The organism is Microbacterium sp. Leaf179 (genome assembly GCF_001423785.1).
Lineage (GTDB): Bacteria > Actinomycetota > Actinomycetes > Actinomycetales > Microbacteriaceae > Microbacterium.
Genome location: NZ_LMPH01000006.1, coordinates 1 through 57,671, shown reverse-complemented (window position 1 = coordinate 57,671; position 57,671 = coordinate 1). Strand labels below are relative to the sequence as shown.

The following is a 57,671-nucleotide window of genomic DNA, read 5'->3' as shown; positions in this document are numbered from 1 at the left end:
GGCCGACTCGTTCCCGCGCGCGCCGGAGACGGCCCGCGCGGGAACGGCGTGAAGACGTCAGTGCGCCGGCATCGCCTCGGCGTCATCGACCTGGGCCGGCGTTCGCACGAACGCCGCCAGCACGACGACCGCCAGCGACAGGCACGCCGCGACGAAGAACGCGGTGTGGATGCCGGATGCCGTGGCATCCACGGCCGATGCGCCCCGGTCGGCCACGGCCGACGCCGCGCCCACGGTCATGAGCGTGACGAACACCGCGGTGCCCGCCGCGCCCGCGAGCTGCTGCACGGTCGACACGATCGCGGAGCCGTGCGGGTACAGCCGGCGCGGGAGCGATCCGAGCGCCGCGGTCATGAGCGGCGTGAACATGAACGCCAGCCCCAGGCTCAGCAGGCAGTGCACGGCGATGACGAAGCCGACGGGGGTCGAGGTCGACAGGGTCGCAAAGCCCCAGAGCGCGACGCTGGCCACGATCGCGCCCGGCAGCACGAGCGGGCGCGCGCCGAACCGGTCGAACAGGTTGCCGACGAGCGGGGCCATGAGCCCCATCAGCAGACCGCCCGGCAGCAGCATGAGGCCGGTGGGCAGGGTCCCGAGGCCCAGCACGTTCTGCAGGTACAGCGGCAGCAGGATGAGCACGCCGAACAGCGTCGTCATCGCCACGACCACCAGCACCACGGCGACACTGAAGGTCGAGTGCCGGAAGACGCCGAGGTTCAGCAGCACGCGGTCGGTCGCGCCGAGGCGCAGCTGACGCACGATGAACGCCACGAGCGCGACGGCGCCCAGGACCAACGGCATCCAGACGGGGACGATCTCGTGACCGCCCGCCGCTTCGCCGATGCTCGACAGGCCGAAGATGATGCCGCCGAAGGCGAGGGCCGACAGCACGACCGAGAGCACGTCGAGGGTCACGCGGCGCGTGTCGGTGAGGTTCTGCACCCATCGGGCGCCGAGGGCGATCGCGACCAGCGCGATCGGGATCATGACGATGAACATCGCCCGCCACGGGAAGACCGACAGGATCAGACCCGAGACCGTGGGACCGACGGCCGGGGCCACCGAGATGACGATCGAGATGAGTCCCATCATGCGTCCGCGACGGTGGGCGGGCACGACGTTCAAAACGGTGGTGAACAGCAGCGGGATCATGATCGCGGTTCCCGAGGCCTGCACGATGCGGCCCAGCAGCAGCACGCCGAACCCGGGGGCGATCGCGGCGATCACGGTGCCCAGGGTGAACAGCCCCATCGCGGTGAAGAACAGGGTGCGAAGCGGGAAGCGCTGGATGAGGAACCCGGTCGTGGGAATGACGACGGCCATCGTCAGCAGGAAGGCCGTGGTCAGCCACTGCGCGGAGGCGGCGGTGATGTCGAGCTCGCGCATGAGCTCGGGAAGGGCGACGCCCATGATCGTCTCGTTCAGGATGACGACGAAGGCGGCGACGACGAGCAGCGCGATGACGGCGCCGGGGCGCACGGCGGGCTTGACGCCGGCGCCGGGCGGGGCGGTGGGGACGGTTCCGGTGGAGACCATGGAGGACCAATCTGAGCAGGAAGAGACAACTTGGCAGCTACTGCCAATAAGACATCGACTACTGTATCGGACATGAGCCCCCTGTCAGCCCCCGCGGGTGGAGGTCTGCGCGACCGACGCCGCCGCGAGACGGCGGTCGAGATCTGCGCGGCCGCCCTCGACCTGTTCGAGCAGAAGGGCGTCACCGGCACGACGGTCGACGAGATCGCCGCGCGCGCGGGCGTCTCGCCCCGCACGTTCTTCCGCCTGGCCGGCACGAAAGAAGACGCCGTCTTCATCGACGACGGCCGCTTCGCCGAGGCGCTCGCCGGCGTCGGCGCGCCGGGCGACGACATCGCCGCACTCACGACGGCGCTGCGTGCCGTCTTCGCGCGCGAGCTGCGCGGTCTGGATGCCGATCCTCAGGCGCGCGAGAGGTTCCTCCGCGTGCGCCGGCTCATCGGCCACGAGCCCGCGCTGCTGGGTGCGGCCGTGCGCCGCGAGGCCACGTCATCCGACCGCTTCATCCCCGAGATCGCCGAGCGCCTCGAACGCCCCGACCTCGATGTGCGGGCCGCGCTCGGCCTCGCCGGCCTCGAGATGCGCACGACCCTCGACGAGTGGGCACGCCGCCACGACCGCGGCCAGGCGAGCAGCCTGGTCGACCTGCACCGCGAGGTGCAGCAGCAGATGGGCCGAGCCGCCGGCGCCTGACCGCTCAGGTCTCGCGCGTGGGCGCCTCGGCTCCCCCGGCGGCGGATTCCAACGCCGCCTCGACGACAGCAACGGCCACGTCCGGCGTGACCCGCACGAGGCACTGATGCCCCAGAGCGCGAGTCCACTCCGTGTGCGTTGGCACATCCACGAAGCTGACCTTCGACGCACTGGTGAGGGGGCCGAGCCGTCGGAAGATGTCGAGCGCCTCGCCCGTGATCTTCGACGCTTCGGCGAGGGCCCAGAGGTCGTAGAGATCGCGAGCGGCACCGCGATCACTCCACGCTGCCAGCTTCGACGCCACGAACGACGCGGCCGTGAGAACGCGAAGGCGCGCCGGCGAAGCATCTCCGTAACGCTGCTCGATGGACACCACCTCGGTCGGCCAGGCAGGATAGCCGACCGCCGAAACCAACTGCACTTGGATTCGCGTCTCCCCCACCTGCAGAACGGAAGCATGAGGATGTCGCGACTCAGTGAGCCGCGGAGTGAACTGCACGGCGCCGAACAGGCGCCCCAGTCGCCGCGAGAGAATGCCCTCGATCTGTTGCGCGACGTGTCGCCGCTCACCCAGGGCGATGAGATCGATGTCTTCGGACAGCCGAGTCTGCGGGAGGTGCGTTCGAGAGAGCGCCGTTCCGCCGAAGAAGACGACATGGTCCGGACCCAGCTCGGCTATGGCCGCCAGCGCATGGGAGACGACATGATCTCGGGCCACCTGCTCTGCGGCGACACCGAAGAGCCGTTGAACCGCGCGCCGCTCTTCCTCGTCGAGGACACCGACCGTCGGTCCACGACCACCGAACGTCGGGCGCGCCTCACTCATACTTCTCTCGCAGGCGTTCGAGTGCGGCGCGAGCAGCTATGCCCGGGCGAGCAGAGCGTGCGAGGACATCCGCGTAATCGGGGACCTCGACCCGAGCGATCAGATTGTCGACTGCCCCATCGATCTCTTTCTCGAGGCCATCAGCGGGACGCCGCGAAAGCAGATCGAAAAGCGTCTGCGCCGGCGTCGTGACGAGCCCACGCCCAAGACTCGTGCGCTCCAAGACGAGATCGAGCAGATCAAAACGCCGCGGGACGAAGAGGACGGTTCCTCCGTGATCCAGTTCCAAGGCCGAGTGCTTCCCCCGGTCGACCGCGACGGTTGCTACACCGATCGCTCGGGGAAGGACTCCCCAGTAGCGGGCCGCGCTTGTTCCCATCAGTGCGGCCGACCGGCCGCCCACCCGTGCCACAGCGATAGCCAAGGCGGTGGACTCGAGCGACGGTCGCCAAGAACGCCCGTCTTCCCCATCGGGGGGAGCGGTATAGACACCATGAGACAGTCGCACCAGCGCGCCGCGGTCCGTCAACCTCTCAACGGTTCGCCACGTGTTCCGAACGAGCGGAGGGAGGTCTTTCAGGCGGACTGTGCGCAACGGTGACGCAGCGATCGACCGTGCGATGTCGACGTCGGCGCCCATGAACCCTCCTATACCCCTGGAACTATACGCTGCGCGTATATTTCCGGGGAACCTGCGTCAGGTCTCGCGCGTGATCGTGACCTTCACCTTGAGGTTGCTCTTGCCGGGGCCGGCGTACACGCCGCGCAGCGGCGGCACGTCGTTGTAGTCGCGACCGCGACCGACGAGCACGTGACGGTCGCCGATCTCGATGTTGTTGGTGGGGTCGAAGCCCTGCCAGTCACCGGCGAACCACTCCACCCACGCGTGCGACTCGCCCGTCACGGCCTCGCCGACCTCGGCGGACGGCTTCGGGTGCAGGTAGCCCGAGACGTACCGGGCCGGGATGCCGACTTCGCGCAGCGCCCCGATCGCGATGTGGGCGATGTCCTGGCAGACGCCCTTGCGGGCCTCCCACGCGTCGACCGCGGTGGAGTGCACTCCCGTGACGCCCTGCATGTAGTCGATCGCGTCACCCACGGCCTCGACGATGGCGTGCGCGGCCGGACCCGGGCGGTCGTGCTGCGCGGCGATGGCACGGGCGAGCTCGGCCACCTCGGCGTGCGGGGTCGTGCGGCGGGTCTGCGTCAGCTGTTCGACCGTGGTGATCGAGCGCGCCGACTCGGACGCCAACTGCTCCCACGTGATGTCGGCGTGCTCGATCGGGCGCGGCCGCACCTCGACGAGCGAGCGCGCCGTGATCGTGAGCGCCTGGTGCGGCGACAGCACGTCGAACGCCGCGACGCGCGTGCCGAAGTAGTCGACGTACTGGTTCACCGAGGTCGAGGGCTCGATGTCGAGCGACGAACTCAGCACGAACTGGCTGTCGGTGGAGTGCGGCAGCATGCGCGCCTCGTTGTACGAGGCCGACACGTCGCCCGGGTAGGCGAAGCCGGTCTGGTGTTCGATGCGGAGGCGTTTCACGAGATCTCTCCGATCCAGCTGGGCTCGGCCTGCGTCGGGAAGAACCGCGAGCGGATGGCCTCCGACGCCTCGCGCGAGACCGTCTGCACGCGCTGCATGTGTTCGGGCAACTCCGCGAGGATGTCGCTGACCGGGCGGTACTCGAGGTCGTTGCGGATCTGTCCGAGGGCGCGCAGCACCGTGTTGGAGTGTCCGACGCGGTCGGCGCGGGGGTCGATCGCGCTCATGCAGTCCTCTGCGCGTTGGATCGAGTAGATGATCGACCGCGGGAACAGACGGTCGAGCAGCAGGAACTCGGCGGCGTTGCGCGCACTCGGCATGCCGCGGTAGGTGCGCAGGTACGCCTCGTACGCCCCGCAGGAGCGCAGGATCGTCGTCCACGACGGACCCGACACCTCGGTGAGTGAGCGGGTGGCCAGCAGACGAGCCGTCATGTCGGTGCGCTCGATGCTGCGCCCGAGGGTGAAGAACTGCCACGCCTCGTCGCGGTTGGTCGAGGAGTCGACGATGCCGATCGCGAGGGCGGCGCGCTCGCGCACCCACTGGAAGAACTCGTGCACCTTGTCGGTCTGCAGGCGGCGGGGCATGCGGGAGTTCGTGGTGTTGAGGATCTCCCACAGCTCCGTCGACACGATCTCGCGCGCCCGGCGGGCGTTCTCGCGCGCCGCGGTGATCGAGTAGGCGATGCTCGACGGGTTCATGCGGTCGACGGCCAGACGCGCGAGCACGTCGTCGCGGCGCACGGTGTCGAGCTCTTCGGGCCAGGCCGACCCCATCACGCTGAGCAGCGACCGGCAGGCGGTGTCCTCGTCGATCCACGGATCCTCGAGCAGCAGTTGCAGGTGCACGTCGAGGATGCGCGCGGTCCCGTCGCTGCGCTCGATGTAGCGCCCGATCCAGAACAGGCTCTCGGCGATCCGACTCAGCATTCCGGCACCTCTCGCGCTTGCTGCTGCTGCTCGGCCTGGGGGCCGTGCTGCACACCGGCGTCCTGTTGCTGCTGCTCCTGCTGATCGCGGCCCGGGCGTTGGTCGCGGGGCGAGGTGGCGGGGGCGGGCTGGCCGTCGTAGATGATCGGGATCGACTCGGTGACCGCGGCCTGATCGGCCACGAGACCCGACACGCCCTGACCCTGGCCGTACTCGACGTGCGAGGGGGCCGCTCCGCCGACGATCCACGTGTCCTTCGACCCGCCTCCCTGGCTGGAGTTGACCACGAGCTGTCCCTCGGGAAGGGCGACGCGGGTCAGGCCGCCGGGCAGCACCCAGATGTCGTCGCCGTCGTTCACCGCGAAGGGACGCAGGTCGGCGTGCCTCGGGCGCATGCCGTCTTCGACCAGCGTGGGGATGGTCGACAGCATGACCACCGGCTGAGCGATCCACCCGCGCGGGTCGGCGAGCAGGCGCTTGCGCAACGTGTCGAGTTCGGCCGGCGAGGCGTCGGGGCCTACAACCAGGCCCTTGCCGCCCGAGCCGTCGACGGGCTTCACGACCAGTTCGGGCAGACGATCGAGCACCTCTTCGAGGGCGCCCGGATCTTCGAGCCGCCACGTGTCGACGTTCTTGAGGATGGGCTCCTCGGCCAGGTAGTACCGGATGAGCTCGGGCACGTAGGTGTAGAGCAGCTTGTCGTCGGCGACGCCGTTGCCGACGGCGTTGGCGATCGTGACGTTGCCCAACCGGGCGGCGAGCATGATCCCGGGGGCGCCGAGCATGGAGTCGGCGCGGAACTGCAGCGGGTCGAGGAACTCGTCGTCGACGCGGCGGTAGATCACGTCGACACGCTGGGGGCCGCGGGTGGTGCGCATGAAGACCTTGCCGCCGATGCACAGCAGGTCGCGCCCCTCGACCAGCTCCACGCCCATGAGGCGCGCGAGCAGCGTGTGCTCGAAGTAGGCGGAGTTGTAGACGCCCGGGGTGAGCACGACGATGTTCGGGTCGTCGATTCCGGGCGGGGCCGACGCGCGCAGCGCCGACAGCAGCTTGTTCGGGTAGTCGCCGACCGGGCGCACCCGCATCGAGACGAACAGCTCGGGCAGGGTCTGCGCCATCACGCGACGGTTCGAGATGACGTACGAGACCCCCGAGGGAACGCGCACGTTGTCTTCGAGCACCCGCATCTCGCCGTGCTCGTCGCGGATCAGATCGATGCCCGACACCTGGATGCGCACGCCGTTGGCACTGCGGATGCCGGCAGCCTGGCGGTAGAAGTACTGCGACGACGCGATGAGACCGGCGGGGAGGATGCCGTCGCGCACGCAGTGCTGGTTGCCGTACGCGTCGTCGAGGAAGGCCTCCAGCGCACGGACGCGCTGTTTGACGCCGGCCTCGATGCGCGACCACTCGTCGTACGCGATGACCCGGGGCACGGCATCCAGGGGGAAGGGCCGTTCCTCACCCGCGAAGTCGAAGGTGACGCCCTGCGCCAGATACGAACTCGCGAGGGACTCGGTGCGACCGCGCAGCTCCTGCTGCGTCATCTTCGCGAGCGTCTGGTACAGCTCCCGGTACGCCTCGCGCGAGGGCACGGCGTCTCCGGGACCAGCCGGACCGCCGAACATCTCGTCGTACGCCGGAACGCCGGATGCGGTTTTGCGCGGCGCCAGCGTGGAGCCGTAACCGTCGAACAGGTCACCCATGCGATGACTCTACTCAGCGCCGTGTTGCCGACACGTTTCCTCCGCCGGTGACACGTGCGCGGACACGGGCGATCGATAGAGTGACGCCAACGTCCGCCGCCACGATAAGGGTGCCTCCATGCGCGTGCTCGTCACCAGTTCCCGCAACACGTTCGCTCTCGACCTGATCCGCAAGCTCGGCAGCGTCGGGCATACCGTCTTCGCCAGCGACACCTACGACGGGGCCGTGGGAAACCACTCGCGCTTCCTCGCCGGGCACCTCGCGACGCCCTCTCCGCGCTTCGAGACCGACGCGTTCATCGCCGCGGTCTCCGACTACGTCGAAAAGCACAGCATCGACCTGATCATCCCCACGTTCGAGGAGGTGTTCTACCTCGCCGCGCGCGTGGCCGACCTGCCCTCGAGCGTGCGCCTGTTCGCCGGGGACTTCGCCGACCTGGCCCGCCTGCACGACAAGGCCAGCTTCCAGCGCCTGGCTCAGGATGCCGGGGTGCCCATCCCCGAGACGGTCGTCGTCACCTCGCCCGACGAGTTGCGCGCCGCCATCGACAGCTTCCCCCGCTTCTTCGCCCGCGCGGCCTTCTCGCGCGGCGGCGTGGGCCTGCTGACCAACACGGGTCCGCTCGCGGGCAAGATCCCCGTCGAGGAGTGCGTGCCCACCCCCGAGCAGCCGTGGCTCGTGCAGCCCTTCGTCGACGGGCCCATGGTCTGCACGTACAGCGTCGTCGTCGACGGCAAGGTGCTCGCCCACACCACGTACAAGGCGGCCGAGCAGTGGGCGCACTCCACGGCCATCGCGTTCATCGCCGTCGACAGCACCGACACCCTGCGCTACACGCAGCAGCTCGTCGACGCGCTCGACCCCGGCTTCTCGGGCCAGATCTCGTTCGACTTCGTCGACCACGGCAGCGAGGCCGCGCCCGACTACAAGATCATCGAGTGCAACCCGCGTCCCACCAACGGCGTGATCCTGCTCGAGGCCGGCGACGTGTCGAAGGCGATCGAGGGCAAGCTCGACGAGCCCGTCGTCGCCATCGCCGGCACCGAGCGGCAGATCACCCTCGCGGTTCTCGCCGACGCCTTCACCGAGCCACTGTCGCACCTGTCGAAGACGCTGCACGACCTACTGCACGTGCGCGACGTGGGCGCGGGCTGGTGGGACGGTGCCGCGATGCTGTGGAGCCCCGCGACCATCGTGCACGGCGCGAAGATCTCGCACGGCGACCGCAAAGAGACCCTCGCCGCCCTCGGCGACGACATCGTGTGGAACGGCGAGCCGATCGAGGGCATGTCCGACGCCGACGCCTCGGCCCTCGAGGCCGTGCACGCCGGCCGCGCCTGACGCGCGCGAGTCGCCGAGATTCGTCGCTTCCGGCATCCGCCGGGCGACGAACCTCGGCGACTCACGCCACGGGTGCGGGTCAGGAACCGGGGCGCAGGACGACCTTGATGCAGCCGTCTTCCTTCTTCTGGAACGTCTCGTACAGGCCGGGGGCGTCTTCGAGCGGCGCGTGGTGCGTCACCAGGTCCATCACGCCGAGCGGGTCGGCGGAGTCCTCGACCAGGGGCAGCAGATCGTCGATCCACCGCTTGACGTTGCACTGGCCCATGCGGAAGCTGATCTGCTTGTCGAACATCGTCTTCATCGGCAGCACGTCGGCCTCACCGGCGTACACGCCGCTGAGCGAGACGGTGCCGCCGCGACGCACGAGGTCGATCGAGGCGTAGACCGCGGCGAGACGATCGAGACCCGCCTTGTCCATGAGCGTGCGCGCCAGGGGGTCCGGCAGCAGGCCGATGGCGCTCTGCGCCAGCTTGATGCCGCCGAGGCCATGGGCCTCCATGCCCACGGCATCCACGACACCGTCGACCCCGCGCCCCTCGGTGAGGTCGACGAGCTCGTCGACCACCGTGTCGGTGAGGTCGTAGGTGAGCACGCCGTGGCGTTCGGCCATGGCCCGGCGGTCGGCCTCGGGCTCGATCGCGAGCACGCGGTAGCCGAGGTGCACGCCGATGCGGGCGGCGAACTGTCCGACGGGGCCGAGACCCATCACCGCGAGCGTGCCCCCCTCGGGGACGTCGGCGTACTTCACGCCCTGCCAGGCGGTGGGCACGATGTCGCTGAGGAAGAGGTAGCGGTCATCGGGCAGGTCGTCGCCGACGCGGATGTGGTTGTAGTCGGCGAGCGGCACGCGCAGGTACTCGGCCTGTCCGCCCGGCACCTGGCCGTAGAGCTTGGTGTAGCCGAAGAGGGCGGCGCCGCTGCCGTACTCGCGCACCTGCGTGGTCTCGCACTGCGACTGCAGGCCGCGGCGGCACATGAAGCAGTGCCCGCACGAGATGTTGAACGGCACGACGATGCGGTCGCCGACGGCGAGGTTCGTCACGGCCGACCCCACCTCGACCACGACGCCCATCGGCTCGTGTCCGAGAACATCGCCCTTGTCGATGAACGGTCCGAAGAGCTCGTACAGGTGCAGGTCGGAGCCGCAGATCGCCGTCGAGGTGATCTTCACGATCGCGTCGGTGGGTTCGAGGATCTGCGGGTCGGGGACCTCCTCGACGCTCACGCTGCGCTTGCCCTGCCAGGTCAGTGCCTTCATCGTTGTGCCTTCCGTCGATTCCGGGGGACGCCCAGTCTGCGGCCTCGTGTCTCGCGCGACCGAGGTGGTTGACGAACCCCGGCGGATGGGTCACGCGCCCGGTGCCGCCAGCGGTGGAGCGTCGACCCACGCGTGCACCCGACGCAGGAACGCGGCGTATCCCGCGGGCGTGCGACCGGTGAAGCGACCCGAGGTCTCGACCTCGTGGGCGTCGCTCACCCGCACGACCGCACCCACGGCCCGCGCCGCCTGCACGAACGCCACGTCTTCGTGCTCGACGAGATCGCGGATGCCGCCCGCCGCGGCGTACACGCTCGCCCGCACCCCGAGATTGGCCCCGTGGACGTTGCCCGCGGGCTCGCCCCGGCGATGGGTCGAGCGCCAGTACGCCGCGTGTCGGGCGCTGAGGTCGGCGAAGTCGGGGCGCACCGTTCCCAGCACCAGATCGGCGCCGTCGCGCATCAGATCGAGCTGGTGGGTGATCCATTCGCGCGGCACGACGGTGTCGGCATCGGTCATCGCGATCCAGGTGTCGTCGGCGCGCACGTCGACGGAGGCCACCGCGTGCGCCGCGCCCACCCGGCGCGCGGTGCCGACGCTGCGCGCGTCGATCGCGATCGTGTCGACCGACCATCGCCGCACCTGCAGGGCGGTGGTGTCGCGGCACGCGTCGAGCACCACGACGACCCTCGCGGCCAGGTCGGTCTCGCGTTCCCGCGCGTGCGCCACCGCCCGCGTCACCGAGGCGAGGCAGCGTCCGATCAGCGCCTCTTCGTCGTGCGCGGGGATGACCACCGTCACCGCCCTCACGACACGAGCCCCGCCTCGGTCGCCACCGACGACGCCCCCGGGCGTCCGAACACCTCGAGCACGAAGTCCTCCTCCTCGTGCCGCACGAGACGGACGAGGTCGGACCGGACGGCGAGCGCGTCGTGCACGCTGTCTCCGCTGCGCGGGTACTCGGCGACCGGATGCCGCCAATGGCAGGCGACGAGGTGACCGTCGGCGCTCAACGACGCGACGCTCGCCGTGAGCCCGCGGTCGAGGTCGCCGGCACCCCAGTAGTACGCCACCTCCGACAGCACCACGAGGTCGAACGGACCCTCGGGCCATTCGGCGGGGAGCTTCGCCCGACGCAGTTCGACGTCGTCGCGCGGACCGAGCCGTTCTCGCGCCCGGTCGAGGGCGGCCGGGGCGAGGTCGACGGCGAGGACGTGGTCGCACCGGTCGGCGAGCGCGGCCGTCAGCGCGCCCGTGGAGCAGCCGGCCTCGAACGCCGAACGGTACCGGCGGCGCGGCAGCGCGGCGAGCAGCACGGAGCGCTTTCGCTCCTCGTACCAGCGCGAGTCGAAGCCCCACGGGTCGTCGTGCCGGGCGTACATGTCGTCGAAGTATTCCTGGCCGACCGTGGCCGCGGTGGGGTGCGGGTCGAGCGTTCCCGCGTCGGGTGCGACGAACACCTCCACCTCTCGCGCGAAGTGCGCGCGCATGCGGTCGTGCACCATCGGCTCATCGCCGGGGGCGGCCGACAGCGGGAGCAGCTGACTGGCGTGGGCGTCGACGGCGCGAGTCTTGGCATCCCGAGCCGCGGCGTCGAGGTCCAGACGCTCCGCGCGCGGCCAGGGCACGTCTCCCGGGCCGCCCCAGTGCCACAGCCAGATCGGAAAGGCGCGCGAGCGCACGCCCCGGGCAGCCGAGACCTGCTCGACGATCTCTCCGACGACGCGGTGGTCGCGGTGCCCGTCGCCGCGCCACGGGGACAGCACCAGCACGCGCTCATCGCCCGCGCGGTCGAGGGCGTCGTGCAGCGCGGCGGCGATGACCTCCCGGTGTTCGTCGGTGCCGCCGTCGGGAAGACCGAGGAAGAGCGGGTCGGTCGAGAGACCGACGATGTCCGACGCCTCGATCAGCTCCCGGCGGCGCCGCAGCGCGAGGGTGGCCGGGGTGTGCGTGGGCGATTCGGGATGGGAGCCCTCTCCGTCGGTCACGACGACGAGGTCGATCGCGATGCCGCGGGCGGCGGCCGTGGCGAGCAGGCCTGCGGCACCGAGGCTCTCGTCGTCGGGGTGCGCGGCCATCACGATCACCCGGTCCACGTCGAGGTCGATCGGGGCGAGGCGGCGCTCGGCGAGGGCCGCGGTCCAGACGATCTCGGCGGTGCCGGGGTCGCGGTGGTCGAAGCTCACCATCGTCCGCCCTCCGTCGCCGCGTCGCCGCCGATCCGGGCGAGGTCGCGTTCGGCGTGGTGCTGACGCACGTAGACCTGCAGGTCGGCGACGCGCCGCGCGTGGCTCTCGTCGGCGACGAGCGGCGACGGACCCAGCGCGTGCGCGGCCTCGGTGAGGGTCACCTCGACCGCGTCGGCGACCACGGCTCGCGCGCGGGCGGCCCGCAGACCCTCGGATGCCGAACCCCCCGCGCCGAAGACCGTCGCCGTCTCCACCAGCACGGCGCGCGCCGCCCACAGGGCCACGTCGGCCCGGCCGAGGTGCGCGCGGGCGAGCTGATCGGCACGCTCGCCGCGGGCGGCCGCGGCGAGCGCCGTGCGCAGCGGCATCGCCCCACCCCACCAGCAGGCGGCGACCCCGACGCCGCCGTGCGCGAAGCCGGGGCGACGCAGGTACCACCCGGGCTCCCCTACCGGCACGGCGACCGCGGCGTCGACGTCGATGGGGGCGCTGACCACCCGGTCGAGCCCGCGCGCGTGCCAGGGTCCCGGTCGCGCGGTCACGGCCGGGTCGCGCAGGTCGAGGGCGAACAGCTGGCGACGTTCGTCGTCGACCCAGGCCGTGACGAGCGCGTGGTCGAGGTCGGCGGCGAGCGAGCACCAGGGCTTGGTCCCGTGCAGCGTCCAGGTACCGGCGTCCTGCCGCGCCTCGAGCCGGACCCCCGGCCCCTCGGCGGCGAACACGCCCCACGAGCCGCTCGCGTCGAGATCGACGGCGATGCCGGCCGCGGCCGCTTCGTCGAGGATGCCGAGTGCATCGAGGTGCGGCTCCAGCACGCGCGCCGCGGCGATGTCGCGCGCGGCGACCGAGGCGAGAAGCTCCCACGACGCGGCGAGCGACCGCGGCCGCGGCACGGCGACGACCCAGGCGAGCGTTGCGGCGAGATCGGTGCCGAGGTCGTCCACGGCATCCGCGCCCCGCAGCGCGGAGCGCACGTCGTCGAGGTCGGTGGAGTCCTCGGGAACCAGCAGGGGGAAGGGGGGATGGTCGCCGTCGTCGGTCACCCTGACAGCATTCGCCCGGGAGCGACATTCGGGCAGATCCTTGACACCGCGGCTCGTCCCGGGCAGTGCGCGGGGCGCCGCGGATCAGCGCTTCAGCACCCGCCGGCGCACCAGCGCATCGAAGCGGGCCAGGCCCACGAGCATCCCGGGGAACGACGCCGACAGCCCCTTGCGCGGCAGGCGCTCCAGGGCCGCCTCGTCTCGGGGAAGGCGGTCCTGCTGCCCGCGCACCACCCGACGCGTCGCGTTGAGAAGCGCCAGGGGGTGGGTGTCGAGGGCGCTGTGCCCGTTGTGGATGCGCACGAGCACGGCATCCGGAGCCGACGCGACCACGCGCTCGGCGATGGGCGGCGGGGTGCGCAGGTCGCGGTCGCCCGAGAGCACCACGAGGGGCCAGTCGAAGGTGCGCACCGCCTCGACCAGGTCGTAGGGCTCCCCCGCGAAGGCCGGGTAGCGGTGCGCGAGGGGCAGGTAGGTCAGAGCCGGGTCGAGCGGGTGCCCGTCGGGGGTGCCGGCGTAGTGCAGCTCCCGGAAGGCGATGGTGCCCACGAGGTCGAAGTCGTAGATGCCGGGGATCCGCGCGATCGAGCGACCGCGGGTGGCGTAGGCGCCCAGCGCCCGCCACGCGAAACCCGGTTCGTGGCGCACGAGCGGGTGCACGAGATCGGTGCCGCCGAGCTCGTACGCCGCGCGCACGATGTCGAGCACGACCCGCTCATCGACGCCGTCGGCCACGAGGCGTTTCACACCGCGGGCCATGTCGTCGTCGGCATCCCAGAACAGCTCCCGCAGGCGCGCGCGCTCGAGGCCGATGTCGTGGGTCGACTGCAGGGCCGAGTCGAGCAGCATCGAGGCCACGCGCTGCGGATGCCGCGCCCCGAACGCCATCGCCAGATAACTGCCGTATGAGGAGCCGACGATCGCGGCCCGGTCGATGCCCTCGGCGTCGAGGACCGCGGCGAGATCGTCGAGCACGGCGGTCACGCGCATCGCCTCGGGCGGAAGGGGGCGCCCGTCGAGATCGCTGCGCGAGCGGCCGATTCCGCGGTGCTCGACCATGATCAGATCGAGCCCGCCGCGGGCGGCCCAGCGCCGCAGCCCCGCGTACGGCAGCACCGACGCGAGGCCCGGTCCCCCCGGGACGACGACGACGGGCGTGGCACCGCGCGGACCGGAGCGGACGTAGGTCAGGTCGAACGCCGGCGCCTCGTCGGTGGCGGGGCGCCGGAGGGATCGCACACTCTCGCGCATGCCTGCACGCTACCCGCGCTCGCGACGGTGCGTGCCAGGCGGGACCGCGGGGCCGAGGCGGATGCCGGTTGGCTGTGAGTTCGGGCGGCGACGGCGCCGCGGTCGTCCACGCTCCTTAGGCTCCGTTCGTGACCCCCACGCGCTCTCGAGCCCAGGATGTCCCGGCCGCCGTCGCCGGGATCTCGGCCGCCGTCCTCGGTGCCGGGCTCGGCGAGCTCGCTGCCGCCGTCATCGCCCCCGCGGCGAGCCCGTTCGCGGTGATCGGCGGCGGGATGATCGACATCGCACCCGCGTGGGCGAAAGACCTGGCCATCAGCCTGTTCGGCACGGGCGACAAGCTGGCGCTGCTCGTCGGCATCGCGGTGCTGCTGCTCGTGGTCGCCGGCGCCGCGGGGGTCGTGGAGCACCGCAAGGCGCCCTGGGGCCGGGTCGTGTTCGGGGCGCTGGGCGTCGTGGGCGCGATCGTGGCGATGACGCGCGCCGACGCGGGGATGCTCTCGCCGGTGCCGTCGCTCGTCGCCGGTGCGGCGGCCGCGGTGGTCGCCGCCCTGCTCGTCGCCCGCCTGCGCCGGCCCGCGGTGGCCGCCGCTCCGGCGACCGGGGAGGCCCCCGCCGCCTCGCCTGCGGACGGCCCCACCCGCCGGGGCGTCCTCGCCCTCTCGGGCGTCGCCGTCCTGGCCGGCGCCCTCGCCGCCCTCGGCTCCGTCGCCCTGAGCGGCGGCGCACGGGCCGTGACCGCCGTACGCAGCGCGCTGCGCCTTCCGACACCCGTGACCACCACCGCGGTGCCCGCCGCCGCGGAACTCGGTATCGACGGGCTCGCTCCCGTCCTCACCCCCTCGGCCGACTTCTACCGCATCGACACCGCCCTCGTCGTCCCCCAGGTCGATCCCGCGACCTGGTCGCTGCGCGTCCACGGTCTCGTCGAGCAAGAGGTCGTGCTGCGGTGGGACGACCTGGTCGCGCTCCCCCAGAAAGAGACCGTCGCCACGCTCGTCTGCGTGTCGAACGGAGTGGGCGGCTCGCTCATCGGCACGGCGCGGTGGCTGGGTGTCCCGCTTCGCGACATCCTCGCCCGGGCTCGGCCCACCGCCGAGGCCGACATGGTGCTCTCGCGCTCCATCGACGGGTTCACGGCATCCTCTCCGATCGAAGCGCTGACCGACGAGCGCGACGCTCTGCTGGCCATCGGCATGAACGGCGAACCGTTGCCCATCGAGCACGGTTTCCCGGTGCGCATGGTGGTGCCCGGCCTGTACGGCTACGTGTCGGCGACGAAGTGGGTCACCGAGCTCGAGGTCACGCGATACGCCGACGACGAGGGGTACTGGACCTCGCGCGGCTGGTCGGCGCGCGGCCCGGTGAAGCTCGCGTCGCGCATCGACGTGCCGCGGGCCGGGGCGCGCGTCCCGGTGGGCGACACCGTCATCGCCGGTGTCGCCTGGCAGACGCACGTCGGCGTCGCGGGCGTCGAGGTGCAGATCGACGACGGCGCCTGGCAGCCGGCGACGCTGGCCACGGCCATCTCGTCCGACACCTGGGTGCAGTGGAGCCTGCCGTGGAACGCCACCGGCGGCGATCACACCGTGCGGTGCCGCGCCATCTCGGCCGACGGGCAGACGCAGACCCCGAACGTCGCCGCCCCCGCCCCCGACGGCGCGACCGGCTGGGACGAGCTCACGGTCTCGGTCACCTGACCCCCTCTCGACCGCGTGAGTCGCCAGGATCTGTCGCTCCCGGGTGGGCCCGGGCGACGAATCCCGGCGACTCGCGCGTGTTACGAGAGAACGTGCCGGAGCTGTTCGACCGCCCAGTCGAGCTCGGTCGCGCGGATCGTCAGCGGCGGAGCGATGCGGATCGTCTGCCCGTGCGTGTCCTTCACGAGCACACCGCGGGCGAGCAGCTTCTCGGCGATCTCGCGCCCGGTGCCCGCGGCGGGGTCGATGTCGACACCGGCCCAGAGGCCCGCGATGCGGACGGCCGTCACGCCGTGGCCGACGAGCGTGTCGAGGCGACCGGCGAGGTGCTCGCCGAGCGCCGCCGCGCGCGTCTGGAACTCACCGGATGCCAGGATCTCGACGACACGCAGTCCCACGGCCGCGGCCAGCGGGTTGCCGCCGAACGTCGATCCGTGCTCGCCGGCGCGGATGACACCGAGCACGTCCTCGTTCGCGACGACCGCCGACAGGGGCAGGATGCCGCCGCCGAGCGCCTTGCCGAGCAGGTAGACGTCGGGAACGACGCGCTCGCGGTCGCACGCGAAGGTCGTCCCCACCCGGCCGAGACCCGACTGGATCTCATCGGCGATGAAGAGCACATCGTTCGCGGTGCAGATCTCGCGCACCCGTCGCAGGAACCCCTCAGGCGGGATGACGACGCCGGCCTCGCCCTGGATGGGCTCGAGGAGCACCGCCGCGGTGTTCTCGTCGATCGCCGCCGCGATGGCCTCCGCGTCGCCGTACGGCACGTGCACGAAGCCCGGCGCGTAGGGGCCGAAGTCGTCGTGCGCCGTGGGGTCGTCGCTGAAGCCGACGATCGTGGTCGTGCGGCCGTGGAAGTTACCGTTCGCGACGATGATCGTCGCGGCATCCGCAGCGATGCCCTTGGTGCGGTAGCCCCAGGCGCGCGCGACCTTGATGCCGGTCTCGACGGCCTCGGCCCCGCTGTTCATCGGCAGCACGAGGTCTTTGCCGCAGAGCTGCGCGAGCGCCGTGGCGAAGGGACCCAGACGGTCGTTGTGGTACGCGCGGCTGGTCAGGGTGAGGCGTTCGAGCTGCTCGCGCGCCGCCGCGAGGATCGCGGGGTGACCGTGGCCGAAGTTGAGAGCCGAGTAGGCCGAGAGCAGGTCGAGGTAGCGCTTGCCCTCGACGTCGGTGACCCACACGCCCTCGGCGCGCGAGACGACGACGGGGAGCGGGTGGTAGTTGTGCGCGAGGTGCGCGCCCTCTTCGGCGATCAGGTGCGCGCCGAGGTCGTCGACGGCGGTGCTCATCGGGATCCGCCTCGCAGCTCCAGCGTGCAGCACTTGATGCCGCCACCACCGAGCAGCAGCTCGGAGAGGTCGACCTTCACGGGCGTGTAGCCGCGCTCGCGCAGCTGGGCCTCGAAGCCCACGGCGCGGGGCGAGATGATGACGTTCTTGCCGTCGCTGGCCGAGTTGAGGCCGAACACCGAGCCGTCGGCATCCGAGACCCGGATCGCGTCGGGGTAGCGCTCGCGCAGGGTCGCCTGGCTCTTCTCGTCGAAGGCGTTCGGCAGGTAGGCGATGTTGGCCTTCTCGGCGCCCCCCGGTCCTTCCACGGGGTCGAGCACCGCGATCGCGGTGTCGAGGTGGTAGAACCGCGGGTCGGTGAGCGTCAGCGACACGACCTCGCGCGAGAAGACCTCGCCCACCTCGCGGTGGCTGTCACCGGTCGAGCGGAAGCCCGTCCCGGCGAGGATGGTGTCGCCCACGAGCAGGAAGTCGCCCTCGCCCTCGTTGACCTCGACGGGCTCGGCGACCTCGAAGCCGTTCGCGGCGAACCAGTCGATGAAAGCGGGCGCCTCGGCGGCGCGCTCGCGGAAGCGGAACTTGGGGCCGTAGGCGACGCCGTCGATGACGAAGCCGCCGTTGGCGGTGTAGACCATGTCGGGCAGTCCCTCGACGGGGTCGATCAGCTCGATCTCGTGCCCGAGCGACACGTAGGTGTCGTACAGCGCCTGCCACTGCGTCAGGGCCAGGTTGGTGTCGGTGGGCCGCGAGGGCTCCATCCACGGGTTGATGCTGTAGCTCACCGTGAAGTGCTCGGGCCGGCACATCAGATAGCGACGGCGCTGCTGCACGCGCTCGGTTCCGGCCGCGGAGGCGGCGGTCGAGTCGGTGGCGGCGGTGGGGGTAGCGGACATCTCTGCTCCTCGGAGAAAAGGTGCGGCGGACGCTGTCCTGGGGCCTGGTGGCCCTTCAACTCGACGACGCCGGGGCGCCGTGCGGGGAAAGGTCGATCCGAGCACGCCGCGGCCATTCTCGCACGCGGGCGCGGAAGGGCGCGAGCGGCGCTGCGCGGGGGCGTGGCCACACGCTCCGCGATGTGCAGAACCTCCGCGGCATCCGACGCCGGACCACGGAGGTTGCGCGCATCGCGGAGGATGCGCCCCCGCGAACAACCCGGATGCCGCCTACACGGCGCCGCGTACGCCCTCGGCCCGCAGCCGCGCGACGTCGGCCGCACCATGCAGGCCCGCGTCGGACCCGAGGCCCGTCGCCACCAGGCTGCCGCACGCCAGCCCTCGCTCGGCGGCCTCGACGATGTCGGCGCCGTCGACCAGCCCCCAGATGAACCCCGCGCTGAACGCATCGCCGCAGCCCGTCGTGTCGACCACGTCGACCGCGTATGCCGCGAGACGCATATCGCGCCGCTCACGCGTGCTGATGCTGACCCCCGCGGCCCCGCGGGTGATCACGACGGTGGCGACACCGGCATCCAGGTAGAACGCGATCGCCTCGTCGAGCGTCGTCGCTCCCGCGAACGACAGCGCGTCCTCTTCGCTGGGGAAGAGGTAGTCGACGAACGGCAGACACGGCAGCACGGCGTGACGATCGGCGGGAGCGCCGGTGGGGATGAAGTCCATCGTCGTCACGACACCGGCCGCACGCGCACGGCGGAGCAGATCGACGCTCGGCGCCCCATCGATGCCGGGCAGCAGGCACGTGCCGCCCAGGTGCAGCACGGCGACCTCGTCGAGGTCGACGGCCGCCAGGTCATCGGCGCGGATCGCGGCGTTCGACCCGATGACGTGCAGCGCCGGTCGGCTGCCGTCGCGGCGGATCGGCAGCATCGTCGCCGAGGTGGGGTGCGCGGACCGCACCGCCAGGGCGTCGACGTCGACACCCTCGGCGGCCATCGTCGAACGCAGGAACACACCCAGCGCGTCGTCGCCGACCGCTCCCACCGTGGCCACGGGCACGCCCAGGCGCGCGAGGTCGACGGCGGTCGCGGCGGCGGTGCCCGCCACGGTGAGGCGGATCTCGTCGAGCAGGGCGAGTCCCTGACCGGCAGGGATGGCGTCGACGTAGCGACCGAGCACGTCGGCGACGTGGAGGCCCACGGTCAGGACGCGACGGCCGCCGAGCGCACGGGTGGACTGCGACATGGGTCTCCTCGGTGTCGGGAACGGCCGAAGCCTACTGACGCGGTCACCGGTGACGACTTCATTTCACCGTGTGACGCCCGAGTCGAACGTTGTCTCGCCCCCTCCCTACGCTTCGAGAGTCCGCTCCCCGGCGGCACCCCACACAGCATCAGCGGCGACGCGCACCCCGACGCGAGCGCCCTCCGGCCCACAGGAGCCCCACCGTGAGAAAGTCCCTCCTCGCCCTTCCGGCGCTCGTCGTCGCGGCGGGCATCGCCCTCAGCGGCTGTTCGACCGTCTCGTCCGACGGCGCGGCCCCCAACGGCGAGGGCGTCGACGCCAGCCAGCCGCTCGCGGGCAAGACCATCGGCATCGCGGTCGTCGGAACGCAGCACTTCTGGGACCGCGAGGCCTTCCAGGGCGCGGTCGACGAGGTCACCAAGCTCGGCGGCACGCCGCTGACCACCGACGGCAACCGCGACAACACCCTGCACGCGCAGAACCACGACATCTTCCTCGCGCAGAACGTCGACGCGGTCATCACGATCCTCGGTGACGCCTCGGTCGACCCGAAGCTGCAGCAGCTGCACGACGCCGGCATCCCCGTCTTCGGGGTGGACCACGCCTCGGAGTACGCCGTCAACAACGCGCAGTCCGACAACCAGGTCGGCGGCGAGGCCCTCGGCAAGATCACCGGCGACGCCCTCGGCGGTCAGGGCAACGTCGCCGTGTTCAACGCGTTCGGCCAGAGCCTGTCGTTCTGCGGCGAGCGCTACGACGCGTGGAAGAACGAGCTCTCGACGGACTACCCCGGCGTCAAGCTCATCGAGCCCGAGCTCGCCGAGCAGTTCGCCAACGCGCCCGACGACGCGCGTCAGCAGACGCTCGCGCTGCTCGAGAAGTACCCGGTCGGAACGATCCAGGGCATCCACGTGGCGTGCTGGGACCAGCCCGCCATCGGCGTGGTGCAGGCCATCGAGGACTCCGGCCGCACCGACGTGAAGGTCACGGCCTTCGACGCCGGCCCCGACACCCTCGAGATCATGAGCGAGCCGAACAGCCCGTTCGTCGGCAACATCGCACAGCTTCCGCGCAAGATCGCCACGATCTCGGCCGACAACGTCGGCAAGTACTTCCTGGGCGAGACGGTCGACAAGGTCAGCTACGTCGACACGATCCCCGTCGCCGGTCCCGACGAGGCGAAGAAGGTCTCGAAGGAGCTGGGCTACACCCAGTGATCGAAAGCTCCTCCCCCCTCGTGACGCCGGTGCTCCGCATGACCGGCGTCACGAAGGCGTTCGCGGGCGTTCCGGCTCTCCGGGGCGCCTCGATCGACGTGCGCCCGGGCGAGGTGCACGGCCTCGTCGGCGAGAACGGCGCGGGCAAGTCCACGCTCATCAAGATCCTCGCGGGGCTGTACGAGCGCGACGGCGGCACCGTCGTCATCGACGGCACCGAGACCGAGCGGCTCACCCCCTCCGATGCGCACGCCGCCGGCATCCGGTTCGTGCACCAGGAGCTGCAGCTCGTGCCCGACATGACGGTGGCCGAGAACGTGTGGCTCGGCAACGAGCGGAGCGCGGGCGGGGTGCTCCGCGGCCGCGCGATGCGGGCGCGGGTGACCGAGGTGCTGCACGACGTGCTCGGCATCGACCTCTCCCCCACCCGGCTCGTGCGCGACCTCGGGCCCGCCGAACGCAAGCTCGCGCAGGTGGCCCGCGCGCTCGTCGACGACAACGCGCGCGTCATCGTCTTCGACGAGCCGACCGCCCCTCTCGCGAGCGCCGAGGCCGAGCAGCTGCTCGGGATCATCGGGCGCCTGCGCGAACGCGGCATCTCGAGCCTGTACATCTCGCACTACCTCGGCGAGGTCACGCGCATCTGCGACCGCGTGACCGTGCTGCGCGGCGGCCTCGACGTGGGCCGTCTCGAGGCGGTCGGGCCCGACAGCGGCCGCGAGATGATCCGCCTCATGATCGGGCGCGAGATCGACGACCTCTACCCCGCCCGCCGTCCGCCGGTGACCGCGCCGGCCGTGCTGAGCGCCCGCGGCCTCGGTGTCGGCACCGTGGTGCACGGCGTCGACCTCGACGCGCGCCCGGGCGAGATCGTCGGGGTGACGGGGCTTCTCGGCTCCGGCGCCTCGGAGCTCGGCGAGGCGCTCGTGGGCCTTCACCGCCACACCGGCGAGCTGCGCCTCGGCGAGCGCCGCTTCCGCCCGTCGAGCCCGGCCGCCGCCCTCGAGGCCGGCGTCGTGCTCGTGCCCCGCGACCGTCGTCACGACGGTGTCGTGCTCGACTTCTCGGTGCAGCAGAACCTCACGCTCTCCACGCTCTCGACCGATTCCCGCGCGGGGCTCCTCGACGCCCCCGCCGCCCGCGCGCGCGCCGACGAGCTGTCGGAGCGCCTCGACATCCGCCCCCGCGACACGACCGCCCAGACGCGGCTGCTCAGCGGCGGCAACCAGCAGAAGGTCGTGCTGGGCCGCAGCCTCGCCGCCGGCGCGCGCGTCATCGTGCTCGACGAGCCCACCGTCGGCGTCGACATCGGCGCCAAGCAGGAGATCTACCGCCTGTTGGCCGAGCTCGCGGCATCCGGGACCGCGGTGGTGGTCGTCTCGACCGACCCCGCCGAGGTGCTCGGACTCGCCGACCGCATCGTGGTGCTCGAGCGCGGACGCGTCGCCTACGAGGTGTCGACCGACGGTCTCACCCTCGAACACCTCAGCGCCCTCGTCACCGGCAGCGGTGACGCACGATCAGAAGGGGATGCCGCGTGAGCGCCCTCGCCGTCGAGCGCCCCGCGCTCGCTCCCCGCATCCGCAGCCTGCTGGCCCGGCGCGGCCCCCTGCTCGTCGTCCTCGCGATGACCGTGTACCTCGCCGTGACGGCGAAGGGCTTCCTCGGCCTCGCCAACGTCACCGCGAGCCTCACCCAGGCGGCCCCGGTCGCGCTGGTCGCGATGGGGCTCGCGATCGTCGTCATCGGCGGCGGCGACGACGTCGTGGTGGGCGGCATCGACCTGTCGATCCCGGCCACCGCGGCGCTGGCCACCGCGATCGTCAGCGATCAGCTGACCTCGTACGGCACACCGTTCGCGGTCGCCTTCGCCCTCGGCATCCTGGTCACGACCCTGTTCGGCGTGCTGAACGCGATCCTCGTCGGCTGGGTGGGACTGTCGTCGATCCTGGCGACGCTGGCCGTGTACGTCGCGGTCGTGGGCATCACGCGCGTGGTCAGCGGCAACCGCCGCATCGACGTCACCGACCCGCTCGTCGTCGCCGTGCGCGATACGCGGATCGCCGGCATCCCCCTCGCCGCCGTGCTCATGCTGATCGTGGCCGCGGTGCTCGTGTTCGTGCTGGCCCGCACGCCCTACGGCCTGCGCCTGCAGGCGGTCGGCGGCAACCGGGATGCCGCGACCTTCGCCGGCATCCCCGCTCAGCGCTACATCATGTCGACGTTCGTCATCGCGGGCGTCGTGGCGGGGCTCAGCTCGCTGCTGCTCGTCGCGCGCGGCTCGGGCAGCAGCCCGGGGATCGACGAGCGCCTCATGGTCGACATGGTGCTGGCGACTTTCCTCGGCGCCGCCTTCACCCGCCGCGGCACGGTCACCGTGTTCGGCTCGGTGCTGGGTGCCCTGTTCGTGGCGCTGCTGTCGAACGGTCTGATCCTCTCGCGGGTCGCCAACGCGTGGGTCGACGGGTTCAAGGGCGTGCTGATCCTGCTCGTCGTGGCCGCGGCCGCGGCGCGCAAGAACGAGGAGTCCCGCGCATGAGCACGACCGCCCCCCGCGCCCGGTGGTCGGGCGTCGCCGGCTCGGCCGCCGCGACCGTCACCCGCTACGGCTTCGTCGCCGCGTTCGCCGTGCTCATCGTGTTCTTCTCGTTCGCGAGCGACGCGTTCCTGCGCCCGAGCAACCTGCTCAACGTGCTCGACGGCGTCGCGATCCTGCTGCTGGTCGCCCTGGCCCTCACCGTCGTGGTGTCGTCGGGCGGAATCGACCTGTCGGCGGCGGTCGCCGTGGACTTCGGCGCGTGGTTCGCGATCGTGTCGATGATGTCGTTCGGGATGCCGTGGCCCGTGGCCGTGCTGCTCGGACTCCTCGGCGGCGCGCTCATCGGCGCGCTCAACGCCTTCCTCATCGTGGGGCTCGGGGTCACCCCCTTCCTCGCCACGCTCGGCACCTTCTTCATCGGCCGCAGCGCCCAGCAGATCGGCACCAACGGCGGGGCCAGCGTGAGCTTCCGCGCCGCCCCCGAGGGCTTCACCTTCCTCGGCTCGGGCGACGTGCTGGGCATCGGCATCCCCGTGATCATCGCCGCCGTCGCGGCGGTGGGTGTCGGCATCCTGCTGCACCGCACCCCCGCGGGCGTGCGCATCCAGGCGATGGGCCTGCAGGACCGCGCGGCGGTCGTCGCGGGGCTGCGCACCCGCCGCATCCGCGTGCTCGTGTACGTCGGCGCGGGCGTGCTGTGCGCGGCGGGCGGCATCCTGCTGAGCGCGTCGCTGCGCCTGTACACCCCGCTCGCCGGGTTCAGCTACCTGCTCGACGCCATCGCCGCGGTGTTCATCGGCGCCTCGATGCACCCGCGGTCAAGGCCCAACGTCCCCGGCACCGTCGTGGGAGTACTGTTCCTCGGCGTGCTCGCGAACGGCCTCGACCTGCTCGGCCTCGACTTCAACGTCAAGGCCGCCGTGCAGGGCGTGGTGCTGCTCGTCGCCCTCGTGCTGGCGTACACCGTCGCGCAGCGCGCGCGGGCAGCGGCGGAGCGCCGGCCCGCCCCGGCGGCCCCCGCCGCCGGCACCGTGGGCTCGGCCCCGGCCGGCGAGCGCACCACGATCCCGCCCTCGACCACCGACACCACCTCGGGCGGCACGGCGTGACCCCCGCCGTCCTCGGCATCGACGCCGGCACCACCGCGGTCAAGGCCGTGCTGTACTCGCTCGAGGGCGAGACGCTCGCCGCCGGCCACCGGGCCGTGAGCGTCGTGCGCACCCCCGACGGCGGGGCCGAGAGCGACATCGACGCGGTCTGGGAGGCCGTCGTCGGCGCCGTCCGCCAGGCCCTGTCGCTCGCGCGGAGCGCCCAGCCCGATGTCGTCGCGATCGGCGTCACGGGCCAGGGCGACGGCGCCTGGTTGGTCGACGGCGAGGGACGCCCGGTGCGCCCCGCGGCCCTGTGGCTCGACGGCCGAGGCGCCGACCGCGTCGCGGCCTGGCAGCGCGACGGGCGCGACGCCGCCGTCGTCGCCGCAACCGGCTCGGCCAGCTTCCCCGGCACCCTGCCCGTGCTGCTCGACGGCTTCGCCGAGACCGAGCCCGAGACGCTCGCCCGCGCGGCCCACCACCTCAACTGCAAGGACGCGGTGCGCCACCGCCTCACCGGCGAGGTCGCCACCGATCCCTCCGAGGCCTCGCGCACCTACCTCGACCCGGCGACTCTGGCGTACTCCGACGAGATGATCGACGCGCTCGGTCACCGCCGGTTCGCGCACCTCCTCGCCCCGGTGCGCGCCCCGCACGAGGTCGCCGGACCGCTCACCGACGCGGCCGCCGACGAGCTCGGCCTCACCGCCGGGGTCGCGGTGGCCGTGGGGCTCGTCGACTCCGCCGCGTGCCCGGTGGGCCTGGGCGCCCTCGCCGATCAAGACGGCTGGGTCGTGCTCGGCACCACCGCCACCGTGGCCGTCAACCGGGCCGATCGGGCCGCCGCCGACAGCGGGATCGGCATCCTTCTTCCCACCGGCCGCGGCACGCAGGTGATCGAGGCCCTGTCGTCGATGGTGGGCACCCCCAACCTCGACTGGGTGCGGGACTCGCTCGGGCTGTCCGATCGCGGATGGAGCGAGCTGGAGCGCCTCGCCCGCACCGCGACCGACGGCAGCGGCGGCGTCGTCTACCTGCCCTACGGATCGCCGAGCGGCGAGCGCGCCCCCTTCGTCGACGCCGCGGCCTCGGCCTCGTGGGTGGGCATGAGCGTCACGACCACCCCGGCGCAGTTGCTGCGCAGCGTCTTCGAGGGGCTCGCGTTCACCGTGGCCGAGAGCCTCGACCTGCTGGATGCCGGTGACCGGGTGCCCGTGTGCGGCGGCGGCGCGCGCAGCGACCTGCTCTGCCAGTTGCTCGCCGACGTGTCGGGACGCACCATCGTGCGCACCGCCGACCCCGAGATCGGCGCGCGTGGAGCCGCGACCATCGCCCTCGTGGCGGCCGGGCTCGCCGACGACCTGGCGGCCGCGGTGCGGGTGTTCCCCGCCGACACGGTCGAGTTCACCCCCCACCTCTCCCTCGCCCTGGGGGCTGCGCGCGACGTGTTCGCGCGCGTGCGCGCGGCGCTGCGGCCGGAGTGGCCCGCGCTGCGCGTGCTGGGTCGACTGTCGCCCCCGGCGGAGACGGCCGCGTCCGATCCCGCGCGCGAGGGCACGCGCCCCGCCACCGACCCCGCCGAGACCGAGCGCGTCGACGCCGCGGCCCCCGCCGCCCACCTCGACGCGTCCCGCCCCGAATCCCCCACCCCCGAGAGGACACGCGCGTGACCCGCACCGTCATCACGGCCCCCTTCGACCCGCGCACCGCCGCCGAGATCGCGGGCGACGTGCTCGTGGCATCCGAGGCCGAGACCGGCCAGTCGCTCGGCGCCCGCACCGCCGCCGACCCCGCCTTCGCCGCCGCCCTGGCCGACGCCGACGTGGTGATCGCCGAGCTCGACCGCATCGACGATGCGGCTCTCGCGGCCGCCCCCCGCCTCGCGCTCGTCGTCGCGTGCCGCGCGAACCCCGCCAACGTCGATCTGGCCGCGTGCGCCGCGCGCGGGGTCGAGGTGCGCACGACCCCGGGCCGCAACGCCGACGTCACCGCCGACTTCACCCTCGCGCTGCTGCTCGCGACGGTGCGCCACGTGCCCGCCGCCTCGGCGTGGCTGCGCGAGGGCCACTGGAGCGCCCACGACGTGTTCGAGCCCTACGCGCGCTTCCGTGGCATCGGGCTCTCGGGTCGTCAGCTCGGCGTGGTCGGAGCCGGCGCCGTCGGCCGCCGCGTCGTCCGGCGCGCCCAGGGCTTCGACCTGCGCATCGCCGTGTACGACCCGTTCCTCGCCCCCGGCGCCCTCGGCGACGACGTACAGCACGTCGAGCTCGACGACCTGCTCGCCGAGAGCGACATCGTCACCCTGCACGTCCCGCTGACGCCCGAGACGACCGGGCTGCTGGGGGCGCGGGAACTGGCGCTCCTGCGCTCCGACGCCTACCTGATCAACGCCGGGCGCGCCGCCCTCGTCGATCGTGACGCGCTGCTCGCGGTGCTCCGCGACCGACGCATCGCCGGCGCCGGGTTCGACGTGTTCCACGACGAGCCCCTCGCGCCCGACGACGAGCTGCTCAGCCTGCCGAACGTCACCCTCACCCCGCACATCGCCGGGGCCTCCGACGACGTCGTCGTCGAGCACTCCCGCCTGGCGGCCGCGGCCGTGGCATCGTTCTTCTCCCGGAAAGAGACCTCATGACCGTCACCCCCACCGCCGACGTCGTCGTGCTCGACATCGAGGGCACGACCTCGGCCGCCGGCTTCATCCTGGGCGACCTCTACGACTACGCCCGCCCGCGCCTCGACGAGGTGCTCGGCCGCGACGACGACACGGTCCGCGCCGCCCGCGCCGACGCGATCGTCGAGACGGGCCTGGATGCCGATGCCTCCGACGCCGAGATCGCCGAGGCGCTGCGCGGACTCATGGCGAAGGACGTCAAGTCGACGCCCCTGAAGACGCTCCAGGGCATCATCTGGGCCGAGGGCTTCGCCGCGGGCGAGATCCACTCGCAGTTCTTCGACGACGTGCCGCCACGCCTGCACGCGTGGCACGAGGACGGCATCCGTCTCGCCGTGTACTCGTCGGGCTCGATCGCCTCGCAGGTGCCGTGGTTCCGCCACGCCCCGCAGGGCGACCTCACCCCCCTCGTCGAGGACTTCTTCGACACCGTGAAGGCCGGGCCGAAGAAGGAGCGCGCGTCGTTCGACGCCATCGCCGCGGCCCTCGACGTCTCGCCCGAGCGCGCCCTGTTCCTCACCGACCACCCCGACGAGGTGACCGCCGCCCTCGCCGCGGGCTGGCAGGTCGTCGCCCTCGACCGCGCGGGCGAGCCGTGGGCCGGCGCCGACTTCGCCGCGCCCGCCGTGGCGTCCTTCGACGAGATCGAGGTCACCCGATGAGTCTTCCCGCCGCCGACCGCGTGCAGGCCGCCGGGGCCGCCCTCGCCGCCGAGGCCTCGCGCTTCTCGGGCTACGGCTGGATGCGCGGGACCTCGGGCAACCTCTCGGTCGTCGTCGACCGCGACCCGCTCGTGCTCGCCGTCACCGCCTCGGGCCTCGACAAGTCGCTGCTCACCGACGCCGACGTCGTGCTCATCGACGCCGCCGGTCACGCCATCGACGCCGACGACCCCCGACCCCCGTCGGCCGAGTCGGGCCTGCACGCGCACATCGCCGCCCGCACGGGCGCGAACGCCGTGTTCCACGTGCACGCGTTCGACGCCGTCGTCGCCGGGCATCGGTGGCCGAGCGGCGTCGAGATCCGCGACATGGAGATGCTCAAGGGCATCGGCCACCTCGCCGACGACGAGACGGTCACCGTCCCCGTCATCCGCAACCACCAGGACATGACCGTCGAAGCCGGCTGGTTCGACGAGGTCTACCGACCCGCCACCGCCTCGGTGCCCGAGGTCCCCGCCCTGATCGTCGCGAACCACGGCATGTACGCCTGGGGTGCTGATGTGGCTGCGGCCCGTCGCCACCTCGAGATCACCGAGTGGCTCTTGCGCTTCGCCGTCGCGACGCGCTGAGCTTCGGCATCCCTCTTCCCCACCCCCAACGAAAGGAGCGGCCATGACCCTGCTGACCGTCTGGAAAGCGACCGACCCGAGCACGCCCGTGCTCGAGACCACCGAAGAGAGCGAGATCCGCGAGGCCCTCGCCGAACTCGGCGCCCGTTTCTCGCGCTGGGAGGTCAAGGACGTGCCCACCGGCGCCTCGCAGGACGAGGTGCTCGCGCTGTACGCCGACGAGATCGGCGAGGTGAAGGAGCGCGAGGGCTACACCCTCGTCGACGTCGTCGCCCTCGACCCCGCGCAGGACGACTACGACGAGGTCAAGACGCCGTTCCGCGAGAAGTTCCTGTCGGAGCACGCGCACGACGACGACGAGGACCGCTACTTCGCCAAGGGTGCCGGCGTGTTCTACCTGCACGCGAACGAGAAGGTGCACGCGGTGTACTGCGAGGCGGGCGACCTCATCTCGGTGCCGGCGAACACCACGCACTGGTTCGACATGGGCACCTCGCCCCACTACGTGAGCGTGCGCTTCTTCCACGACGACGACGGCTGGGTCGGCCACTTCACCGGCAGCCCGATCGCCGAGTCGTTCGCGTCGTTCGACCAGCTGGCGGAACGTCGCGCGCAGCTCGCCTGAGCTTCCGCTCGGGCCGGCCGGCCCCGGCCGGTCGCACCTCGCAGAAACGCCCGATCCCCGCAGTCTTCCCCACGGATTCTGCGGGGAACGGGCGTTTCTGCATGCCCGGGTCGCCGTGACGACCCGGGCACGGCGACCGAAGAGATCGCGCTGTCGCGACGAGCCCCTCGCGCTCGTCAGGCGATCATGCCCGCGCGAGCGAGAGCGCAGCCCACGCGATGGGCGGCAGGCTCACGTGCAGGATGCCGCCGTCCAGCCGAGCCGCGACGGTTCCCGGCTGCACGCGCTCGGGCTCGTCGAGCGTGTTGCGCGCGTACGGGTCGTCGTCGTGGAGCAGGTGTGTCTCGACGATCTCGACGTCGCCCAGCCCGCTGACGTCGATCGCGAGGTCGACGGCCTCTTCGCGACCGCGGTGCACCACGAAGATCGCGGTGGCACCGGTCTCGGCGTCGTGGGTGGCGACCGCGTCCACCGCCGGGACCGCGCCGAACTTCTCGGTACCGATGAGCGGTGCCTCGACCTGCAGGCGTACCGCGTCGCCCTGCGCGAGCCGCGAGGTGATCGCGAAGGGGAAGAACGTCGTCTGGCGCCAGGACGGTCCGCCGGGCTCGGTCATGATCGGGGCGATCACATTGACGAGCTGGGCCAGAGACGCCGATGCCACGCGGTCGGCGTGCTTGAGCAGCGAGATCATGAGGCTGCCGAAGACCACGGCATCCAGAGCCGAGTACACGTCCTCGAGCAGGCGCGGGGCGACCGGCCAGTTGTCGACGCCGGTGATCTGGTCGACGTCGTGGAAGCGGGTCTGGTACCAGATGTTCCACTCGTCGAACGAGATCTCGATTCTCTTCGCGCTGCCGCGCACGGCGCCGACGTGGTCGGCGGTCGCGACGACGGCCTCGATGAAGCGGTCGGTGTCGACGGACGAGGCGAGGAACGAGTCGATGTCGCCGTCGTGCTCCTGGTAATACGCGTGGCACGAGATCATGTCGACGTCGTCGTACGTGTGCTCCAGCACGACGCGCTCCCACTCGCCGAACGTCGGCATCGACGCTCCCGACGATCCGCACACCACGAGTTCGATCGAGGGGTCCAGCTGGCGCATGCCCTTCGCGGTCTGAGACGCGATCTTGCCGTAGTCATCGGCCGAACGGTGGCCGAGCTGCCAGGGCCCGTCCATCTCGTTGCCGAGGCACCACACGCGCACGGCGAACGGCTCCGCCCGACCGTTGTCGATGCGCTGCTGAGACAGGGTCGTGCCCCCGGGGACGTTGCTGTACTCGAGCAGGTCGAGGGCCTCGAGCGTGCCCCGGGTGCCGAGGTTGACGGCCAGCATGAGGTCGCTGCCGGCCTTGTCGAGCCAGTCCGCGAACTCGTGCAGGCCGATCTCGTTCGTCTCGGTCGAGTGCCACGCGAGGTCGAGGCGGCGCGGGCGCTGTGCGCGCGGTCCGACGCTGTCCTCCCACCGGAAGCCCGAGACGAAGTTGCCGCCGGGGTAACGGATCGTCGAGACCCCGAGCTCGCGCACGAGCTCCAGCACGTCGCGACGGAAGCCCTGCTCGTCGGCCTCGGGGTGGCCGGGTTCGTAGATGCCGTCGTAGACGTGGCGGCCGAGGTGCTCGACGAAACCGCCGAACAGACGGCGACGGACGGCCCCGATCGGGAAGCGGGGGTCGAGAGTCAGGCGGGCGGTGGTCATCGTGCTCCTCGGGATGCGTACTCGGCGAATCGGTCGGCGACGGGGTTGCGGCGGCGCGCGAGCCCGGTCTCGGTCTCCACGAGGTCGTGGAGCCCCATGGTCAGAAGATGGGCGGACCGCGTCTCGTCGCTGTGCCGGTAGGTCCACTCGTACATGTCGAACAGCGGCCACCACGTGTAGCCGACGACGTCGACCCCGTCGGCGCGAAGCCCCTGGACGGTGGCGACGGAATCGTCCAGCCATCGCAGGCGGGTGGCGACGTCGTCGGTCACGCACGTCTCGGCGAGCATCACCGGCGCGCCGTAGCGGGCGGCGTAGGTGCGCAGCATCTCGGCGAGCCCCTCGACCCCGTCGTCACGCGTGGGACGGGGGTCGGCGAAGCCGCCGGAGTGATGGATGCCGCTTTCGAACAGTTCCGTCGAGTGCCGGGGGTAGTAGTTGACGCCCATCACATCGGGCTGCACGGCGTTCTCGGCGAACCACGCGAGCGTCTCGTCGGAGGTGCCGTGCGCGCGCAGCAGAGGGAGGAGCGGATGGTCCGCCCCGACCGCACCGGTCACGAGATCCTCGACGAGGAAAGCCTGGTGGCGGTATCGCTCGGCCGTCTCGCGGTGTTCGGGAGCATCGATGTCACCGGCGTACCGCATCGACGCGTCGACGTGCACGAAGGTGGCGCGATCGCCGAGCACCTCGGCCACCGCCCGCTGGGTCTCGACGAAGCCGCGGGCGATCGCGGTCGAGATCTCGACGAGTCCGGCGAGGCCCCGACGGTACGGGGGCCAGTAGGCGTACTCGCCGCTGAACAGGGAGTGCAGCATCGGCTCGTTGACGGGGGTGTAGTCGGTGGCGAGGTCGCGATAACGATCCGCGGCGCGCGCGGCGTACTCGGCGACGAACGAGGCGTAGTCGGGGTGGGCGAACTCGCCCTCGATCCACGTCGGCGTGCCGTAGTGCAGCAGATCGACGATCGGCCGGATGCCGCGAGCGGCGAAGCCGTCGAGCACCCGGTCGGTCCACGACCAGTCCCACGTCCCGCGCTCGGGCGACACGACGTGCCACGGGATCCCCCAGCGCAAGAACTCGGCATCCACCGACACCGCCAGGTCGAGGTCGTCACCCCAGCGCTCGTAATGCTCGGTGAGGGCGTACTCGTCGATCGCGCGCTCGCCCGGGCGTTCTTGCGGCACGAAGGTGTTCTCGATGCCGGCACCGAAGTGCAGCCGGCCGTCGCGATACCAGGGGGTCGTCGACATGGGGGTCTCTCTCATTTCAGTCCCGACGTTCCGACGCTCTCGACGAACCGCCGCTGGATCAGAAGGAACAGGATCGCCAGCGGCAGCACCGCGATCAGCGAGCCCGCCATCATCACGCCCTGCGGGATGATCCCACCCGGCCCGGTCAGCAGCGTCAAGCCGGAGGTCACCGTGCCCATCTCGGAGTCGGTCGTGAAGACGAGCGGCCAGAGCAGGTCGTTCCAGTTGTTGACGAACGTGAAGATGCCGAGCGTCAGCAGCGCCGGCACCGCGTTGGGCAGAACGATGCTGCGGAAGATGCGCAATTCGCTCGCCCCGTCGATACGCGCAGCGTTGTCGAGGTCGCGGGGCAGCGACAGGAAGAACTGCCGCAGGAAGAAGATGCCGAACGCGTCCGCGGCGCGCGGGGCGATGAGCCCGGCGTAGGAGTTGACCCATCCCAGGTCAGAGACGAGTTGGTAGATCGGGATCAGGGTCGCCTGGAACGGGATCATGAGGCTCGCGATGATCGCGATCAGCAGGATCTTGTTGCCCCGGAAGTCCAGGCGGGCCAGCGCGTAGGCGGCGAGGGAGTCGAACACCAGCGCGAATAGGGTGACCCCGCCCGCGAAGACGAAGCTGTTGGCGATGAGGCGGGCGAAGGGCAGCTCGGTGAAGATCCGCGCGAAGTTGTCGAGCGTCCACTGACCCGGCAGCAGGGTCGGCGGATACGCATTCACCTCGGCCACGGGCTTGAAGGCCGTGAACACGATGATGAGGATCGGCAGCATCAGCACGAGGGTCGAGGCGGCGACCACGACGAGCAGGGTCGCCGACACGAGGCGGCGGCGACGGGCCTGCGGCGAGTTCCGACGGACGGGGATCGCGGATGCCGGGGCGGCGGGCGCGGGAGCGAGGGCGGTCATGCGGCATCCTGCTCTCGTCGTGAGAAGAAGAGGAACTGGGTCAGGCTCAGCACGAGGGTGATGAGCAGCAGGACGTACGACAGGGCGGACGCGAAGCCGAGCTCGAGCTTGCGGAAGCCGGACTGGTAGATCTCCATGACGATCGTCTGCGTGGTGCCGTAGGGGCCACCGCCGGTCATGACGTAGATCTGGTCGAATGCCTGCAGGGCCGCGATGAGCGCGACGATCACGACGAAGCCCATGGTGTTGCCGAGCATCGGGAACGTGATGCTGCGGAAGCGCTGCCACGCGCTCGCGCCGTCTACGCGGGCCGCCTCGTACAGGCTCGTCGGAATGTCCTGGAGCCCGGCGAGGAAGATGACCATGTAGAAGCCGAAGCTCTTCCACACCGCGACGAGCACGACGGCCGGCATGGCGAGGTTCGGGTCCTGCAGGACGTTTCCGAGCTGGATGCCGAGACCCCGCAGCCAGTAATTGAGCAGACCGATCTGCGGGTCGAGCAGGTACGACCACGCGAAGGCGGCGACCGCGAGAGACACGATGAACGGCGTGAACAGGGCGGTACGGAACAGGCCGCGCAGCGGCAGCAGCGGGTTGTTCAGCAGCAGCGCGAAGCCGAGGGCCAGCGCGATTGCGATCGGGGTGAACATCACGGCGTACAGAGCCGTGTTCCCCATCGCGCGCACGATGTCGGGGTCGGTGAAGACCCGCGCGTAGTTCTCGAGGCCGACGAATTTCTCGCGGCCGAAGCCGCTGGCATCCGTGAACGACAGACGCAGGGCCGAGACCATCGGCCAGGCCACGAAGACCGTCAGGATGACGATGGCCGGGGCGAGGAAGGCGACCACCGTGAGGCGGTGGCGGGGGCTGTGCCGGAGGGGTCCGCGGCCGCCGAGCGGAGCCGGTGGGCGGTAGGCCCCGCGCCGGCGGGGCGGCGCGCTCGGGGCGTGAGTGGTCATGGTCGTCCTGTTCGAGAAGCGGAGGCGAGGACACGGGAGGGGCGACGCGGGCGCCCCTCCCGTGCGTTGGTCACTCGATGGCCTGCTGGATCTTGGTCTGGGCCGTCGAGAGCAGCTCGGTGACGTCGCCACCCGCGACGGCCTTCTGGGTGAGCTCGTCGACGTCCGAGATGACGTCGGTGCTGTTGACCACACCGGGCAGCAGCGCTCGACCCGTCGGGGCGATCTCGCTGAGGGCGGCGACGACCAGGTTGGACGCGACGTCGCTGAGCGGGATGTCGGTGCGCAGCGGAGGCCAGCCCGAGGCGAGCGACCACTGCGTCGCCACGTCTTTCTGGAAGAAGTAGGTGAAGAACGCCTCGGCACCCGCACGCTGCGCGTCGTCGGCCGACTCGGTGACGCCCATCGCGACACCGATCGCCGAGGCCGCCTGCTCGGCGGGACCGGCGGGGAGGGCGGCGATGCCGTAGTCGATGTTGTTGTCCTTGGCGATGGATGCCATCCACGGTCCGCCGACGTGCATGGCGGCCTTGCCCGAGCTGAACAGTTGGTCGGCCGCGATGCCGTCGAGACCCGTGGGCGAGATCTTGTCCTTCGTGATCGCGTCGGTCCAGTACTGGATGGTCTCCGCATTCTCGGGCGAGTCGATGACGGCCTTGTCGCCGTCGACGATCTGACCACCGCCGCTGAGGAGCAGGCTCGGCCACAGGCCGTTGGCCACCGTGGCGTGATCGGGGATCGCGACGCCGTACTGCTCGGGCGTGCCGTCGGCGTTCTCGTCCACGGTGAGCTTCTTGGCATCCGCCACCCATTCGTCCCACGTCGTGGGGGCCTCGGTGATGCCGGCCGAGGCGAACAGGGTCTTGTTGTAGAACATCGCCAGCGGCACGAACCCGGTGGGGACGCCGTAGGGCGTGCCGCCGACCGTGATCATGTCGACGGCCTGGGGCACGAGGTCGGCGGTGTTGCTGTCGGACGACGCGTAGAAGTCGCTCAGGTCGGCGAAGGCGCCGCGATCGGCGTAGACGGGCATGCGCTCCGCCGGCATGGCGACGATCTGGGGGCCCTCTTCGGAACTGAGCGCGGGCAGCAGGGTGTCGTCGATGACCGCCCAGGTCTTGGTCTCGGTGGTGATCTTGTACTTCTGCTGCGAGGCGTTGAAGTCGGCGACGATCTGGTCGAGGACCTTGCCGTCGGCTTCGGTGTAGCCGTGCCAGAACGTGATCTCGGCGGGGCCGTCGGCCGCGGGGCTCGACGAGCCGGAACAACCCGCGAGGAGCAGGGCCGCGGCCCCCACCGTCGCGAGGACGGGCAAGCTGCGCTTCATCATCTTCGATGCCTTTCGTGTGACTGCGTCGTCTTCTCGGCTCGGGCGCCGAGTCTGGTGCAAAGCAATTTACAACGATGGAGGTAAACGTTGTAAATGGATGATCACCCCACCGTCGTGGGATGTCAAGGGCGGGATCTCAGCCCGCCGTGGATTCGCGCTCGACGAGGCGGAAGTCCGCGAGCACCTCGCGCGGTTCGGCGACCGCGTCACCCGTGATGCGCTGGACCAGCAGGTCGACCGCCACGCGCGCGATCTCGGAGCGGCCAGGATCGATCGTCGTCAGCGTCGGCAGTGAATAGCGGGTCTCGTCGAGGTCGTCGAAGCCGACGAGGGCGACCTCCTCGGGGATGCGGATACCCCGTTCGAGCATCACGCGCATCGCCCCGAGCGCGATCGAGTCGTTGAAAGCGACGACGCCGTCGAAATCGAGGCCCGTATCGAGCACCGCGCGCATCGCATCGGCACCGTCGACGCGATGCCAACGGTCGACGGGCACCACCAGGACGGGATCGACCTCGAGTCCCGCGTCGGCGAGAGCAGCCTCGTAGCCGCGCAGGCGGAGCCCCGCGGACCCGACGATCTCTCCCGGGTGCGAGCCGAGAGCCAGCACGCGCCGACGCCCCGCGGCAAGCAGGTGCGCCGTGGCCGCGCGAGCCGCCTCGGTGTTGCGCATCGTCACGTGGTCGTGGGCGGAGTGGAAGATCCGCTCCCCCAGCAGCACCATGGGCATGCCGACCTCGTCGAGCAGGGGCGCGTCGTCCTCCCCGAGGGAGAGCACCGAATACAGCACGCCGTCGAGACCCCGGCGACGCGCCCCACGCAGGGCCGCGAGCTCACTGTCGCGATCCGCGTCGAACTGCTCGATGAGCACCGAGAACCCGTGCGCGCGCGCCGCGCGCATGACATCGTCAGCGAGTTCGGCGAAGTACGGGTTGCGCAGATCCGGCACGATCAGGCCGATCATGTCGGTGCGCCCCGATCGCAGGGTGCGGGCGGCCTGGTTGGGTCGATACTGAAGCTCGTCGATCGCCGCTTCGACCCGCTCTCGTGTCGCGTCGCGCACGTGCGGATAGTTGTTGATCACGTTCGAGACCGTCTTGATCGACACCCCGGCCGCGCGGGCCACGTCGTGCAGCGTCGCCGTCATGGCATCCCCCTCGTTCTGGTCGAGACTCTACAACGTTGCACAAGAATGCCTTGACGACGAAGCTCGCGGCCGTTTACGGTCGTGCCGTCTCTACAACGTTGTAGTAGCGCGGTCGAGACTCCATTCGCACCGAGCGGGTCGCTGCGCCGACGCGGGCGCGCACCGGCAGCCGCCTCCACCCAGAGGAGCACAGAACATGCCACACCCTTCTTCCCTCGCGCGACGACGATCGCGCCTTCTCGCCGCGGCACTGACCGCCGCGGTCCTGGCCGTCGGCGGGATCGCCGCCTCGGCCCCCGCCTCAGCGGCGACGACCGGCAACGGCTCGGTGGTCTATTCGCCCCCGGCGGGGTCGTCGTTCAACCCCGAGGGCGGCACTCCCGCCGGCACGACGTACGCGAAGATCGTCGTCCTGAAGAACAACGGGTCGAACAACGGCACGCAGCTCGTCACCTTCGACAAGCTCGTCCTCCAGAACGGGCGACAGGTCTATCCCATCTATCGCAGCGCTGACGACGGGTCGTCGTGGACGAAGATCGCCGACGTCGACCCCAGCAGCACCTTCCCCGGATACACGCGCACGGCGCAGCCGTTCCTCTACGAGCTCCCGCAGGCTTCGGGCTCGCTCCCCGCGGGCACGCTCCTGCTGACCGGCATGATCATGCCCGAGGACCGCTCGAGCAGCCGGCTCGTCGTCTACAAGAGCGCGGATCGAGGCGCCACCTGGTCGTTCCTCAGCACCATCGACTCCGGCGGCCCCGCGGTGTACGACCCCAGCCCCTCCTCCACGACGACCACCGTCTGGGAGCCCTCCTTCGCGGTCGACGGCGGGGGCGGTCTCGTGGCGTACTACTCCGACGAGCGGCAGAAGGCATCCGGCGTCCTCCAGGCCGTGTCGTACCGCCGCTCCACCGACGGCGGGCAGACGTGGGGCGCGCTGTCGAACGTTTCGGCACCGCCGAACCAGAGCGACCGCCCGGGAATGATCACGGTCGCCAAGCTCCCCGACGGGCGCTACATCGCCACCTTCGAGGTCGTGAATCGCCCGAGCCAGTCGCAGAACACCGCGCCGGTCTACTTCAAGACGTCCGCCGACGGGCTGAACTGGGGCGACACGACCAGCATCGGCACCCCCATCCGTCTCGCCGACGGGCGCGGGATCGGCTCCTCGCCGTACGTGAAGTGGGTGCCGGGCGGGGGCCCGAAGGGCATGGTCATCGTGGCATCCAAGTGGTCGCTGACCTCGTCGGGGGCCATCGACGGCGGCCAGAACCTCTACGTCAACTACAACCTGGGCGCCGGCGCCTGGGAGCGCCTCCCGATGCCCGTGACGTACGACGCGAGCGACACGCAGGGCGGGAACTTCAGCGGCTTCGCGCAGGGTCTCGACGTCGGCACCGACGGGCGCACGCTCTACCAGGCGACCAACGTCGAGAACACCGCCACCGGACTCAACGACATCCGCGTCGGATCGATCCCGGTGGATGCCCAGCAGTACGAGGCGGAGAAGGCGACGATCACGGACGCCACGGTGGTCGCGCACGTGCAGGCGTCGAACGGTCTGAAGGTTGGCAACATCAACAACGCCGGGAGCTCGGTGCAGTTCACCGTCCGCGCCCCGGCCGCGGGTCAGTACACGCTGAACGTCCGGTACGACAACGGCAGCGGCAGCACGTCCACCCACGGTGTCAGCGTCAACGGCGGGACCAGTTCGGCGATCTCCTACCCGGCGACCGTCGACTGGGGCCGCTACGCCTGGGCGCAGAAGACGGTCACCCTGACCTCGGGCGTCAACACCATCCGGTTCACCAAGGGCACGGGCTTCGCCGAGATCGACACGCTGCACGTGTGGCGCTCGAGCACACTCGACCCGCAATTCCAGGTCGTCAACCGCAACAGCGGGAAGCTCCTCGAGGTCGGATCGGCCTCCCTCGCCGACGGCGCTGCTGTGGGGCAGTGGGGCCTGACGGAGAACGCGACACAGAGGTGGACGCTTCGCCCCACCGGAGCGACGACGCAGCTGGTGAACCTCAACAGCGGCAAGCTGCTCGAGATCCCGGGAGCCGCGACCGCTGACGGCGTCGACGCCGCGCAGTGGGGTCCCACGGGCAACGCGACGCAGAACTGGAACGCCGCGACGAGCGGCGGCTGGTGGACCTTCACCAACGCGAACAGCGGCAAGCTGCTCGAGATCGACGGCTGCTCGACCGCCGACGGCGCCGCCGCGCAGCAATGGACCGCCAACGGTCTCACGTGCCAGCAGTGGCGGCTCGTGCGCGAGGGCATCCAGTAGGACCCGAGCCCGCCCGGTGCGGCCTCGGCGGCGCCGGGCGGGCTCCCCGCGCCGCCGAGGCCGCACCGGATCGCCGAAGCCGCATGCCATGGCCCCGATCGGCTGCGTCCTCTACGAACGAGTGCGGTCTCGGCGCTCGGTTGCGCCGTTGGCCTCAGATGACCTCGGCGCTCCACGCGTCGCGCCGGCCGAAGCGGAACGCGCCGATCGACACCGACTGCTCGCGCAGGAACGGCAGCAGCTCCAGGCGCCCGGCCGTGGTCACCTCGTCGGCGTAGACCGTCAGCGACACGTCGCCCGCGACGGTCTCGGCGACGGCCGCCCGCAGCGTCGACACGGTCGCGGCGGGACCGACGAGTCGCACACGGGCGAGCCGCGGGGCGGCGATCAGGTCGGTGGCCTCGGTCTCGGCGGCCTCCGGGGTGCCCCCCGCCAACCGCTGCAACCACTCCGCGTCGCTCTCGACCGAGACGGCGACGTTGCTCTCGCTGAGCAGGTGGCGCACCGCCGCGGGAAGGCCGACGGGCGAGCTGAGGGTGAACGTCGACCCCGAGCGCACCGCCGCGACGAGCACGCGCAGCACCGCCTGCCACGCGGCATCGGCGGTGGCGCGGATGGCGACGTCGGCCGGGCGGTACCGCCAGAGGTTGCGCTCAACGCCGAGGCGCGAGACGTCCTTCACGCGACCGAACTCGCGGTCCCAGGCGACGGCGTCCGAGAGCGCTCCGCGCCGCAGCCAGTCGAAGGCCTCGTACGACAGGGTCGGCTGGGCCGCTTCGATGAGTCCGGTGATGCGACTGTCGAGCCCGCGCAGGTGCAGGGTCGACGACGCAGCCCCGCCCGAAGACGGACGCCACGATCCCAGCGTCACGAGGCGGTGCGGTCCGCCCGACATCGCGCCGGTGCCGACCGCCGCTTCACCCCAGCCGCCGAGGGGCTCGCGCTGCACGACGGCGCCCGAGGTCGGACGGTTCACCCGCAGCACGGCCGCCTCGGCCGTGTCGAGCCAGAGTTCGAGGTCGGCCGCGTCGCGGGTGTGAAGCCCGGCAATGAAGCCCGAGCCGATCGCGTTCTGCATCTCGATCGCGCGGGTGACGGTCGGCGCGTGCAGGATGCCGAGCACCGGGGCCGCGATCGCGGCACGGGTGAGGTGCGACCCGGCGGTGACACCGGTGCGCACGCCCGGCGTCCAGAAGCGTCCGGCCGTCTCGGGTCCGAGGTCGAGTTCGCGCGGCTGCACCAGCCACCGTTCGCCGTCGCCGAGCACGGTCAGCGCGCGGCGCACCTCGCCCGTGGGCTCTTCGACGAGCGGGCCGACGTCGGACAACGGATCGACCGCCGGCCCGACGCGCAGCGACGAGACGGCATCCTTCAGCTGGTCGGTGAAGCGCGACGAACGGGCCACGGCGCCCACGAGGATCACGAGCGAGGCGGCGGTGGCCGCTTGACCAGCGCGCGCGAAGGCGCTGCCCACGATGTCGGCGACGGCCTCGTCGAGATCGGCCGACGGCGCGACGATCACGGCGTTGCATCCGGCGGTGAACGCCTGCACCGGCAGGGCCGGGCGCCACGCGGCGAAGCGCTCGGCGGTCGAGCGGGCACCGGCCAGCAGCACGCGGTCGACACCGGGGTGCACGATCAGCGCGCGCCCCGAGGCGTCTTCGTTGAGGTCGACGAACGCCAGCAGGTCGCGCGGAACACCGGCTGCCCACAGGGCCTCGGCCACGACGGCGCCGCTGCGACGCGCCCGTGGTGACGGGGTGAGCAGCACCCCGGAGCCGGCGGCCAGCGCGGCGAGCGTCTCGGCGGCGCAGAGCCCCACGGGGGCGTTCCACCGCGGGGCGACGACGGTGACCCGATCGGGGACGAACACCGCTCCCGGCACCCGGTCGAGTTCCTTCACCGTCGAGGCGTAGTACCCGGCCGCGTCGACCGCCTGGCTCACCTCGACATCGGCCTCGGCGACGAGGGCCCCGCCCTCCGACGCCAGCACCTCGATGAGCTCGGCGCGGCGTTCCTCGAGCGCGCGCGCCGCCGACAGCAGCACGGCGGAGCGGTCCGCCGCCGCGAGCGCTCCCCAGGGCGCGGCGGCCGTGCGCACGCGCTCGATCACGGCGTCGAGGCCGGGTTCGTCGTCGATGCGTCCCGCCGCGGCGGTGGCGTCTCCGGCGGTCGACCCGTCGGCACGACCGAGGGCGGCGAGCGCCCAGGCACGGTCGTCGGGCACGGTGGGGTCGGTGTCGGCGACGTTGCGGAAACCGGGCGCGCCGCCCGCGAGCTCGGCGCTCTCGCGCGCCGAGAAGACGGCGGTGTCGACGAACGCCTGCCCGCCGAAGAGCATCTGCTGCACGTCGGGGCCGAGGGCCGAGGTGTCTCCGGATGCCGCGGCCTCCCGCGCGATACCGAGCACGGCCTGGGTGAGTCCGGGCTCGGCGGCGTCGTCGTCGGCGCGCTCGCGCAGGATCGCGGGGTCGGGCGCGAGGTCGCGGTGCGGTGCGCGCCCCGCGGGTGCCGGAGCGTCGGCGGCGGCGAGGGCGCGACGTGCGCGGGCCGCCACCGACGCGGTCTCGGGCGCGACCGCGTCGGGCCGTGACACGTCGTCGAGGGGGGCCGTGTCGGCTCCGTCGGAAGGGTCCCGCTCGGCGGACGAATCCGGCGCGTCGGCATCGCCCGCGTCGTCGGGGTCTTCGGCGCGCTCCGCTCCCGCGGCGGGGCGCGGGGCGGCGGGCGCCGTCACAGGCAGCGCGGGAGCGCTCGCCACGACGCGCGCGTATGCCGAGGCCAGGCGGGCAGCGACCGCGTCGAGGTCGTCGGGGTGCACGGCCGCGGCCGCGACGACGTGTGCGGCGTCGGGGAACCACGACGCCGAGGCGGGCAGCACCAGGGTCGGCTCGGCCCCCGCGCTCGCGGCGACGGCGAGCACCAGGGCGGCGCGTTCGGGATCGGCGGTCGCGAACTCGACGGTGAGACCCTCGCGGCCGCGCGCACTCACCGCGTCGCGGAGCGCCCGCACGGCGAGGGCGTCGATATCGTCGCGTCCGGTCGCCGCGGGGGCGGCCCATCCATGTCGGGCCGCGGTCACGGCATCCGGGCTCTGCGAGGGCGCATCGCTCAGCCGCACCGTGAGGCGGGCACCGCCGTCGGCGACGCGCACGCGCGCCCACGCGGCCAGCTCGCGCACCGCGTCGAGGCTCTCCACGACGGCGACCGGCAGCGCGATCCCCGCCGTGAGATCCCGCAGGCGGGGCTCTTCGAGCACGCGGGTCAGTACGGCGACGGTGAGGTCGAGGTCGTCTCGGCCCTCGACGACGAGCGTCAGGCGGGTGCCGGTCGCCGCGGCATCGAGGTACAGCGGCAGGAGTCGCTCGGCGGCGTGCTCGACGTCGGCGTCGAACGCCCAGGGCGAGAGCCCCGCCACCGCGTCGGCGACCGCGAGCGAGAGCCGTTCGACGTCGTCGCGGGCGGCGAGTGCCCGGATGCCGTCGAGTCGGCGCCGCGCCGAGGCCTCGCCGAGCACGGCGGGGCCGACGAGCCGCACGTCGACCGCGGCGTCGGGGGTACGGAGGGCGCCGATGCCGGCACCGAGGCGTTCGGGGCGGGCATCGAGCGCGAGGCCCGCGAGCAGATCGCGCAGCGCGCGGCGGGCGAGGGGAACGGCGGGCGTGGGCAGCACGGGCGCCACCGCCCCGCCCAGCTGGATCGCTCCCCGCACGAACCAGGGCAGGGTCGCGGGCACGTCTTCGGCGAGGCGGTGCAGCGCCGCGGCCGCGGCCGTCGTGCTCTCGGGGCGCAGCACGCCGTCGGCCACCGCGGCGGTGAACTCCGCGGCCTCGGCGTCGAGCGGCATCTCGCCACGGCGGGTCGGTGCGGCGGGAGCGGGGTGGCGCGGCACGAAGGTCGCCGCGCGCGCGGCTGCCCGGGCGGGAACGTCGGAGGAGAGCGCAAAACCGGTGGCGCGCGGGTCTTTCGTGCTCATGCGGCCAGCCTAGGGATCGCGCGCGTGGCATCCCGACGGCCCGCCGCGCAACCCGCGGATCGGCGCGGAGCGCGGGTCGCGGCGCGCCGGTCGCGGCGCACGGTTCGTTACGCGGCCGGTCGCGGCGCGGGGCGAGGCGCCGTCGGTTCGCTACTGTCGGGTCACCCCTTCACCGACGAAAGACCACGCATGGCTCAGACCTTCACCGACCTGCCGCTCGAGCTGCTGCGCGAGTACCGCCCGGCGCTCACCGCACCCGCCGACCTCGACGCGTTCTGGGGCGAGACTCTCGCCGCGGCCCGCGAGGCCGCCGGCCCCACGGTCCTGACCCCGGTCGACGGCCCCGTGCGCGCCCTGAGCGTGCACGACCTGACGTTCACCGGCTTCGGCGGCGACGAGATCCGCGGCTGGGTGGTGCGCCCGCACGGCGACGAGGTGCTGCCCGCCGTCATCGAGTACATCGGCTACGGCGGAGGCCGCGGCCTCCCCGGTGAGCGCACGAACTGGGCCGCCGCCGGGTACGTCCACGTCATCATGGACACCCGCGGCCAGGGATCGGCCTGGAGCGTGGGCGAGACCCCCGATCCCCACGGCTCGGCCGCCGCTTTCCCGGGCGTGATGACCCGCGGCATCCGCGATCCCCGCGACTACTACTACCGCCGCCTCTGCACCGACGCCGTGCGTCTCGTCGACGAGGTCGGGCGGATGCCGGGGGTCGACGCCTCACGCATCGCGGTGACCGGAGTGAGCCAGGGCGGCGGACTCTCGATCGCCGCCGCGGCCCTCGCCGGCGACGCCGTGGCCGCGGTGCTTCCCGACGTGCCGTTCCTGTGCGACTTCCCGAACGCGATCGTGCGCACGCCGTCGGCCCCCTTCACCGAGATCACGAGGTTCCTCTCGGTGCATCGCGACGACGCCGCCCGCGTGCTCGAGACCCTGTCGTACGTCGATGGCGCCATCCTCGCCCGGCGCATCACGGCGCCGGCGCTCTTCTCGGTCGCGTTGATGGACGACGTCGTGCTGCCCTCGGGCGTGTTTGCGGCGTTCCACGCCCTGGCATCGGAGGACGCGGCGATCGAGGTGTACCCGTACAACGGGCACGAGGGCGGCGGGTACCGCCACTGGATGCGGCAGGTCGCCTGGCTCGACGTGCGCTTCGCGCGCTGAGCCAGGCCGGGTCGGGTCGGGCCGCGGAACCGGCCTTGACGTCACTCCCAGACGCTGGGCGCCGGGCGCTTCGTCGACGGCAGCGATGAGCCGTCGGCCCACTCGTGCACCCACTCCTCGATGTCGGGCAGCCCCTCGGGCCGGCCGACCGCGGCGAAGAGCTCGTCGTGCGGCACCGTTCCGCCGGTGCGTCGCAGGATGCGGGCGCGGATGATCGCGCGCGCGTAGATCTCGCCCTTCACGAGCGCGCGGTGCTCGAGGTAGACCGCGCGGTCGTCATGGCCGATCAGACGCGTCTCGAGGTCGAAGCGCTGCCAGAGCTCGAGCGAGCGGCGGAACGTGATCGTCTCGGCCGCCACCACGGCGTACCAGCCCTGCGCGGTCATCGCCGAGACGAGGCCCGCGCGGGTCAGCAGGTCCCACCGTCCGAGGTCGAACAGCGAAAGGTACCGACCGTTGTTCAGGTGCCGCAGCAGGTCGATGTCGGTGGGCAGCACGCGGATGCGCAGCCGCGTCACCGTGTTCGGATCGAGGGGTCCCTCACGCCGCAGGCGACGGCGGGCACGGACGAGCACGAGAAGGGTGCGCCAGAGGACGTTCACGAGGGGCGAGCGTAGCGATTCGACGACGAACCGGCGATTGCTTTGTCGATTCACCACAGCACGCGCGGCGTGCCCCTCCGGCATCCGCGGCGCGTCCTCGCCCGATTTCCCGCGCGCCGAGCCCCCGCGTAGAGTCGCGCCATGACTGCGGAATCCCGAACCGACATCGTCGTCCGTCCGGTGCGAGACGTGGATGCCGAGGCCCTGGGCCGCGTGCACGCCACCTGCTGGCACGAGACCTACGATCACCTGATCAGCACCGCCGCCCTCGAAGCGGTCTCCCCCCGCCGCATGGCCGAGCTCTGGACCCACTGGGCTTCGCAGGGTGACGACTACCGCATGCACGCCGCCCTCGTCGACGGCGAGATCGTCGGCTTCGTCGGCTCGGGTCCCGCCCGCGACGACGACGCCCCGCGCGAGCGCGAGCTGTACTTCATCTACCTGCTCGACGCCTTCCATGGCACCGGGATCGGCCAGCAGCTCTTCGACGCCGCGATCGGCGACGGCGAAGGCGTGTACCTGTGGGTCGCCGACGACAACCCGCGCGCGCACCGTTTCTACGCCCGCAACGGGTTCTCGCTCGACGGCGCTTCGCAGGTGCAGCCGTTCCTCGGTGAGGAGCTCACCGAGGTGCGCTTCGTCCGCTGACGTGTTGCAGATCTGGGCCCTCGACGGCATCCGTGAGATCACCCCTGGCGACGACCTCGTCGGGGTGATCCTCGATGCCGTGACAGCGACACCCGGCGACGAGACGGCCCTGCGCGACGGCGACATCGTCGTGGTCACCAGCAAGATCGTGTCGAAGGCCGAGGGCCGCATCATCCACGCGTCGGATCGCGAAGACGCGATCACGCGCGAGACCGTGCGTCTGGTGGCCTCGCGCACCTCGCCGGCGGGACACGTGACGCGCATCGTCGAGAACCCGCTGGGCATCGTGTCGGCCGCAGCCGGCGTCGATGCGAGCAACACCCCCGAGGGCACGGTGCTGCTGCTGCCGGTCGACCCCGACGCCTCGGCGCGGGCGCTGGCGACCGGGCTGCGCACCGCCACCGGCGCCCACGTCGGCGTGATCATCACCGACACGCTCGGCCGCGCGTGGCGCGAGGGTCAAACCGACCACGCGATCGGGGCGGGTGGCATCCACGTCTTCGAGGATCTCCGCGGAACCACCGATGCCGAGGGCCGCCCGCTCGTGGTGACCCTGCCGTGCGTCGCCGACGAACTCGCCGCCGCCACCGACCTGGTCAAGGGCAAGGCCGCCCGCCGCCCCGTGGCCGTCGTGCGGGGTCGCGCCGACCTGGTCGGCGACCTCGACCTGCCCGGCGCCCGCTCGATCGTGCGCGACCCGGCGCGTGACATGTTCCGCCAGGGCGCCGACGAGGCCTACGCCGAGGGCTTCGCCGCGGGTCGAGCGACGGCGGTCTGACCGCCCGCCCGCGCGGCCGCCGCGCGGCGCCGGCACGGGCGGCGGGGACGGGCGAGGGGCGGTCGTCGCGAGACCGCAGTTGATCGTCGAAGACGCGCCCGTTCGTCGACGAACACATACGTCCTGGGCGATCGAGTGCGGCCTCGGCACCCCACCCCGGATCAGCGCTGCTTGACGTCGCCGAACAGGCGGGCGATCGGCACGAGCACGCGCGGGCGGGCGGCCACCCATCCGGCGGCCATCACCAGCAGCGATGCCGCGAAGATCATCAGACCGGTCGGATCGCTGGTGTACTCGCCCGGGTCGACGGACCCGCGGGCGGCGTACATGTGGTTCAGGTTGCGCAGGGCACCGGTGGCCAGCACGAGGCCGACGTGCACGACGATGAACGCCACGAAGAACAGCATCACCGGGAAGTGGATCTTGCGCGCCCACTCCACCGGGTAGAGCCGGTTGAGGCGCTCGGCGTCCTTCGGCCACACGCCCGACAGTCGCACACCGCTGATGATGGCCAGGGGCGCGGCGACGAACGTGATCGCGAAGTACGACAGCTGCTGCAGGCTGTTGTAGTTGACCCAACCGTTCTCGGTCGGCCAGTCGAGCGACACGTACTGCAGGGCCGCCGACAGCGCGTGGGGGAAGACCTCCCACGAGGTGGGGACGATGCGCATCCACTGCCCCGTGGTGAACAGCAGCACCACGAAGATCACACCGTTCGCGATCCACAGGATGTCGACCGCCTGATGGAACCACAGGCCCAGGCTGATGCGACGCCGCTTGTTCTTGCGCGGTGACCAGAACGCCGCGGGGCGCTTCTCGCGCCGCACCTGCCAGCCGGTGCGGATGATGAACAGCAGGAAGAAGCTGTTGAGGAAGTGCGACCAGTTCAGCCACACCGGCAGACCGACGGGCGCCCGCTCGGGCAGCGGGTACTCGCCCGGGAACGCCGCGAGGAACTCCCGCCCCGGCTCGAGCGCCAGGACGAAGCGGGCGAGCAGCACCACGATGGCCGCGAGCGCGAGCGCGAACACGCCCAGCACGGCAGCCGATCCGAGCCACTGCACCGCCGTGTACGGACCGAGCCGTTTCGGTTCCACGCCTTTCGACCGGTGTGCGGATGCCGCGGCCCCCGGCCAGACGGTTCGGGGCACGGTCAGCGGCGGTCGAGGCGCGGCGGGGGTGACGGCATCCGAAGACGGCATCGCCGCGTCGGCGGTAGCGGACGCGGGCGCCTGGTCGGCGGACGGGGTCGGCGTCGAGGGGGAATCGGAGCGCGATTGCTCCGCGGGCACCGCCGCGGCGGGCGGGGTCGGCGTCGAGACGGAACCGGAGCGCGATTGCTCCGCGGGCACCGCCGCCGCGGGCGATGGCTCCGACGGCGCGGACGACGGGCGCACGGATGCCGGCGGCCAGGGCTCGCCGCCCGGCTCGCGCGGCAGTCCCCGGCGCACGTCCGACGCGGCGTCACCCGACGCGGCTTCGCCCGACGCTGCTTCACCCGACGCCTTCGCGACGGTGTCGTCGCCGGCACCGGTCGACCCGGACGGAGGGACCGTCTCGGCCGCCGCGGCGCCCACGCGCGGACGCGCTCCGGCGATGGTGGGCTCCGCCGCGGTCTCGGGCGTGATGTCGGTCGGCGCCGGCGCGAGAGCCGGCGGCCAGGGCTCGCCGCCCGGCTCCCGCGGCAGCCCCCGCCGCACCTCGGGCGTGCTCGCACGCGCGGTATCCGCAACCGCGGGGCCGCCGGTGGCGGGGGGCGCGGTCGGGAGCGCGGCGTCGGACTGTGACTCCGGCTGGTGCGACGCGGCCTGCTCCGGCTCGGCCGATCCGGTGCCGAGCGGTGCCGCCGACGCGTCGGCGGAGTCCTGCCCGGGCGCGCCGGACGCCGCGGGCGGCCAGGGCTCCCCGCCGGGGATGCGCGGCAGCCCGCGACGCGGGGTGGGTGGTGTGGACGCCATCTACTTCGTGGGGCTACTTCTCGCGGGCTACTTCTTGCGCGCGGCGAGCGCGCTGAGGAGTTGCGGGACGACGGTGAACAGATCTCCGACGATACCGAAGTCGGCGATGGCGAAGATGGGCGCGTCGGGATCTTTGTCGATCGCGACGATCGTGCGCGCGGTCTGCATGCCCGCGCGGTGCTGGATCGCCCCCGAGATTCCGAGGGCGACGTACAGCCGCGGCGACACCGACACCCCCGTCTGCCCGACCTGGGCCGCCGCCGGCACGTATCCCGCGTCGACGGCCGCGCGCGAGGCGCCGACGGCCGCTCCGAGAGCGTCGGCGAGCTGCTCGACGAGAGCGAAGTCCTCGCGCGAGCCCACCCCGCGTCCGCCCGCGACGACGGCCGCGGCTCCGCGCAGTTCGGGGCGCGACGAGGGGGCGGCGGTCTCGGCGAAGCGCTCGATCCGGGCCGCGGGGGCACCGGATGCCGTCACCTCGAGCCGGTCGACGACGAGGGGCTGCGCGTCGAGGCGCCCGTCGACGGCGCCGGGGCGCAGCGTCGCGACGAGGGGGCCGAAGGTCGGGGCTCCCTCGACGGTGAAACCGCCGCCGAAGGCCGAGTGCCGCGCGACGACGCCGAGGTCGTCGCGGCCCAGGCCCACGATGTCGGTGGCGAGCGGGAGCCGCATGCGCGCCGCCAGTCGCGCGACGGCATCGCGCGCTTCGACGGCGTTCGAGGCCAGCACGAGGGCGACGTCTTCGCGCGCCACCGCCGCCGCCAGCGCATCGACGACCGGCACGGTGAGGGCGTCGGCGTCGGTGCCGGCGATGAGCACGCGCACGGCCCCGAGCTCGGCCGCCTCGGCGGCGGCGCCCTCGAGCGCCGCCTCGGGGGCGGCGATCAGGGCGACGGGATCCCCCACCGCGGCCGCCGCCGTCAGCAGCCCCGGCGCCGATGCGGCGAGCGCGCCCCCGGGAAGCACCTCCAGCAGAACCAGCGCCGCGCCCATCACGCCACGCCCTCGGCCACGAGGAACGCGGCGAGCTTCTCGCCCGCATCGCCCTCGTCGACGATCTTCGTGCCCGCCGTGCGGGGCGGACGTTCGGCGACCGAGAGCATGATGTAGCGCGGCACGGCGGGGTTCTCGGCCTCGACGCCGAGCGCTCCGGCATCGAGGGTCTCGTACGGCTTCTTCTTCGCCGCCATGATGCCCTTGAACGTGGTGAAACGCCCCTCGGGGAGCGCCTCGGTGATCGAGACGACCGCCGGCAACGCCGCCGACACCCGCATCGTCCCCGCGTCGCTCACGCGATCACCGGCCACCGCGGCCTCCGATACGTCGAGGCTCGACAGGGCGGTCAGCTGCGGCACCCCGAGCATCTCGGCGATCATCGCGGGAACGACCGCTCCGCCGCCGTCGGTCGACAGGTTGCCCGCGATGACGAGGTCGAACCCGGTGCGTCGGATCGCGGCGGCCAGCACCTCGGCGGTCAGCAGCAGGTCGGCGCCGCGCAGGGTGTCGTCGACCACGTGCACGGCCGACGTCGCCCCCATCGCGAGGGCCTTGCGCACGGTCGCGGTCGCCGAGGCGGGCGCCATCGTCAGCACCACCACCTCGGTCCCCTCGTGCGCGTCGGCGTAGGCGAGGGCGGCCTCGACGGCGCGTTCACCGATCTCGTCGAGCACCGGCGCCGACGCTCCCCGGTCGGTCAGACCGGTTTCGAGGTCGAGACGACGCTCCCCCCAGGTGTCGGGTACTTCCTTGATCGCGACCACGATCTTCATCGACGCGGCTCCTTCGGTCGGGGGACGGATGCCGCGGCCTCGCCGCGGTCGGAGAGTGGCGGCGCCGAATGCACGGTCCTCGCGCCCGCCGAGGGGGCGGGAACCCGCCGCGCGGCGCACCGCCGCCCGGCGCGGGCCGCGCGCGAGGGGTACCGTGAAGCGCGAGGAGGACCGATGACGCGACGACTGCCCGCCGACCCGATCGCCGAGGCCAAGCGCCAGTGGCTGGCGCACGGGTGGGACGACGCCGCCGACGGCATGACGGTCGTGACCTCGGTGATCCGTGCGCACCAGTTGTTGATGGCATCCATCGACCGGGCGCTGAAGCCCTTCGACCTGTCGTTCTCGCGGTTCGAGCTGCTGCGGCTGCTCGCCTTCACCCGCGAGGGACGGATGCCGATGGCCAGCGCCATCGCGCGTCTGCAGGTGCATCCGACGAGCGTGACGAACACGGTCGAGCGACTCGCGCGCGACGGATACGTGACCCGCGAACCGCACCCGACCGACGGCCGGGCCGCGCTGCTGTCCCTCACCGAGGCCGGTCGGCGGCGCGTCGACGAGGCGACCGACGCGCTGAACGCGGTGTTCGCCGACCTGGGGCTCGACGACGACGACGCGACGGCGCTGGTGCGGATCATCGCGCGCTTCCGCAAGGGTGCCGGCGACTTCGCCGACCCCGCGCCCGTGCCCGACCCGCTCTGAATCTCGCCGAGGCCCCGTGCCGCGGCCGTCCCGCGCGGCAGCCGCACGCGACGGACGCCCGCCGCGAGACCCCGCCGCGCCACGCCGTTCATCGGTGGGTGAACGACGGAGCCCGCTTCTCGCGGAACGCCGCCATCCCCTCTTTCTGGTCGGCGGTGTCGAAGAGGGCGGCGAACGCCCGTCCCTCGAAGCGCAGCCCCTCGGCGAGGGTCGACTCCATCGCCACGTCGAGGGCGGCCTTCGCCGCGTACAGCGCGGGCAGCGGCTTCTCGGCGATCGCCGTCGCGACCGCCTCGGCCTCGGTGAGCAGGTCGGCGGCCGGGACCACGCGCGACACCAGTCCCGCGCGTTCGGCCTCGGCGGCGTCGATCATGCGGCCCGTCAGCACGAGCTCGGCGGCCTTGTAGTAGCCGAGCGCCCGCACGAGCCGCTGCGTTCCGCCCATGCCCGGAATGACCCCCAACTGCACCTCGGGCTGACCGAACCTCGCGCGATCGGAGGCCAGGATCACGTCGCACATGAGCGCGAGCTCGCACCCGCCGCCCAGGGCGTACCCCGACACCGCGGCGATGACCGGGGTGCGGACGGCGGCGAACCGACTCCACGCCCCGAAGTGGTCGGTGAGCGTCATGTCGAGTCCCGACATCTGCTCCATCTCTTTGATGTCGGCGCCCGCGGCGAAGGCCTTCTCGCTGCCGGTGACGACGATCGCGCCGATACCCGTGTCGGCGTCGAAGGTTTCGGCGGCGGCGACCACGTCGCGCATCGTCTGGGTGTTCAGGGCGTTGAGCGCCTCGGGGCGGTCGAGCGTGATCCATCCCACGCGACCTCGCCGCTCGACTCGGATCGTCTCGTACCCGGCATCCTGCTCCGTCATGTCACTCCCGTCGTGTCGGCGCGGACGACCCCGCACCGGCATGCTCGCACGCTCCCCCGACATCGGGCGAGCCTCTGGCGTCAGGCGGCCAGCACGCTCCGGCCGACGATCAGACGCATGATCTCGTTGGTGCCCTCGAGGATCTGGTGCACGCGCAGGTCGCGCACGACCTTCTCGATGCCGTACTCCTGCAGATAGCCGTAGCCGCCGTGCAGTTGCAGGGCCTCGTTCGCGACGCGGAAGCCCACGTCGGTCGCGAAGCGTTTCGCCATCGCGCAGCGGGTCGCGGCATCGGGGGTCTTCGCGTCGAGGGCCCGCGCCGCGTCGCGTACGAGCAGCCGTGCGGCCTCGAGCTCGGTGGCCATGTCGGCGACGGCGAACACCACCGACTGCTTCTCGGCGAGCGCCTCGCCGAACGTGAAGCGCTCGTGCACGTACGCGACGGAGCGGTCGAGGGCCCAGCGGGCGCCACCGATCGAGCAGGTCGCGATGTTGAGTCGCCCGCCGTTCAGCGCGGTCATGGCGATCGAGAACCCCCGACCCTCGCCCCCGAGCAGGTTCTCGGCCGGCACGCGCACCTCGTCGAGGATCACGGGACGGGTGGGCTGGGCGTTCCAGCCCATCTTCTTCTCGTTCGCGCCGAACGAGAGGCCCTCGGCGTCGGCGGGCACGAGGAACGCGCTGATCCCGCGCGCCCCCGGCTCGCCCGTGCGAGCCATGACGACGTAGACCGAGGCCTCGCCGGCACCCGAGATGAACTGCTTGACGCCCGTGAGCACGTAGGTGTCGCCGTGACGGATGGCCGAGGTGGTGATCGCCGCGGCATCGGATCCTGCACCCGGCTCGGTGAGGCAGTAGGCACCCAGGTCGTCCATGGCGACGAGGCCGGGGAGCCACTGCGCTCGCTGCGCCTCGTCGCCGTAGGCGTCGATCATCCACGCGACCATGTTGTGGATCGTGATGTAGGCCGTCACCGTCGGGTCGCCGTAGGCCAGCTCCTCGAAGATCGCCACGGCGTCGGCCCGCGACAGCCCGGCGCCGCCCACGTCTTCGTTGACGTAGACGCCGCCGAGACCCAGCTCTCCCGCACGACGCAGCACATCGCGGGGGAAGTGCTTCTCGGCATCCCATTCGAGGGTGTGCGGGGCGAACTCCGTCGCGGCGAAGTCGCGGACGGCGTCGAGGATGGCGGTGCGCTCTTCTGCCGACAGCGCGCCCGCGGGTGCGGCGGCGAGCGCGGGAGCTGGGGTGGTGTCCATGCGGCTCTCCTTCGTGGAGCGACGGCGTCGTCGCTTTCCTCAGATTACCTGGACGTCCTTGTAATTGATAGGGGGGTCGACTTACTCCGCCAGGCCGCCGAACAGCGAGCCGACGAGGTACGTCGCCCCGAGCGCGAGCGCCCCGCCGACCACCATCCGCACCACCGCGCGCCCCCGGCGGGCCCCGCCGATCCAGGCGGCGACGTACCCGGTGACGGCCAGCGCGAGCAGCACCGCAGCGAAGGTCGCGATCACGCGCACCTCGACCGGCAGGAGCAGGATCGTCAGCAACGGCAGCAGCGCCCCAACCGTGAAGGCCACCGCCGAGGCGAACGCCGCCGTCCACGGGCTCACCACGTCGTCGGCGTCGATGTTCAGCTCGACCGAGAGGTGCGCCTTCAGGGCATCGGATGCCGTGAGCTCGGTCGCCACCCGCGTCGCCGTCTCGGTCGACAGTCCCCGGGCTTCGTACAGTCCCACGAGCTCGGCGAACTCGGCATCCGGGGCCTCCGCCAGTTCGCGGCGCTCCTTCTCGATGAGCGCGTGCTCGCTGTCGCGCTGACTCGAGACCGAGACGTACTCGCCGAGCGCCATGGACACCGCCCCACCGACCAGCGCCGCCATGCCCGCCACGAGCACGGGGGCGACCTCGCTCGTCGCCCCGGCCACGCCCACGACGACGGCCGCGGTCGACACGATGCCGTCGTTGGCCCCGAGCACCCCGGCGCGCAGGCCGTTGAGCCGCTGCGCGAGGCCCTGACGGTGCGGTTCGTCGGGATGGGCACCGGACGGCGTGGTCATGCGCTCAGGCTAGACCGGCTCGGCCACGACGGGAGCGCCGAGTCGCCGTTCGCCCCGCGTTCACCCGCGGGACACCGCCCCCGGGCAGACTCGCCCCGTTCGCCGCCCCCGCGGCGTGCCCGTGCCGCCCCACCGCACGCCACCCCTGCCCCGAGGACACAGCCATGCCTTCGCCCTTCCTTCGCCGTACCGTCGCGCTGACCGCGACCGCGGCGGCCGTGTGCGCGCTCGCCCTGTCGAGCGTCACCGCGGCGTCCGCCGCCATCGTCGCCGATCCGGTGCGCGACTCCCCCGCCGACAGCGCGGTGAGCCTGCGCCCGATCGGCACCTACGAGACCGGGGTGTTCGACCAGTCGGCCGCCGAGATCGTGCACGCGTACAAGAACCGCCTGTTCGTCGTCAACGCCCAGGCCGGGGCCGTCGACGTGCTCGACAGCAGCACCCCGACCGCTCCCGCCAAGCTGTACTCGATCACCGGGACCGGCGTCGCCAACTCGCTCGCCGTGCGCGCCGACGGACTCGGCGTGATCGCCCTCGAGAACGTCGACAAGACGGCCCCGGGTCGCCTGGTGTTCTTCGACGCCGACGCCGCCGAGCCCACCGTGCTCGGCGAGGTCACCGTCGGAGCCCTCCCCGACATGGTCACCCTCTCGGCCGACGGCACGGTCGCCGTCGTCGCCAACGAGGGCGAGCCCGCCGACGACTTCACGGTCGACCCCGAGGGGTCTGTCGGTATCGTCACCCTGCCCGCCGAGAAGGCGGCCCCGAGCCAGGATGCCGTGCGCACGGCCGGGTTCGGAGCCTTCGAGCAGGGCGGGTCGATGACCCTCGACCCCGCCGTCCGCGTCTTCGGCCCCGACGTCGCCGCCCCCGATCAGGGCGACACCCCGCTCGACGCGAACCGCGTGAGCCGCAACCTCGAGCCCGAGTACGTCGCCCTCGCCGGCGGCACCGCCTACGTCGCCCTGCAAGAGGCCAACGCCGTCGCGACCGTCGACCTGGCGTCGGCCTCGGTCACCGGCATCCGCCCCCTCGGGTTCAAGGACTACGGCGTCGAGACCCTCGACGCGAGCGACCGCGACCCCGAGGACGCGCCGACCTATACGCAGAAGACCTACCCCGGCCTGTTCGGCATGTACATGCCCGACGGCATCCAGGCCTACGAGGCGAACGGTGAGACCTTCCTCGTCACCGCCAACGAGGGCGACGGCCGCGAGTGGGGCGCGTACAACGACACCGCCCGGGTGAAGGACCTCGGCGACGACGGCCTCGCCCCCGTCTGCGCCGACAGCCCGCTCGCCGGCTCGCTCGGCGACGCCGACCTGGGCCGCCTCAACGTCGCCACCGACATGGGGCTGAACGCCGACGGCACCTGCTACTCCGAGCTGTACACGTTCGGCGGCCGCGGCTTCTCGGTGTGGACCACCGAGGGCACCCAGGTGTTCGACTCGGGCTCCGACTTCGAGCGGATCACGCACGACGCGAACCCGGAGTTCTTCAACTCGAACCACTCCGAGTCGAACCTCGAGGGCCGCAGCGACGACAAGGGCCCCGAGCCCGAGAACCTCGCCATCGGGCAGGTCGACGGACGCACCTACGCCTTCATCGGTCTCGAGCGGGTGGGCGGCGTGATGACCTACGACATCACCGACCCCGCCGCCGCGAGCTACGCCGGATACGTCAACAACCGCGACTTCTCGGTGTCGGTCGAAGACCAGCTGACCGGAGACGAGACCGCCGACCGCGCGCTGCTCTCGAACGCCGGCGACCTCGGCCCCGAGGGCATCGACTTCATCCCCGCCGACGCCTCGCCCACCGGTCGCCCCCTCGTCGCCGTCGGCAACGAGGTGTCGGGGACGACGACGCTGTTCGCGGTCGAGAACCCGAACGTGAAGAACATCGACATCCTCACGATCAACGACTTCCACGGTCGTCTGGAGGCAGGGTCCCAGGGCGAGGCCGGCGCCGCGGTCATCGCCGGAGCGGTGAAGGCCGCCGAGGCCGCCAACCCGAACACCGTGTTCGTCTCGGCCGGTGACAACATCGGAGCCTCGACGTTCACCTCGCTCATCCAGGACGACTCCCCCACGATCGACACCCTCGTCGCCTCCGGCCTCGACGTCTCGGCCGTCGGCAACCACGAGTTCGACCGCGGCTTCGCCGACCTGACCGACCGGGTGCTGCCCGAGTACGGCGGCGGCGAGTTCGGGCTCGGCGCGAACGTCTACAAGAAGGGTACGAAAGAGCCCGTGCTCGACGAGTACGCGATCAAGGTCGTCGACGGCGTGCGCGTGGCCTTCATCGGCACCGTCACCCCCGACACCGCCACCATGGTCGACCCGGCCGGCGTCGCCGACCTGGAGTTCGGCGACCAGCTCGAGGCCGCCGATCGCGTCGCCGACGAGATCACGGCCGCGGGCTCCGCCGACGTCATCGTGCTGCTCACCCACTCGGGCGCCGCGGTGTCGGACGACTGCGCCGCCATCGCGGCCGACCAGGCCGGCTTCGGCAACCTGGCCGTGAACGCCTCGCCCGAGATCGACGCGATCGTCTCGGCGCACACGCACCAGACGTACGCCTGCGACCTGCCCGTGGCCGGAACCGACCGCACGCGTCCGGTGATCCAGGCGTCGGAGTACGGCAAGGCGATGGGTCAGCTCTCGCTGAGCTGGGACACGCGCACCGGCTCGCTGGCATCCGTCACCGGCGCGACCTTCCCCCTCGAGGGCGCGTTCGCCCCGGATGCCGCGATCGAGGCGCGCGTGGCCGAGTACGTCGCGCAGGCCGACGTCATCGGCGCGAAGCCCGTCGGCGAGATCAGCGGCGACATCCTGCGCGGCGGCACCCCGTCGGGCAGCGACCGCGGCGTGGAGTCGTCGATGGGCAACTCCGTCGCCGACGTGTACCTCTGGGCGACGTCGCAGAACCCCGCCTTCGCCGGCACGAAGGCGCAGATCGCCCTGATGAACCCGGGCGGCCTCCGCGCCGACCTGCTCAAGGGCGATGACGGCGTGGTCACCTACAAGGAGGCGGCCTTGGTCCAGCCCTTCGCCAACACGCTCGTGACGGTGACGCTGACGGGTGCGCAGATCCGCGACATCCTCAACGAGCAGTGGAAGGCCGAGGGCGACCGCCCCAAGCTGCACCTGGGCGTGTCCGACGGCTTCACCTACGAGTACACGCAGGATGCCGCGAACCCCCGCGTGGGCTCGGTCGTCTCGATGGCGTACGAAGGTACGGCGATCGCCGACGGTGACACGTTCACCGTGGTGACGAACTCGTTCCTCGCGAACGGCGGCGACGGCTTCCCGACCTTCGCGGCCGGCACCGACCGCACCGACACCGGTCAGATCGACCTCGACGCGACGCTCGCGTACTTCGCCGCGACGCCGCTGGTCGACCCCGCGCCGCTCGGCCGCGCGATGGTCGCCTCGGGCGAGAACCCGGGCGGCGGTGACCCCGGCCAGCCCGGTGCCGAGCCGACTCCCGCGCCCGGTCAGCCGGCACCCGGTCAGCCCGCGCCGGGCCAGCCGTCGGGCGACCGCCCCGGCAGCGACCTCGCGAACACCGGCGCGCAGGCACCGTGGGGACTCGCCCTCGCCGGCGGATTCCTCGTGGTGGCCGGCGGCCTGGCCTTCGCCCTGCGGCGACGCACGGTCTGACGCACGGACGCCGGAACGGCCCTCACCCTCCGGGGTGGGGGCCGTTCTGGTCAGGGCTTGTCGACGCGGGGATCCCACGAGCCGGCCCTCGACGGGCCGACGAGCATCAGGCAGAACGCAGGGCGACGCGAACGCCGGGGGACGCCGCGGTGACGTGCCAGACGTGCCCCGAACCCGACACGGTGCTCGCGCCTTCGGCATCCACGATGAGCGCCGTGTGCTCGTCGATCGCCACGCCCTCCGTCACGAGTTCCGCATCGACCGCGGCCACGAGACGCGACAGGGTTCCCCACTGCGCCGCGTGCACGTCGACGGCGAACCGCACCAGGCCGAGGCCGTCGCGGATCTCGAGTTCGTCGAGCTCCTCACCCGCATCTTCGGACGCCACCTCGATTCCGCCCAGTCGGTAGCCGCCCACGAGCGCCGGTCCCGCCGCGATCGCCGCGCCCGCCGAGAACCCGGCGTAGGGCATGCCGTCGCGCACGCTGCCCGCCACGGCATCCCGGATCGGCGCGAGAGCGTCGAGGTACGCGGGCGTGAGGCCCCCGCCCACGAACACCGCATCGGCCCTCGACACCTCGGCGTCGAAGGTCCCACCCTCGACGATCGCCGCGACGCGCAGCTCGGCGGCCGCCGCCCCCGCCGCCTCGAGCACCGCTGCGAAGCGAGCGACCGAGGAGTCATCGTCGGCCTCGAGTACGAGCAGCACGGCGATCACGGGAGGGCGGTCGTCGGCCCGCGCCCGCGCCTCGACGACGAAGGGACGCAACAGCGCGCCGCAGCGCGCGACGTCGCGCCCGCCGCCGAGAAGGTGAACGCTCATGCGCCCCAGTATCGCGGCCCCGAGGCGCCGCCGGAGCGCGCACAACCGCGGACGACACAGCCGACACGCCGATCACCCCACCCCCACGACGGCGCGCCGCCAGCCGGCCCCGCCGTYGTGCACGCCGGGGCGTCAGTACCGCCGCAGCAGCGCCGCCAGCGCCTGGCCGCCGCC

The 57,671-nt window shown here is 72.1% G+C and carries 47 protein-coding genes; 18 read left to right on the top strand and 29 right to left on the bottom strand.

What is annotated here, in order from left to right; translation table 11 throughout:
• Nucleotides 1–57: 57 nt before the first annotated feature.
• Complete coding sequence (locus tag ASF96_RS15670; RefSeq protein WP_055940777.1) at nt 58–1,536, bottom strand: MDR family MFS transporter; 1,479 nt, start codon at nt 1,534–1,536, stop codon at nt 58–60.
• Nucleotides 1,537–1,608: 72 nt separating this feature from the next.
• Here ASF96_RS15670 and ASF96_RS15665 point away from each other — a divergent pair, with 72 nt between their 5' ends.
• The gene (locus tag ASF96_RS15665) at nt 1,609–2,229 is read left to right on the top strand and encodes a TetR/AcrR family transcriptional regulator (RefSeq protein ID WP_055832857.1); all 621 of its coding nucleotides are present in this window, start codon (nt 1,609–1,611) and stop codon (nt 2,227–2,229) included.
• A gap of 4 nt (nt 2,230–2,233) precedes the next feature.
• Here ASF96_RS15665 and ASF96_RS15660 read toward each other — a convergent pair whose 3' ends face one another.
• The 5 genes from ASF96_RS15660 to ASF96_RS15645 are packed head-to-tail and all read right to left on the bottom strand — an operon-like array spanning nt 2,234 to nt 7,236.
• Complete coding sequence (locus ASF96_RS15660; protein WP_082509766.1) at nt 2,234–3,055, bottom strand: nucleotidyl transferase AbiEii/AbiGii toxin family protein; 822 nt, start codon at nt 3,053–3,055, stop codon at nt 2,234–2,236.
• Nucleotides 3,048–3,695, bottom strand: coding sequence for a hypothetical protein (locus ASF96_RS17090; RefSeq protein WP_156458903.1), 648 nt, complete (start codon nt 3,693–3,695; stop codon nt 3,048–3,050). The genes ASF96_RS15660 and ASF96_RS17090 overlap by 8 nt, the downstream gene beginning before the upstream one ends.
• Before the next feature lie 57 nt (nt 3,696–3,752).
• Entirely contained in the window at nt 3,753–4,598 is an 846-nt protein-coding gene (locus ASF96_RS15655) for a transglutaminase family protein (RefSeq protein WP_055832855.1), read from the bottom strand.
• On the bottom strand, nt 4,595–5,527 hold the full coding sequence (locus tag ASF96_RS15650) for an alpha-E domain-containing protein (RefSeq protein WP_055832854.1): 933 nt from the start codon (nt 5,525–5,527) through the stop codon (nt 4,595–4,597). The genes ASF96_RS15655 and ASF96_RS15650 overlap by 4 nt, the downstream gene beginning before the upstream one ends.
• On the bottom strand, nt 5,521–7,236 hold the full coding sequence (locus ASF96_RS15645) for a circularly permuted type 2 ATP-grasp protein (protein ID WP_055832853.1): 1,716 nt from the start codon (nt 7,234–7,236) through the stop codon (nt 5,521–5,523). The genes ASF96_RS15650 and ASF96_RS15645 overlap by 7 nt, the downstream gene beginning before the upstream one ends.
• Before the next feature lie 118 nt (nt 7,237–7,354).
• Between ASF96_RS15645 and ASF96_RS15640 the strand changes: the two genes are divergently transcribed.
• Nucleotides 7,355–8,578: a carbamoyl phosphate synthase large subunit gene (locus tag ASF96_RS15640; RefSeq protein WP_055940774.1), complete on the top strand. Its 1,224-nt coding sequence runs from the start codon at nt 7,355–7,357 to the stop codon at nt 8,576–8,578.
• A 79-nt stretch (nt 8,579–8,657) separates the two neighbouring features.
• Here the strand turns inward: ASF96_RS15640 and ASF96_RS15635 are convergent, their stop codons facing one another.
• From ASF96_RS15635 to ASF96_RS15615, 5 genes are all read right to left on the bottom strand, one after another.
• Nucleotides 8,658–9,839, bottom strand: coding sequence for a zinc-dependent alcohol dehydrogenase (locus ASF96_RS15635; protein WP_055940773.1), 1,182 nt, complete (start codon nt 9,837–9,839; stop codon nt 8,658–8,660).
• A 90-nt stretch (nt 9,840–9,929) separates the two neighbouring features.
• Nucleotides 9,930–10,649, bottom strand: coding sequence for a glycosyltransferase (locus ASF96_RS15630; RefSeq protein WP_055940770.1), 720 nt, complete (start codon nt 10,647–10,649; stop codon nt 9,930–9,932).
• Nucleotides 10,646–12,028 carry a bifunctional PIG-L family deacetylase/class I SAM-dependent methyltransferase gene (locus tag ASF96_RS15625; protein WP_082509765.1) on the bottom strand — a complete coding sequence of 461 codons (1,383 nt, stop codon included), beginning with the start codon at nt 12,026–12,028 and terminating at the stop codon, nt 10,646–10,648. The genes ASF96_RS15630 and ASF96_RS15625 overlap by 4 nt, the downstream gene beginning before the upstream one ends.
• Nucleotides 12,022–13,071, bottom strand: a complete 1,050-nt coding sequence (locus ASF96_RS15620) for an acyl-CoA dehydrogenase (protein ID WP_235560632.1) — start codon at nt 13,069–13,071, stop codon at nt 12,022–12,024. The genes ASF96_RS15625 and ASF96_RS15620 overlap by 7 nt, the downstream gene beginning before the upstream one ends.
• Nucleotides 13,072–13,155: 84 nt before the next feature.
• Entirely contained in the window at nt 13,156–14,322 is a 1,167-nt protein-coding gene (locus ASF96_RS15615; RefSeq protein WP_055940766.1) for an alpha/beta fold hydrolase, read from the bottom strand.
• Nucleotides 14,323–14,450: 128 nt separating this feature from the next.
• On the opposite strand from ASF96_RS15615, the gene ASF96_RS15610 reads away from it, so the two are divergent.
• Nucleotides 14,451–16,019 carry a molybdopterin-dependent oxidoreductase gene (locus ASF96_RS15610; RefSeq protein ID WP_055940764.1) on the top strand — a complete coding sequence of 523 codons (1,569 nt, stop codon included), beginning with the start codon at nt 14,451–14,453 and terminating at the stop codon, nt 16,017–16,019.
• Nucleotides 16,020–16,099: 80 nt separating this feature from the next.
• On the opposite strand, the gene rocD is transcribed toward ASF96_RS15610, so the two are convergent.
• From rocD to ASF96_RS15595, 3 genes are all read right to left on the bottom strand, one after another.
• A complete protein-coding gene (gene rocD / locus ASF96_RS15605; RefSeq protein WP_055940761.1) occupies nt 16,100–17,314 on the bottom strand; it encodes an ornithine--oxo-acid transaminase in 1,215 nt (404 codons plus the stop codon).
• A complete protein-coding gene (ddaH, locus tag ASF96_RS15600) occupies nt 17,311–18,207 on the bottom strand; it encodes a dimethylargininase (protein WP_200934113.1) in 897 nt (298 codons plus the stop codon). The genes rocD and ddaH overlap by 4 nt, the downstream gene beginning before the upstream one ends.
• Nucleotides 18,208–18,477: 270 nt before the next feature.
• Nucleotides 18,478–19,452 carry a carbohydrate kinase family protein gene (locus ASF96_RS15595; RefSeq protein WP_055940758.1) on the bottom strand — a complete coding sequence of 325 codons (975 nt, stop codon included), beginning with the start codon at nt 19,450–19,452 and terminating at the stop codon, nt 18,478–18,480.
• Nucleotides 19,453–19,655: 203 nt separating this feature from the next.
• On the opposite strand from ASF96_RS15595, the gene ASF96_RS15590 reads away from it, so the two are divergent.
• Genes ASF96_RS15590 through ASF96_RS15550 form a run of 9 tightly spaced genes read left to right on the top strand, consistent with a single transcriptional unit; the run spans nt 19,656 to nt 28,889 of the window.
• Entirely contained in the window at nt 19,656–20,669 is a 1,014-nt protein-coding gene (locus ASF96_RS15590; protein ID WP_198424671.1) for a sugar ABC transporter substrate-binding protein, read from the top strand.
• A 38-nt stretch (nt 20,670–20,707) separates the two neighbouring features.
• The gene (locus tag ASF96_RS15585; protein WP_055940866.1) at nt 20,708–22,210 is read left to right on the top strand and encodes a sugar ABC transporter ATP-binding protein; all 1,503 of its coding nucleotides are present in this window, start codon (nt 20,708–20,710) and stop codon (nt 22,208–22,210) included.
• Nucleotides 22,207–23,208, top strand: a complete 1,002-nt coding sequence (locus tag ASF96_RS15580) for an ABC transporter permease (RefSeq protein WP_055940749.1) — start codon at nt 22,207–22,209, stop codon at nt 23,206–23,208. The genes ASF96_RS15585 and ASF96_RS15580 overlap by 4 nt, the downstream gene beginning before the upstream one ends.
• Entirely contained in the window at nt 23,205–24,317 is a 1,113-nt protein-coding gene (locus tag ASF96_RS15575) for an ABC transporter permease (protein WP_082509763.1), read from the top strand. The genes ASF96_RS15580 and ASF96_RS15575 overlap by 4 nt, the downstream gene beginning before the upstream one ends.
• The gene (locus ASF96_RS15570; protein WP_055940746.1) at nt 24,314–25,969 is read left to right on the top strand and encodes an FGGY-family carbohydrate kinase; all 1,656 of its coding nucleotides are present in this window, start codon (nt 24,314–24,316) and stop codon (nt 25,967–25,969) included. Before ASF96_RS15575 ends, ASF96_RS15570 begins: the two co-directional genes overlap by 4 nt.
• Nucleotides 25,966–26,934 carry an NAD(P)-dependent oxidoreductase gene (locus ASF96_RS15565; protein ID WP_055940744.1) on the top strand — a complete coding sequence of 323 codons (969 nt, stop codon included), beginning with the start codon at nt 25,966–25,968 and terminating at the stop codon, nt 26,932–26,934. The genes ASF96_RS15570 and ASF96_RS15565 overlap by 4 nt, the downstream gene beginning before the upstream one ends.
• Nucleotides 26,931–27,635, top strand: a complete 705-nt coding sequence (gene mtnC / locus ASF96_RS15560; RefSeq protein ID WP_055832842.1) for an acireductone synthase — start codon at nt 26,931–26,933, stop codon at nt 27,633–27,635. Before ASF96_RS15565 ends, mtnC begins: the two co-directional genes overlap by 4 nt.
• On the top strand, nt 27,632–28,264 hold the full coding sequence (gene mtnB / locus ASF96_RS15555) for a methylthioribulose 1-phosphate dehydratase (protein WP_055940741.1): 633 nt from the start codon (nt 27,632–27,634) through the stop codon (nt 28,262–28,264). The genes mtnC and mtnB overlap by 4 nt, the downstream gene beginning before the upstream one ends.
• 43 nt (nt 28,265–28,307) lie before the next feature.
• Nucleotides 28,308–28,889 (top strand): 1,2-dihydroxy-3-keto-5-methylthiopentene dioxygenase, encoded by a 582-nt coding sequence (locus tag ASF96_RS15550; protein ID WP_055940740.1) that lies wholly within the window; start codon nt 28,308–28,310, stop codon nt 28,887–28,889.
• A 184-nt stretch (nt 28,890–29,073) separates the two neighbouring features.
• On the opposite strand, the gene arfA is transcribed toward ASF96_RS15550, so the two are convergent.
• From arfA to ASF96_RS15520, 6 genes are all read right to left on the bottom strand, one after another.
• The gene (arfA, locus tag ASF96_RS15545) at nt 29,074–30,588 is read right to left on the bottom strand and encodes an arabinosylfuranosidase ArfA (RefSeq protein WP_055940737.1); all 1,515 of its coding nucleotides are present in this window, start codon (nt 30,586–30,588) and stop codon (nt 29,074–29,076) included.
• Nucleotides 30,585–31,841, bottom strand: coding sequence for a family 1 glycosylhydrolase (locus tag ASF96_RS15540; protein WP_055940734.1), 1,257 nt, complete (start codon nt 31,839–31,841; stop codon nt 30,585–30,587). Before ASF96_RS15540 ends, arfA begins: the two co-directional genes overlap by 4 nt.
• A gap of 11 nt (nt 31,842–31,852) precedes the next feature.
• Entirely contained in the window at nt 31,853–32,746 is an 894-nt protein-coding gene (locus ASF96_RS15535) for a carbohydrate ABC transporter permease (protein WP_055832837.1), read from the bottom strand.
• Nucleotides 32,743–33,705, bottom strand: a complete 963-nt coding sequence (locus ASF96_RS15530; protein WP_055940731.1) for a carbohydrate ABC transporter permease — start codon at nt 33,703–33,705, stop codon at nt 32,743–32,745. Before ASF96_RS15530 ends, ASF96_RS15535 begins: the two co-directional genes overlap by 4 nt.
• Before the next feature lie 70 nt (nt 33,706–33,775).
• Complete coding sequence (locus ASF96_RS15525) at nt 33,776–35,035, bottom strand: ABC transporter substrate-binding protein (protein WP_235560631.1); 1,260 nt, start codon at nt 35,033–35,035, stop codon at nt 33,776–33,778.
• Nucleotides 35,036–35,171: 136 nt separating this feature from the next.
• Nucleotides 35,172–36,182, bottom strand: coding sequence for a LacI family DNA-binding transcriptional regulator (locus ASF96_RS15520; protein ID WP_055940726.1), 1,011 nt, complete (start codon nt 36,180–36,182; stop codon nt 35,172–35,174).
• 196 nt (nt 36,183–36,378) lie between these two features.
• On the opposite strand from ASF96_RS15520, the gene ASF96_RS15515 reads away from it, so the two are divergent.
• Nucleotides 36,379–38,475, top strand: coding sequence for an RICIN domain-containing protein (locus tag ASF96_RS15515; RefSeq protein ID WP_055940724.1), 2,097 nt, complete (start codon nt 36,379–36,381; stop codon nt 38,473–38,475).
• 154 nt (nt 38,476–38,629) lie between these two features.
• On the opposite strand, the gene ASF96_RS15510 is transcribed toward ASF96_RS15515, so the two are convergent.
• Entirely contained in the window at nt 38,630–42,451 is a 3,822-nt protein-coding gene (locus ASF96_RS15510) for a proline dehydrogenase family protein (RefSeq protein WP_055940721.1), read from the bottom strand.
• A 189-nt stretch (nt 42,452–42,640) separates the two neighbouring features.
• On the opposite strand from ASF96_RS15510, the gene ASF96_RS15505 reads away from it, so the two are divergent.
• Nucleotides 42,641–43,618: an acetylxylan esterase gene (locus ASF96_RS15505; RefSeq protein ID WP_055832832.1), complete on the top strand. Its 978-nt coding sequence runs from the start codon at nt 42,641–42,643 to the stop codon at nt 43,616–43,618.
• 41 nt (nt 43,619–43,659) lie between these two features.
• Here ASF96_RS15505 and ASF96_RS15500 read toward each other — a convergent pair whose 3' ends face one another.
• A complete protein-coding gene (locus ASF96_RS15500) occupies nt 43,660–44,220 on the bottom strand; it encodes an acyl-CoA thioesterase (protein ID WP_055940718.1) in 561 nt (186 codons plus the stop codon).
• Between the two features lie 141 nt (nt 44,221–44,361).
• Between ASF96_RS15500 and ASF96_RS15495 the strand changes: the two genes are divergently transcribed.
• Nucleotides 44,362–44,868 (top strand): GNAT family N-acetyltransferase, encoded by a 507-nt coding sequence (locus ASF96_RS15495; RefSeq protein ID WP_055832830.1) that lies wholly within the window; start codon nt 44,362–44,364, stop codon nt 44,866–44,868.
• A gap of 1 nt (nt 44,869) precedes the next feature.
• Nucleotides 44,870–45,646, top strand: coding sequence for a coenzyme F420-0:L-glutamate ligase (gene cofE, locus ASF96_RS15490; protein WP_055940715.1), 777 nt, complete (start codon nt 44,870–44,872; stop codon nt 45,644–45,646).
• A gap of 161 nt (nt 45,647–45,807) precedes the next feature.
• Here the strand turns inward: cofE and ASF96_RS15485 are convergent, their stop codons facing one another.
• Genes ASF96_RS15485 through ASF96_RS15475 form a run of 3 tightly spaced genes read right to left on the bottom strand, consistent with a single transcriptional unit; the run spans nt 45,808 to nt 49,373 of the window.
• Entirely contained in the window at nt 45,808–47,604 is a 1,797-nt protein-coding gene (locus ASF96_RS15485) for a cytochrome b/b6 domain-containing protein (RefSeq protein WP_082509759.1), read from the bottom strand.
• Nucleotides 47,605–47,631: 27 nt separating this feature from the next.
• Nucleotides 47,632–48,597 carry an electron transfer flavoprotein subunit alpha/FixB family protein gene (locus ASF96_RS15480; protein WP_055832827.1) on the bottom strand — a complete coding sequence of 322 codons (966 nt, stop codon included), beginning with the start codon at nt 48,595–48,597 and terminating at the stop codon, nt 47,632–47,634.
• Nucleotides 48,597–49,373: an electron transfer flavoprotein subunit beta/FixA family protein gene (locus tag ASF96_RS15475; RefSeq protein ID WP_055940714.1), complete on the bottom strand. Its 777-nt coding sequence runs from the start codon at nt 49,371–49,373 to the stop codon at nt 48,597–48,599. The genes ASF96_RS15480 and ASF96_RS15475 overlap by 1 nt, the downstream gene beginning before the upstream one ends.
• Before the next feature lie 174 nt (nt 49,374–49,547).
• On the opposite strand from ASF96_RS15475, the gene ASF96_RS15470 reads away from it, so the two are divergent.
• Complete coding sequence (locus ASF96_RS15470; protein WP_055832825.1) at nt 49,548–50,075, top strand: MarR family winged helix-turn-helix transcriptional regulator; 528 nt, start codon at nt 49,548–49,550, stop codon at nt 50,073–50,075.
• Nucleotides 50,076–50,163: 88 nt separating this feature from the next.
• Here ASF96_RS15470 and ASF96_RS15465 read toward each other — a convergent pair whose 3' ends face one another.
• From ASF96_RS15465 to ASF96_RS15455, 3 genes are all read right to left on the bottom strand, one after another.
• Entirely contained in the window at nt 50,164–50,952 is a 789-nt protein-coding gene (locus tag ASF96_RS15465) for an enoyl-CoA hydratase-related protein (protein ID WP_055940711.1), read from the bottom strand.
• Between the two features lie 80 nt (nt 50,953–51,032).
• Nucleotides 51,033–52,211 carry an acyl-CoA dehydrogenase family protein gene (locus tag ASF96_RS15460; RefSeq protein WP_055940707.1) on the bottom strand — a complete coding sequence of 393 codons (1,179 nt, stop codon included), beginning with the start codon at nt 52,209–52,211 and terminating at the stop codon, nt 51,033–51,035.
• An 81-nt stretch (nt 52,212–52,292) separates the two neighbouring features.
• Nucleotides 52,293–53,012 carry a VIT1/CCC1 transporter family protein gene (locus tag ASF96_RS15455; protein WP_055940704.1) on the bottom strand — a complete coding sequence of 240 codons (720 nt, stop codon included), beginning with the start codon at nt 53,010–53,012 and terminating at the stop codon, nt 52,293–52,295.
• 164 nt (nt 53,013–53,176) lie between these two features.
• Between ASF96_RS15455 and ASF96_RS15450 the strand changes: the two genes are divergently transcribed.
• Nucleotides 53,177–56,674, top strand: coding sequence for a choice-of-anchor I family protein (locus ASF96_RS15450; protein ID WP_055940701.1), 3,498 nt, complete (start codon nt 53,177–53,179; stop codon nt 56,672–56,674).
• 106 nt (nt 56,675–56,780) lie between these two features.
• On the opposite strand, the gene ASF96_RS15445 is transcribed toward ASF96_RS15450, so the two are convergent.
• Nucleotides 56,781–57,497: a Type 1 glutamine amidotransferase-like domain-containing protein gene (locus ASF96_RS15445; RefSeq protein ID WP_055940697.1), complete on the bottom strand. Its 717-nt coding sequence runs from the start codon at nt 57,495–57,497 to the stop codon at nt 56,781–56,783.
• Nucleotides 57,498–57,671: the final 174 nt, after the last annotated feature.

Coding starts and splice junctions, on each gene's coding strand:
- ASF96_RS15670 (WP_055940777.1), bottom strand. CDS start 1,536: ATGGTCTCCACCGGAACCGTCCCCACCGCCCCGCCCGGCGCCGGCGTC.
- ASF96_RS15665 (WP_055832857.1), top strand. CDS start 1,609: ATGAGCCCCCTGTCAGCCCCCGCGGGTGGAGGTCTGCGCGACCGACGC.
- ASF96_RS15660 (WP_082509766.1), bottom strand. CDS start 3,055: ATGAGTGAGGCGCGCCCGACGTTCGGTGGTCGTGGACCGACGGTCGGT.
- ASF96_RS17090 (WP_156458903.1), bottom strand. CDS start 3,695: ATGGGCGCCGACGTCGACATCGCACGGTCGATCGCTGCGTCACCGTTG.
- ASF96_RS15650 (WP_055832854.1), bottom strand. CDS start 5,527: ATGCTGAGTCGGATCGCCGAGAGCCTGTTCTGGATCGGGCGCTACATC.
- ASF96_RS15645 (WP_055832853.1), bottom strand. CDS start 7,236: ATGGGTGACCTGTTCGACGGTTACGGCTCCACGCTGGCGCCGCGCAAA.
- ASF96_RS15640 (WP_055940774.1), top strand. CDS start 7,355: ATGCGCGTGCTCGTCACCAGTTCCCGCAACACGTTCGCTCTCGACCTG.
- ASF96_RS15635 (WP_055940773.1), bottom strand. CDS start 9,839: ATGAAGGCACTGACCTGGCAGGGCAAGCGCAGCGTGAGCGTCGAGGAG.
- ASF96_RS15625 (WP_082509765.1), bottom strand. CDS start 12,028: ATGGTGAGCTTCGACCACCGCGACCCCGGCACCGCCGAGATCGTCTGG.
- ASF96_RS15615 (WP_055940766.1), bottom strand. CDS start 14,322: ATGCGCGAGAGTGTGCGATCCCTCCGGCGCCCCGCCACCGACGAGGCG.
- rocD (WP_055940761.1), bottom strand. CDS start 17,314: ATGAGCACCGCCGTCGACGACCTCGGCGCGCACCTGATCGCCGAAGAG.
- ddaH (WP_200934113.1), bottom strand. CDS start 18,207: ATGTCCGCTACCCCCACCGCCGCCACCGACTCGACCGCCGCCTCCGCG.
- ASF96_RS15595 (WP_055940758.1), bottom strand. CDS start 19,452: ATGTCGCAGTCCACCCGTGCGCTCGGCGGCCGTCGCGTCCTGACCGTG.
- ASF96_RS15585 (WP_055940866.1), top strand. CDS start 20,708: ATGACCGGCGTCACGAAGGCGTTCGCGGGCGTTCCGGCTCTCCGGGGC.
- ASF96_RS15575 (WP_082509763.1), top strand. CDS start 23,205: ATGAGCACGACCGCCCCCCGCGCCCGGTGGTCGGGCGTCGCCGGCTCG.
- mtnC (WP_055832842.1), top strand. CDS start 26,931: ATGACCGTCACCCCCACCGCCGACGTCGTCGTGCTCGACATCGAGGGC.
- mtnB (WP_055940741.1), top strand. CDS start 27,632: ATGAGTCTTCCCGCCGCCGACCGCGTGCAGGCCGCCGGGGCCGCCCTC.
- ASF96_RS15550 (WP_055940740.1), top strand. CDS start 28,308: ATGACCCTGCTGACCGTCTGGAAAGCGACCGACCCGAGCACGCCCGTG.
- arfA (WP_055940737.1), bottom strand. CDS start 30,588: ATGACCACCGCCCGCCTGACTCTCGACCCCCGCTTCCCGATCGGGGCC.
- ASF96_RS15540 (WP_055940734.1), bottom strand. CDS start 31,841: ATGTCGACGACCCCCTGGTATCGCGACGGCCGGCTGCACTTCGGTGCC.
- ASF96_RS15535 (WP_055832837.1), bottom strand. CDS start 32,746: ATGACCGCCCTCGCTCCCGCGCCCGCCGCCCCGGCATCCGCGATCCCC.
- ASF96_RS15530 (WP_055940731.1), bottom strand. CDS start 33,705: ATGACCACTCACGCCCCGAGCGCGCCGCCCCGCCGGCGCGGGGCCTAC.
- ASF96_RS15525 (WP_235560631.1), bottom strand. CDS start 35,035: ATGATGAAGCGCAGCTTGCCCGTCCTCGCGACGGTGGGGGCCGCGGCC.
- ASF96_RS15520 (WP_055940726.1), bottom strand. CDS start 36,182: ATGACGGCGACGCTGCACGACGTGGCCCGCGCGGCCGGGGTGTCGATC.
- ASF96_RS15515 (WP_055940724.1), top strand. CDS start 36,379: ATGCCACACCCTTCTTCCCTCGCGCGACGACGATCGCGCCTTCTCGCC.
- ASF96_RS15510 (WP_055940721.1), bottom strand. CDS start 42,451: ATGAGCACGAAAGACCCGCGCGCCACCGGTTTTGCGCTCTCCTCCGAC.
- ASF96_RS15505 (WP_055832832.1), top strand. CDS start 42,641: ATGGCTCAGACCTTCACCGACCTGCCGCTCGAGCTGCTGCGCGAGTAC.
- ASF96_RS15495 (WP_055832830.1), top strand. CDS start 44,362: ATGACTGCGGAATCCCGAACCGACATCGTCGTCCGTCCGGTGCGAGAC.
- ASF96_RS15485 (WP_082509759.1), bottom strand. CDS start 47,604: ATGGCGTCCACACCACCCACCCCGCGTCGCGGGCTGCCGCGCATCCCC.
- ASF96_RS15480 (WP_055832827.1), bottom strand. CDS start 48,597: ATGGGCGCGGCGCTGGTTCTGCTGGAGGTGCTTCCCGGGGGCGCGCTC.
- ASF96_RS15475 (WP_055940714.1), bottom strand. CDS start 49,373: ATGAAGATCGTGGTCGCGATCAAGGAAGTACCCGACACCTGGGGGGAG.
- ASF96_RS15470 (WP_055832825.1), top strand. CDS start 49,548: ATGACGCGACGACTGCCCGCCGACCCGATCGCCGAGGCCAAGCGCCAG.
- ASF96_RS15465 (WP_055940711.1), bottom strand. CDS start 50,952: ATGACGGAGCAGGATGCCGGGTACGAGACGATCCGAGTCGAGCGGCGA.
- ASF96_RS15460 (WP_055940707.1), bottom strand. CDS start 52,211: ATGGACACCACCCCAGCTCCCGCGCTCGCCGCCGCACCCGCGGGCGCG.
- ASF96_RS15455 (WP_055940704.1), bottom strand. CDS start 53,012: ATGACCACGCCGTCCGGTGCCCATCCCGACGAACCGCACCGTCAGGGC.
- ASF96_RS15450 (WP_055940701.1), top strand. CDS start 53,177: ATGCCTTCGCCCTTCCTTCGCCGTACCGTCGCGCTGACCGCGACCGCG.
- ASF96_RS15445 (WP_055940697.1), bottom strand. CDS start 57,497: ATGAGCGTTCACCTTCTCGGCGGCGGGCGCGACGTCGCGCGCTGCGGC.